At 72.5% G+C, this 57,671-nt stretch carries 47 protein-coding genes, 1 pseudogene and 1 riboswitch (1 of these 49 running past the window's edge); of the genes and pseudogenes, 28 read left to right on the plus strand and 20 right to left on the minus strand.

Features of this window, described 5'->3' with window-relative positions; all coding sequences use genetic code 11:
* The 7 genes from DEH69_RS02570 to DEH69_RS02600 form a co-directional block, all read left to right on the plus strand.
* Positions 1–1,411 (plus strand): glycoside hydrolase family 6 protein (locus tag DEH69_RS02570; protein WP_113685221.1); only part of this gene is annotated, 1,411 nt, incomplete at its 5' end.
* A 110-nt stretch (positions 1,412–1,521) separates the two neighbouring features.
* Positions 1,522–2,355: an SOS response-associated peptidase gene (locus DEH69_RS02575; RefSeq protein WP_113685222.1), complete on the plus strand. Its 834-nt coding sequence runs from the start codon at positions 1,522–1,524 to the stop codon at positions 2,353–2,355.
* Positions 2,356–2,445: 90 nt separating this feature from the next.
* Positions 2,446–3,267, plus strand: a complete 822-nt coding sequence (locus tag DEH69_RS02580) for a sigma-70 family RNA polymerase sigma factor (RefSeq protein WP_113685223.1) — start codon at positions 2,446–2,448, stop codon at positions 3,265–3,267.
* Positions 3,264–3,560, plus strand: coding sequence for a mycothiol system anti-sigma-R factor (gene rsrA / locus DEH69_RS02585; RefSeq protein WP_113685224.1), 297 nt, complete (start codon positions 3,264–3,266; stop codon positions 3,558–3,560). Before DEH69_RS02580 ends, rsrA begins: the two co-directional genes overlap by 4 nt.
* Positions 3,561–3,732: 172 nt before the next feature.
* A complete protein-coding gene (locus DEH69_RS02590; protein ID WP_113685225.1) occupies positions 3,733–4,725 on the plus strand; it encodes a tetratricopeptide repeat protein in 993 nt (330 codons plus the stop codon).
* Between the two features lie 123 nt (positions 4,726–4,848).
* Positions 4,849–5,481, plus strand: a complete 633-nt coding sequence (gene def / locus DEH69_RS02595) for a peptide deformylase (protein WP_113685226.1) — start codon at positions 4,849–4,851, stop codon at positions 5,479–5,481.
* A 196-nt stretch (positions 5,482–5,677) separates the two neighbouring features.
* Complete coding sequence (locus DEH69_RS02600) at positions 5,678–6,412, plus strand: D-Ala-D-Ala carboxypeptidase family metallohydrolase (RefSeq protein WP_113685227.1); 735 nt, start codon at positions 5,678–5,680, stop codon at positions 6,410–6,412.
* A gap of 112 nt (positions 6,413–6,524) precedes the next feature.
* On the opposite strand, the gene DEH69_RS02605 is transcribed toward DEH69_RS02600, so the two are convergent.
* The 6 genes from DEH69_RS02605 to DEH69_RS02630 all read right to left on the minus strand — a co-directional run bounded on the left by DEH69_RS02605 (position 6,525) and on the right by DEH69_RS02630 (position 15,359).
* A complete protein-coding gene (locus DEH69_RS02605; protein WP_113685228.1) occupies positions 6,525–7,559 on the minus strand; it encodes a ribonucleotide-diphosphate reductase subunit beta in 1,035 nt (344 codons plus the stop codon).
* The gene (locus DEH69_RS02610; protein ID WP_113685229.1) at positions 7,550–9,901 is read right to left on the minus strand and encodes a ribonucleoside-diphosphate reductase subunit alpha; all 2,352 of its coding nucleotides are present in this window, start codon (positions 9,899–9,901) and stop codon (positions 7,550–7,552) included. The genes DEH69_RS02605 and DEH69_RS02610 overlap by 10 nt, the downstream gene beginning before the upstream one ends.
* Positions 9,902–10,031: 130 nt before the next feature.
* Positions 10,032–10,176, minus strand: a riboswitch (cobalamin riboswitch).
* Between the two features lie 215 nt (positions 10,177–10,391).
* Positions 10,392–11,879: a DUF2079 domain-containing protein gene (locus DEH69_RS02615; protein WP_113685230.1), complete on the minus strand. Its 1,488-nt coding sequence runs from the start codon at positions 11,877–11,879 to the stop codon at positions 10,392–10,394.
* A gap of 95 nt (positions 11,880–11,974) precedes the next feature.
* Positions 11,975–12,196: a YbdD/YjiX family protein gene (locus tag DEH69_RS02620; RefSeq protein ID WP_113685231.1), complete on the minus strand. Its 222-nt coding sequence runs from the start codon at positions 12,194–12,196 to the stop codon at positions 11,975–11,977.
* Positions 12,193–14,424 carry a carbon starvation CstA family protein gene (locus DEH69_RS02625; RefSeq protein ID WP_113685232.1) on the minus strand — a complete coding sequence of 744 codons (2,232 nt, stop codon included), beginning with the start codon at positions 14,422–14,424 and terminating at the stop codon, positions 12,193–12,195. Before DEH69_RS02625 ends, DEH69_RS02620 begins: the two co-directional genes overlap by 4 nt.
* A gap of 116 nt (positions 14,425–14,540) precedes the next feature.
* Positions 14,541–15,359, minus strand: a complete 819-nt coding sequence (locus DEH69_RS02630) for a GntR family transcriptional regulator (protein ID WP_181727230.1) — start codon at positions 15,357–15,359, stop codon at positions 14,541–14,543.
* A 273-nt stretch (positions 15,360–15,632) separates the two neighbouring features.
* Here DEH69_RS02630 and DEH69_RS02635 point away from each other — a divergent pair, with 273 nt between their 5' ends.
* From DEH69_RS02635 to DEH69_RS02660, 6 genes are all read left to right on the plus strand, one after another.
* Positions 15,633–16,895 carry an extracellular solute-binding protein gene (locus tag DEH69_RS02635; RefSeq protein ID WP_113685233.1) on the plus strand — a complete coding sequence of 421 codons (1,263 nt, stop codon included), beginning with the start codon at positions 15,633–15,635 and terminating at the stop codon, positions 16,893–16,895.
* A gap of 66 nt (positions 16,896–16,961) precedes the next feature.
* Positions 16,962–17,936, plus strand: coding sequence for a carbohydrate ABC transporter permease (locus DEH69_RS02640; protein WP_113685234.1), 975 nt, complete (start codon positions 16,962–16,964; stop codon positions 17,934–17,936).
* Positions 17,933–18,754 carry a carbohydrate ABC transporter permease gene (locus DEH69_RS02645; protein ID WP_181727221.1) on the plus strand — a complete coding sequence of 274 codons (822 nt, stop codon included), beginning with the start codon at positions 17,933–17,935 and terminating at the stop codon, positions 18,752–18,754. Before DEH69_RS02640 ends, DEH69_RS02645 begins: the two co-directional genes overlap by 4 nt.
* Before the next feature lie 8 nt (positions 18,755–18,762).
* Positions 18,763–20,313, plus strand: coding sequence for a glycoside hydrolase family 3 protein (locus tag DEH69_RS02650; protein WP_113685235.1), 1,551 nt, complete (start codon positions 18,763–18,765; stop codon positions 20,311–20,313).
* Between the two features lie 35 nt (positions 20,314–20,348).
* Complete coding sequence (locus tag DEH69_RS02655) at positions 20,349–21,410, plus strand: SIS domain-containing protein (protein ID WP_113685236.1); 1,062 nt, start codon at positions 20,349–20,351, stop codon at positions 21,408–21,410.
* Between the two features lie 295 nt (positions 21,411–21,705).
* Positions 21,706–23,196 carry a sensor histidine kinase gene (locus DEH69_RS02660; RefSeq protein ID WP_113685237.1) on the plus strand — a complete coding sequence of 497 codons (1,491 nt, stop codon included), beginning with the start codon at positions 21,706–21,708 and terminating at the stop codon, positions 23,194–23,196.
* A 215-nt stretch (positions 23,197–23,411) separates the two neighbouring features.
* Here the strand turns inward: DEH69_RS02660 and DEH69_RS02665 are convergent, their stop codons facing one another.
* Entirely contained in the window at positions 23,412–23,669 is a 258-nt protein-coding gene (locus DEH69_RS02665) for a WhiB family transcriptional regulator (protein WP_062206726.1), read from the minus strand.
* A gap of 327 nt (positions 23,670–23,996) precedes the next feature.
* Entirely contained in the window at positions 23,997–24,965 is a 969-nt protein-coding gene (locus DEH69_RS02670) for a diacylglycerol kinase family protein (protein WP_113685238.1), read from the minus strand.
* 63 nt (positions 24,966–25,028) lie between these two features.
* On the opposite strand from DEH69_RS02670, the gene DEH69_RS02675 reads away from it, so the two are divergent.
* A complete protein-coding gene (locus DEH69_RS02675; RefSeq protein WP_113685239.1) occupies positions 25,029–25,472 on the plus strand; it encodes a hypothetical protein in 444 nt (147 codons plus the stop codon).
* Between the two features lie 52 nt (positions 25,473–25,524).
* On the opposite strand, the gene DEH69_RS02680 is transcribed toward DEH69_RS02675, so the two are convergent.
* The 3 genes from DEH69_RS02680 to DEH69_RS02690 form a co-directional block, all read right to left on the minus strand.
* Positions 25,525–26,430 carry an RNA polymerase sigma factor SigF gene (locus tag DEH69_RS02680; RefSeq protein WP_258534383.1) on the minus strand — a complete coding sequence of 302 codons (906 nt, stop codon included), beginning with the start codon at positions 26,428–26,430 and terminating at the stop codon, positions 25,525–25,527.
* Positions 26,427–26,840 carry an anti-sigma regulatory factor gene (locus tag DEH69_RS02685; RefSeq protein WP_113685353.1) on the minus strand — a complete coding sequence of 138 codons (414 nt, stop codon included), beginning with the start codon at positions 26,838–26,840 and terminating at the stop codon, positions 26,427–26,429. The genes DEH69_RS02680 and DEH69_RS02685 overlap by 4 nt, the downstream gene beginning before the upstream one ends.
* A gap of 301 nt (positions 26,841–27,141) precedes the next feature.
* A complete protein-coding gene (locus DEH69_RS02690; RefSeq protein ID WP_258534384.1) occupies positions 27,142–27,594 on the minus strand; it encodes an NUDIX domain-containing protein in 453 nt (150 codons plus the stop codon).
* 560 nt (positions 27,595–28,154) lie between these two features.
* On the opposite strand from DEH69_RS02690, the gene DEH69_RS02695 reads away from it, so the two are divergent.
* A complete protein-coding gene (locus tag DEH69_RS02695) occupies positions 28,155–29,372 on the plus strand; it encodes a hypothetical protein (RefSeq protein ID WP_113685241.1) in 1,218 nt (405 codons plus the stop codon).
* Here DEH69_RS02695 and sodN read toward each other — a convergent pair.
* Positions 29,333–29,728 carry a superoxide dismutase, Ni gene (gene sodN / locus DEH69_RS02700; RefSeq protein WP_113685242.1) on the minus strand — a complete coding sequence of 132 codons (396 nt, stop codon included), beginning with the start codon at positions 29,726–29,728 and terminating at the stop codon, positions 29,333–29,335. The genes DEH69_RS02695 and sodN overlap by 40 nt on opposite strands.
* 173 nt (positions 29,729–29,901) lie before the next feature.
* Between sodN and sodX the strand changes: the two genes are divergently transcribed.
* Positions 29,902–30,303: a nickel-type superoxide dismutase maturation protease gene (gene sodX / locus DEH69_RS02705; RefSeq protein ID WP_113685243.1), complete on the plus strand. Its 402-nt coding sequence runs from the start codon at positions 29,902–29,904 to the stop codon at positions 30,301–30,303.
* Here sodX and DEH69_RS02710 read toward each other — a convergent pair.
* Positions 30,216–30,836 carry an ABATE domain-containing protein gene (locus tag DEH69_RS02710; RefSeq protein ID WP_113685244.1) on the minus strand — a complete coding sequence of 207 codons (621 nt, stop codon included), beginning with the start codon at positions 30,834–30,836 and terminating at the stop codon, positions 30,216–30,218. The two genes, sodX and DEH69_RS02710, sit on opposite strands and share 88 nt — an antisense overlap.
* A 102-nt stretch (positions 30,837–30,938) precedes the next feature.
* Between DEH69_RS02710 and DEH69_RS02715 the strand changes: the two genes are divergently transcribed.
* A complete protein-coding gene (locus DEH69_RS02715) occupies positions 30,939–31,697 on the plus strand; it encodes a trans-aconitate 2-methyltransferase (RefSeq protein WP_113685245.1) in 759 nt (252 codons plus the stop codon).
* Between the two features lie 91 nt (positions 31,698–31,788).
* Here the strand turns inward: DEH69_RS02715 and DEH69_RS02720 are convergent, their stop codons facing one another.
* A complete protein-coding gene (locus DEH69_RS02720; RefSeq protein WP_113685246.1) occupies positions 31,789–32,985 on the minus strand; it encodes an NADP-dependent malic enzyme in 1,197 nt (398 codons plus the stop codon).
* A gap of 504 nt (positions 32,986–33,489) precedes the next feature.
* Between DEH69_RS02720 and DEH69_RS02725 the strand changes: the two genes are divergently transcribed.
* Genes DEH69_RS02725 through DEH69_RS02735 form a run of 3 tightly spaced genes read left to right on the plus strand, consistent with a single transcriptional unit; the run spans position 33,490 to position 36,163 of the window.
* Positions 33,490–34,440, plus strand: coding sequence for an ABC transporter substrate-binding protein (locus DEH69_RS02725; RefSeq protein ID WP_113685247.1), 951 nt, complete (start codon positions 33,490–33,492; stop codon positions 34,438–34,440).
* Positions 34,441–34,454: 14 nt separating this feature from the next.
* Complete coding sequence (locus DEH69_RS02730; protein WP_258534398.1) at positions 34,455–35,399, plus strand: amino acid ABC transporter permease; 945 nt, start codon at positions 34,455–34,457, stop codon at positions 35,397–35,399.
* A gap of 11 nt (positions 35,400–35,410) precedes the next feature.
* Positions 35,411–36,163, plus strand: coding sequence for an amino acid ABC transporter ATP-binding protein (locus DEH69_RS02735; RefSeq protein WP_113685355.1), 753 nt, complete (start codon positions 35,411–35,413; stop codon positions 36,161–36,163).
* A 92-nt stretch (positions 36,164–36,255) separates the two neighbouring features.
* Here the strand turns inward: DEH69_RS02735 and DEH69_RS02740 are convergent, their stop codons facing one another.
* Entirely contained in the window at positions 36,256–36,789 is a 534-nt protein-coding gene (locus tag DEH69_RS02740; protein ID WP_113685248.1) for a hypothetical protein, read from the minus strand.
* Positions 36,790–36,875: 86 nt separating this feature from the next.
* Between DEH69_RS02740 and DEH69_RS02745 the strand changes: the two genes are divergently transcribed.
* Positions 36,876–37,844, plus strand: coding sequence for a zinc-binding dehydrogenase (locus DEH69_RS02745; RefSeq protein ID WP_113685249.1), 969 nt, complete (start codon positions 36,876–36,878; stop codon positions 37,842–37,844).
* Positions 37,845–37,868: 24 nt separating this feature from the next.
* On the opposite strand, the gene DEH69_RS02750 is transcribed toward DEH69_RS02745, so the two are convergent.
* The 3 genes and pseudogenes from DEH69_RS02750 to DEH69_RS02765 form a co-directional block, all read right to left on the minus strand.
* Positions 37,869–38,777 (minus strand): PadR family transcriptional regulator, encoded by a 909-nt coding sequence (locus DEH69_RS02750; protein WP_113685250.1) that lies wholly within the window; start codon positions 38,775–38,777, stop codon positions 37,869–37,871.
* A gap of 1 nt (position 38,778) precedes the next feature.
* Positions 38,779–39,672, minus strand: coding sequence for a hypothetical protein (locus DEH69_RS02755; protein ID WP_147255345.1), 894 nt, complete (start codon positions 39,670–39,672; stop codon positions 38,779–38,781).
* A gap of 195 nt (positions 39,673–39,867) precedes the next feature.
* A pseudogene (locus DEH69_RS02765) lies at positions 39,868–40,047 on the minus strand (DUF6104 family protein); the annotation flags it as partial.
* Between the two features lie 133 nt (positions 40,048–40,180).
* On the opposite strand from DEH69_RS02765, the gene DEH69_RS31230 reads away from it, so the two are divergent.
* The 7 genes from DEH69_RS31230 (at position 40,181) to fxsT (ending at position 52,772) form a co-directional block, all read left to right on the plus strand.
* Positions 40,181–42,250, plus strand: coding sequence for a trypsin-like peptidase domain-containing protein (locus DEH69_RS31230; protein WP_220131163.1), 2,070 nt, complete (start codon positions 40,181–40,183; stop codon positions 42,248–42,250).
* Positions 42,251–42,379: 129 nt separating this feature from the next.
* Positions 42,380–43,444 (plus strand): MoxR family ATPase, encoded by a 1,065-nt coding sequence (locus DEH69_RS02775; RefSeq protein ID WP_113685252.1) that lies wholly within the window; start codon positions 42,380–42,382, stop codon positions 43,442–43,444.
* A 6-nt stretch (positions 43,445–43,450) separates the two neighbouring features.
* Positions 43,451–46,843, plus strand: coding sequence for an SAV_2336 N-terminal domain-related protein (locus tag DEH69_RS02780; RefSeq protein WP_113685253.1), 3,393 nt, complete (start codon positions 43,451–43,453; stop codon positions 46,841–46,843).
* A 111-nt stretch (positions 46,844–46,954) separates the two neighbouring features.
* Positions 46,955–47,122, plus strand: a complete 168-nt coding sequence (gene fxsA, locus DEH69_RS02785) for an FxSxx-COOH cyclophane-containing RiPP peptide (RefSeq protein ID WP_113685254.1) — start codon at positions 46,955–46,957, stop codon at positions 47,120–47,122.
* Between the two features lie 15 nt (positions 47,123–47,137).
* Positions 47,138–48,268: an FxsB family cyclophane-forming radical SAM/SPASM peptide maturase gene (locus DEH69_RS02790; RefSeq protein ID WP_113685255.1), complete on the plus strand. Its 1,131-nt coding sequence runs from the start codon at positions 47,138–47,140 to the stop codon at positions 48,266–48,268.
* Positions 48,265–49,668 (plus strand): HEXXH motif-containing putative peptide modification protein, encoded by a 1,404-nt coding sequence (locus DEH69_RS02795; RefSeq protein WP_113685256.1) that lies wholly within the window; start codon positions 48,265–48,267, stop codon positions 49,666–49,668. The genes DEH69_RS02790 and DEH69_RS02795 overlap by 4 nt, the downstream gene beginning before the upstream one ends.
* Positions 49,669–49,772: 104 nt before the next feature.
* The gene (gene fxsT, locus DEH69_RS02800; protein WP_113685257.1) at positions 49,773–52,772 is read left to right on the plus strand and encodes an FxSxx-COOH system tetratricopeptide repeat protein; all 3,000 of its coding nucleotides are present in this window, start codon (positions 49,773–49,775) and stop codon (positions 52,770–52,772) included.
* Positions 52,773–52,858: 86 nt separating this feature from the next.
* Here the strand turns inward: fxsT and DEH69_RS02805 are convergent, their stop codons facing one another.
* The gene (locus DEH69_RS02805) at positions 52,859–56,680 is read right to left on the minus strand and encodes a multifunctional oxoglutarate decarboxylase/oxoglutarate dehydrogenase thiamine pyrophosphate-binding subunit/dihydrolipoyllysine-residue succinyltransferase subunit (RefSeq protein ID WP_113685258.1); all 3,822 of its coding nucleotides are present in this window, start codon (positions 56,678–56,680) and stop codon (positions 52,859–52,861) included.
* 320 nt (positions 56,681–57,000) lie between these two features.
* A protein-coding gene (locus tag DEH69_RS02810) for a HAMP domain-containing sensor histidine kinase (protein WP_113685356.1) crosses the window boundary here: on the minus strand, positions 57,001–57,671 show its 3' portion. Its footprint extends 388 nt past the window's final position; only the last 671 of its 1,059 coding nucleotides appear in the window; the start codon falls outside the window, past its right edge; it ends in the stop codon at positions 57,001–57,003.

The following is a 57,671-nucleotide window of genomic DNA, read 5'->3' on the forward strand; positions in this document are numbered from 1 at the left end:
CCCGGGGGCCTCCGTCTCCACCGGGGCCAACTTCACCTACTCCGGCGCCAACGCCGCGCCCACGGCGTTCTCCGTCAACGGCGTCGTCTGCGGTGACGACGGCGGCCCAGGGCCCGACCCCGACCCCGACCCTGACCCCGACCCGCCAGGGGACCGGGTGGACAACCCCTACGAGGACGCGGGCGTCTATGTGAACCCCGACTGGTCGGCCAACGCCGCGGCCGAGCCCGGCGGCGACGCCATCGCCGACGAGCCCACCGCGGTCTGGCTCGACCGCCGCGCCGCGATCACCGGCGGCTCCGCCGGGAACTCGACGGGCCTGCGCGAGCACCTGGACAACGCCCTGATCCAGGCCGAGGAGCACGACAACTTCGTCTTCCAGGTCGTCGTCTACAACCTCCCTGGCCGCGACTGCGCCGCGCTCGCCTCCAACGGCGAGCTGGCCGCCGACGAGATCGACGTCTACAAGGAGGAGTTCATCGACCCGATCGCCGAGATCCTGGGCGACCCGGCGTACGCGGACCTCCGCATCGTGACGATCATCGAGATCGACTCGCTGCCCAACCTGATCACCAACGTCTCCCCGCGCGAGACGGCCACCGACCAGTGCGACGAGATGCTGGCCAACGGCAACTACGTCGAGGGCGTCTCCTACGCGCTCGACACGCTGGGCGACATCCCGAACGTCTACAACTACATCGACGCGGGCCACTACGGCTGGATCGGCTGGGACGACAACTTCGGCGCCTCGGCCGAGCTGTTCCACGAGACCGCCACCACGGGCGGCGCGTCCGTCGACGATGTGGCGGGCTTCATCGTCAACACCGCCAACTACGGCCCGTCCGTCGAGCCGCACTACAGCATCGACGACACCGTCGGCGGCAGGTCCGTGCGCGAGTCGGAATGGGTCGACTGGAACCGCTACATCGACAACCAGTCGTTCGCCCTCGCCTTCCGCGACGAGCTGGTCAGTCAGGGCTTCAACGACGAGATCGGCATGCTGATCGACACCTCGCGCAACGGGTGGGGCGGCCCCGACCGGCCGACGGGCCCAGGCCCGACGACCGATGTGAACGCCTATGTCGAGGGCAGCCGCGTCGACGGCCGCATCCAGACGGGCAACTGGTGCAACCAGTCAGGCGCGGGCCTGGGCGAGCGGCCCACCGCGTCGCCGGTCCCGAACATCGACGCCTACGCGTGGATCAAGCCGCCGGGCGAGTCCGACGGCTCGAGCGAGGAGATCCCGAACGACGAGGGCAAGGGCTTCGACCGCATGTGCGACCCCACATACGAGGGGAACCCGCGCAACAACAACAACATGTCGGGAGCGCTGCCCGACGCGCCCCTGTCGGGCCACTGGTTCTCCGCGCAGTTCCAGGAGCTCCTGGCCAACGCCTACCCGCCCCTGTGATCTGACATCCCGGGGATGTGACTGAGGCCGGGGCCCCGGAAGTCCGGGGCCCCGGCCGCGCGTTCTTCCGTGCCGGGCCGCCCTCCCGGGTGAGCCGTTAGGGTGGCGGCATGTGCGGACGGTATGCGGCGAGCAGGCGGCCCGAGGACCTGGCGGGGCTGTTCGACATCGAGCGCTGGGACCCCGAGGCCACCCTCCCCGCCGACTGGAACGTCGCGCCCACCAAGGAGGTGTACGCCGTTCTCGACCGCCCGCTCAGGGAGCAGGGCGCGGGCCCCGAGCCGGTCCGCCAGCTGCGCGTGCTGCGCTGGGGCCTGGTGCCCTCGTGGGCCAAGTCCCCCGAGTCCGCGGTCAAGATGATCAACGCCAGGGCCGAGACCGTGCACGAGAAGACGGCCTACCGCCGCCCGTTCGCCGCCCGCCGCTGCCTCCTGCCCGCCGACGGGTACTACGAGTGGGTCACCGGGCGGGCCGAGCGCGCCGAGGAGGAGAAGGGCAAGCGCAAGCGCCCCCGCAAGCAGCCCTACTTCGTGACGCCCCTCGACGGCGGCGTGATGGCGCTGGCCGGTCTTTACGAGTTCTGGCGCGACGGCACGCTGCCCGACGACCACCCGCGCGCCTGGTGGGCCACGTGCACCGTGATCACCACCGAGGCCGAGACCGAGCCGCTGCCGGTCCCCGCGGGGATCGGCGAGGCGGAGCGGGCGCCGCGTTCGCTCTCCGACATCCACCCGCGCATGCCGCTCGCGCTGCCGCCAGAGCGCTGGGACGCCTGGCTCGACCCGGGGCGCACCGACCCCGACGAGGTCCGCGGCCTGCTCGCGCCCCCGCCCCCCGGCCGCTTCCGCGCCTACCCCGTCCCCACCGCCGTGAGCAATGTGCGCAACAACGGCCCCGAGCTGCTTGCCGAGCTTCCGGCGCCCGAGGAGGCCACCCTCTTCTGAGGGGGCGGCCACCCCTCGGCGCGCGGGAATGCCGGGCGCCCGCGCGGCGTTCCCCCTCCGACACGCTCACGCGAGAGAGGGAGACCCCCGATGGCTTCCATCGCCTGGCCGGCGAGCCCCACCAAGACCCCGGTCCGCAGGGCCGCCGAGGTGGACTGGGCCACGCTCCGGCTGGCGGCCGAGCGGTCGCACCCGAAGGCGGACCCGCCGAAGGGTCGTCTATCCTCCGAAGCGGACGAGTCCGGCACCACCGGGCTCACGACGCTTTTCGAGGAGGTGGGTCCGGTCACCGGCACGGACGAGGGCACGCACGAGGAGACCGAGACCACGGCCGAGCGGAACGCCCGTTTCGAGCGCGACGCGCTCGGCTACCTGGACCAGATGTACTCGGCGGCGCTGCGCATGACGCGCAACCCCGCGGACGCCGAGGACCTGGTGCAGGAGACCTACGCCAAGGCGTACGGCTCGTTCCACCAGTTCCGCGAGGGCACCAACCTCAAGGCGTGGATGTACCGCATCCTCACCAACACGTTCATCAACTCCTACCGCAAGAAGCAGCGGGAGCCGCAGCGCAGCGCGGCGGAGGACATCGAGGACTGGCAGCTGGCGCGCGCCGAGTCCCACATGTCCACCGGGCTGCGGTCGGCCGAGTCGCAGGCGCTCGACCACCTGCCCGACTCGGACGTGAAGCAGGCGCTCCAGGCGATCCCCGAGGAGTTCCGCATCGCGGTCTACCTCGCTGACGTCGAGGGCTTTGCCTACAAGGAGATCGCCGACATCATGGGAACACCCATCGGCACGGTGATGTCCCGGCTGCACCGCGGCCGCAGGCAGCTCCGCGACATGCTCGCGGACTACGCCAGGGAGCGCGGTCTCGTCCCGGCCGGGGTCCAGGAAGGCTCAGGATCATGAGTGGTGACCAGTCACACCCCACGGACTGCTCCGAGGTCCTGGGCCGCCTCTACGAGTACCTCGACCGCGAGATGCCGGACGGGGAGTGCGCCAAGTTCCAGGAGCACATCGACGAGTGCTCTCCGTGCCTGGAGAAATACGGCCTGGAGCAGTCCGTCAAGGAGCTCGTGAAGCGCTGCTGCGGCCATGACGAGGTCCCCTCCGACCTCAGGTCGAAGGTCATGGACCGCATCGAGTCGATCCGCGAGGACGAGGCGGACGCCGCGAGCCCCGCCCCCCGTCGGATCGAGTAACGGAATCCTCACCGTCCGCGTTTCACCCCGCTGGTCTTCCACCGTCTCGCGAGCCGCGCGCGCCTGACCCATGCTGTGAGCAGGCGCCTGTCCGCCCATGGTTGGATGCGGCCCTGGACGGACAGGAGAACTGTGAAGTGCACGCTACGAAGCGGGAATCAGGCGGGACACCGTGAGGATCTTCGGCAGGGTCCGGCAGCGGCCTTCCACCGACTGGCGGCTGGCCACCAACCGGGCTTTCACCCTCATCGACGACGGCCGCTACGACGACGCGGACGCGCTGCTGACGCGCGCCGCCGATCTCGAGCCCTGGCTGTCGGAGTCCTGGTTCAACCTGGCGCTGCTGCACAAGTTCCGGCACGACTGGGAGCAGGCGCGCTCCGCGGGGCTGCGGGCCGTCGCCCTGCTGGAGAAGGACGCGGGCGCCCCTGACTGGTGGAACGTCGGCATCGCCGCCACCGCGCTCCAGGACTGGCCGCTGGCCCGGCGCGCGTGGCAGGCGTACGGCCTGCCGGTGCCGGGCGACCCCGCGGTCGCGGACGCCCCCGTGGCCATGGACCTCGGCGGGGCCGCGGTCCGCCTCTCGCCCGAGGGCGAGGCCGAGGTGGTGTGGGGGCGGCGGCTCGATCCGGCCAGGATCGAGATCCAGAACATCCCGCTGCCGTCGTCGGGCCGCCGCTGGGGCGAGGTCGTCCTGCACGACGGGGTCCCGCGCGGCGAGCGGACGACCGCGACGGGCGGCGTCTCGTCGGTGTACCCGGTCTTCGACGAGATCGAGCTGTGGGCGCCATCCGCGGTGCCGACGTGGGTCGTACTGATCGAGGCCGCGGCCGAGTCCGACCGCGACGCCCTGGAGCGGCTGGCGGCGGACGCGGGCTACGCGGCCGAGGACTGGTCGTCGTCGGTGCGGCTGCTGTGCCGCGCCTGTTCGGAGAGCCGCATGCCGAGCGAGGAGGGCGACGGCCTGGCGCAGCACGACCCGCACGACCACAGCGTTCCCGGGCAGCCCGGGCCGCTCGGCCACACCGGCGCGGGCGGGATGTGGTCGCCCGAGCGCGAGTGCGGGGTGGCGGCGCCGGGGGCGCTGGTGCGGGGGCTGCTCGACGGCTGGGTCGCGGACAGCCCCGACTCCCGTGACTGGCGTGATCTCGAAGAGGTCTGCTGAGAGAAGGGGACAGGCGCCCCCGCCCGCCCTTTAAGCTGTGGGGATCAGCCGGACGGGCTGGATCGACGGGGCTGTGAGTTTCGCAGCGGGGACCTGGCATGAGGGAAAGGCACACGGCCGACCATGGCGCAGCAGGACATCGATGAGCGGGTCAGCGACGAGTTCGTCGACGACACCAAGGACGCCGAGGAGCGGGAGAGGGAGCACCGGGAGCGGGGCACGGTGCGGCCGATCACCGTTGTCGGCCATCCGATGCTGCACCGGGAGTGCCGGGATGTCACGGAGTTCGGCGACGAGCTCGCGGCGTTGATCGACGACATGTTCGCCAGCCAGCGCGCCGCCGAGGGCGTGGGCCTGGCCGCGAACCAGATCGGCGTGGACCTCAAGGTCTTCGTCTACGACTGCCCCGACGACGACGGCGTGCGGCACGTCGGGGTGGTGTGCAACCCCGTCCTCGACGAGCTGCCCGCCGAGTCACGGGTGCTGGACGACAACAACGAGGGCTGCCTCTCGGTGCCCACCGCCTATGCCGAGCTCGCGCGCCCCGACTACGCCGTGGTCCGCGGGCAGGACGCCAGCGGGAACCCCATCACGGTGCGCGGCACCGGGTACTTCGCGCGCTGCCTCCAGCACGAGACGGACCACCTCTACGGGCGCCTCTATCTGGATCGGCTGTCCAAGCGGGAGCGGAAGAAGGCGCTCACGATGATGGCCGAGGGCACCCCGCGCTACGAGACGGTGCCCAACGCCGAGTGATCCGGCCGCCGAGTGATCCGGAGGGGGAGTGATCCGGAGGGGGAGTGATCCGGAGGGGGAGTGATCCGGGGTGGGGCGTTGGCCGCGGGACGGGCTCCACTGGGCTGGTCCTGTGGCGAACGCCCCGATGGTTGACGCGCGTTGAGCCCATGCGTCACGCTGGATACCGACCGGTATCTCTCCCCACGGAGGCAGCATGTTGAGACGCGCGCTGCGTGTCCTGCTCGCGATTGTCATGATCTCATCAGCGGCCGTGGTCAGCACGGTGGCCACCGCTGGCACCGCCTATGCCGACGGCTGCTACACCTGGAACCGCACCCTCAGGCAGGGCTCGACGGGCGAGGATGTGCGCCAGCTCCAGATCCGGGTGTCAGGCTACCCCGGCTATGGCGCGGTACTCGCCCTCGACGGCGTGTACGGCCCGGCCACGGCGGCGGCCGTGACGCGGTTCCAGCAGGCGTACGGCCTCAGCGCCGACGGCATCGCCGGGCCGCAGACGTTCGGCAAGATCTACGACCTCCAGGACAACGACTGCACCCCCGTTCACTTCACCTGGGGCGAGCTCAACCGGTGCAACAGCAACTGGTCGGGCGGCCAGGTCAGCGCCTCCCAGGCGCGCGCCAACGCCCTGGTGAGCATGTGGAAGCTGGAGGCCCTGCGCCACGCCCTCGGCGACCGCGCCATCGTCACCAGCAGCGGCTTCCGCTCCGTCTCCTGCAACAACGCCGCGGGCGGCTCGCCCACCAGCCGCCACATGTACGGGGACGCCGTCGACCTCGTCGGCACGCCGTCGTTCTGCCAGCTGTCGCAGCAGGCCAGGTACCACGGCTTCAACGAGATCCTCGGCCCTGGCTACCCAGGCCACAACGACCATGTGCACCTGGCGCACAGGTCGTCGCGCTACTGGTCCGCGCCCAGCTGCGGCATCTGACCGGAGCGTTGATCGGCGCTGCGACCGGCGCGCCGATCCGCAAGACCCCGTGAACGCCGGTCCGCTCCCGCGCCCATGCGGGGGCGGACCGGCGCCCGGCGCTCGGCGACCGTCAGAACTCGTCGTCGAACGACACGCTGCCCTCGACCGCCACCTGGTAGGCGGAGGGGCGGCGCTCGAAGAAGTTCGTCAGCTCCTGGACGTTCTGCAACTCCATGAAGGAGAACGGGTTCTTCGCGCCGTACACCGGAGCCAGGCCGAGGCGGACAAGCCGCTGGTCGGCCACCGCCTCGAGGTACTGGCGCATCGACCCGGTGTTCATCCCGGGCAGCCCGTCGCCGCACAGGTCCCGCGCGAACTGCGTCTCCGCCTCGACGGCCTCGGCCAGCATGGCCGCCACCTCGCGCTCCATCTCGGCGTCGAAGAGGTCGGGCTCCTCGGCGCGCACGGTGTCCACCACGGAGAACGCGAAGTCCATGTGCATCGTCTCGTCGCGGAACACCCAGTTGGTGCCGGTGGCCAGCCCGTGCAGCAGCCCCCGCGAGCGGAACCAGTACACGTAGGCGAACGCGCCGTAGAAGAACAGCCCCTCGATGCAGGCGGCGAAGCAGATCAGGTTCAGCAGGAAGCGCCGCCGGTCGGCCCTGCTCTCCAGGCGGTCAAGGCTCTCCACCGAGTCCATCCAGCGGAAGCAGAACCGCGCCTTCTCGCGGATCGACGGGATGTTCTCCACCGCGGCGAACGCCGCCGCCCGCTCGTCGGGATCGGGCAGATACGTGTCGAGCAGCGTCAGATAGAACTGGACGTGCACGGCCTCCTCGAACAGCTGCCGCGACAGATAGAGGCGCGCCTCGGGGGAGTTGATGTGCTTGTAGAGGGTCAGCACGAGGTTGTTCGCCACGATCGAGTCGCCCGTCGCGAAGAACGCCACGAGACGCCCGATCATGTGCCGCTCGCCGGGGGAGAGCTTGGCCAGGTCGGCCACGTCGGAGTGGAGATCGACCTCCTCGACGGTCCAGGTGTTCTTGATGGCGTCCCGGTAGCGCTCGTAGAACTCGGGGTAGCGCATCGGGCGCAGCGTCAGCTCGAAGCCGGGGTCCAGCAGGTTCTTGGCCGCGGCGGGTGTCGTGGGGGCGGTCACTGGCATGCCTCGCAGGTCTCGGGGTTCTCCAGGGAGCAGGCCACGGCCTGCTCGGGGACGGTCGGCGCGGCGGCGGCCGCGCTCGTGCTGGCCGCCTGCGCGATCCGGGTGGCGGGGCGCGACCGCAGGTAGTACGTGGTCTTGAGGCCGCGCTTCCAGGCGTAGGCGTACATCGAGCTGAGCTTGCCGATGGTCGGCGCGGCCATGAACAGGTTGAGCGACTGGCTCTGGTCCAGATAGGGCGTGCGGTCGGCGGCCATGTCGATCAGCGCCCGCTGCGGCAGCTCCCAGGCCGTCCGGTACAACTCCCTCACGTCCTGCGGCAGTCCCGGCACCGCGGCCACCGAGCCGTTGCCCTCGCGCAGCGCCTCCCTGGTGGCCTCGTCCCAGCGGCCCAGGCGCTTGAGCTCGGCCACGAGATACGCGTTGACCTGAAGAAACTCCCCGCTGAGCGTCTCGCGCTTGAACAGGTTGGACACCTGGGGCTCGACGCACTCGTACGCGCCCGCGATGGAGGCGATGGTGGCCGTCGGGGCGATGGCGAGCAGCAGGGAGTTGCGCATGCCGGTGCGCGCGATGCGCGCGCGCAGCGCCGCCCACTCATCGGGCCAGGCGGGGGAGGCGTCGGGGTAGTGGTCGGGGTGGAGCACGCCCCTGGCGGTGCGCGTGGCGTCCCAGGCGGGGTGCGCGCCGTGCCGCTCGGCCAGCTCGGCGGAGGTCCGGTAGGCGGCGAGCATGATCCGCTCGGCGATGCGCGTGGACAGCTCGCGCGCCTCGGCGGAGTCGAACGGCAGCCGCAGCCGGAACAGCACGTCCTGGAGGCCCATCACGCCAAGACCGACAGGGCGCCAGCGGGTGTTGGACGCGGCGGCCTCGGCGGTGGGGTAGTAGTTGATGTCGACGACCCGGTCGAGGAACGTGACGGCGGTGCGGACCGTGGCGTCGAGGCGCTGCCAGTCGGGCGTGCCGTCGGGGCGCAGATGGGCCGCGAGGTTGACCGAGCCGAGGTTGCACACGGCGGTCTGGCCGTTGTCGGTGACCTCGATGATCTCGGTGCACAGGTTGGACGAGTGCACCACCGCGCCCGGCTCGGCGGTCTGGTTGGCCGTGCGGTTGGCGGCGTCCTTGAACGTCATCCAGCCGTTGCCGGTCTGGGCGAGGGTCCGCATCATCCGGGCGTAGAGCTGCCGCGCCGGAACGGCCCGCCTGGCGCGGCCCTCGGCCTCGGCCCTGCGGTAGGCGGCGTCGAACTCCTCGCCCCACAGGTCGGTCAGCTCGGGCACGTCGACGGGGGAGAAGAGCGACCACTCGGCGTCCGCCTCGACCCTGCGCATGAACTCGTCGGGGATCCAGTGCGCGAGGTTCAGGTTGTGGGTGCGGCGGGCGTCCTCGCCGGTGTTGTCCCGCAGCTCGAGGAACTCCTCGATGTCCGCGTGCCATGTCTCCAGGTAGACGCAGGCCGCGCCCTTGCGGCGGCCGCCCTGGTTCACCGCGGCGACCGAGGAGTCGAGGGTGCGCAGGAACGGCACGATGCCGTTGGACGTGCCGTTGGTGCCGCGGATCAGCGAACCCCTGGCCCTGATCCGGGTGTAGGACAGGCCAATGCCGCCCGCGTGCTTGGAGAGCCTGGCGACCTGGTGGTACCGCTCGTAGATCGAGTCGAGCTCGTCCTTGGGGGAGTCGAGCAGGTAGCAGGACGACATCTGCGGGTGGCGCGTCCCGGAGTTGAACAGAGTGGGCGATGACGGCAGATAGGCCAGGCCGCTGGTCAGCCGGTAGAACGCGGCGACCTCGTCGACCGCCTGCTCGCCCTCGCCCGCCGCGAGCCCGCAGGCGACCCGCAGGAGGAAGTGCTGCGGGGTCTCGATGACCTTGCGGGTGGTGGGGTGGCGCAGCAGGTAGCGGGACTCGACCGTGCGCAGGCCGAAGAACTCGAACCTGTCGTCGGCGCCCTCGGCCACGCTCCGCTCCACCAGCGCGTCAAGGCGCTCGGCGTGCCGGGCGACCAGGGCGGCGGTGGCGTCGGCGATCAGCCCGACGCGGTGGCCCGTGGCCACGGAGGCGGAGAAGGACACGGCGCCCTGGCCCGCGGCCTCGTCGCGGATGGCGAGGGTCAGTAGCCGGGCGGCGAGCCGGGAGTAGGCGGGGTCCTCGGCGATCAGCCCGGCCGCCGCCTCGATCGCCAGCTCCCGCACCGCGGCCTCGTCGGCTCCGGGAGGCGCGCCCCGCGACACGGCGGCGGCGACCCGTCGGGGGTCGACATCCGGCAGGTCGGCGGCGAGCTCGGACAGCGTGCGGGGCAACGCGGCTGTTACCGGCTCCGCGGGTGCGACGGGTGCGATGGTCACTCGGTGCTCTCCCTCGAATCGCGGTGGCCCGGGGGCGGGAGAAGTGACGAGCGTCGCCGCGCATGCGTGTGGCCGTGTGACAAGGCAAAGGCATGCCGGTGACGTCCGCCGGCCCAGCCCTCGAGGCCCGGACGTGAACGACGCTGTCAGCAGGTGGTCGGACTCACCACAGGCGGCACGAAGCAGCCCATCGCACACCGTTGCGGGACAGTTCCGGATTCGCACCGGATTCCCTGCGGCGACAGCGAGCACGAGCATACATCTTGTGCTGTGCCGAGCGAGCGCCCCTATATGTTGTGCTCGGTTAGGGGGTTGGGTGAAAAGGCCAGTGCGAACACCTGAAGCCGGAGCCCCGGGACCGGCTCCCAGTCGCGCTCAGGCGCCCGAACGAACCCCAGCCGCCCGTAGAGCCGATGCGCCGTGTGCATTCGCGACCGGCTGGAAATCGCCACACCGGCCCTCCCGAGTCGGCGCGCGCGGCACCCGTTGATCAACGCCGAAAGACCCAGTAGCCGCCGCCCTCGGCCACCACCGACCAGGGGCCCGCGTCCGGGTAGAGGCCGCTCACATAGTCGGTCAGCTCCTTCGCGTCCCGCTCCCCGTCGTAGTACGCGACATAGCGCGGCGGTTCGTCCTCCTCGCCGCCGCCGATCCAGAACACCCGGCAGCGCTGCGTGAGATGGGAGATCGGCCGGATGTTGGCCGCCACCTCCGCGCCGTCGGGTATGGCCGCGAGCACCCTGGCGCCCTCGCGCGCCGACGCGTCGGGCCGGTAGGTCGCGGGCTCGGTCAGCGTCCCCGTGGGCAGCGTGGTGGCCAGCGCCGCCGCGGCGGCCAGGGCCGCGGCGGGCAGGTGGTGGGCGTAGGCGCGCAGCCAGGGTCGCTCCGAGGTCCTGGCCCGCACCACGGCGTCGGTCAGGGCCAGCGCGGTCACCGGCATCAGCACGGCGTCGTAGTGCCAGTCCGTGGACCAGTAGTGCGGCTCCTGCGCGGCGAACCGCCAGGCCAGCGTCGGCAGCGCCACGAGCAGCAGCGGGGAGCGCAGCGCCAGCAGCCCCGTGGTGGGCACCAGGATCCACAGCAGGGTACGGACCTTCTCCTCCGTGCCGTCGAACAGCCCGCCAAGCCGCCCGCCCCCGCTCTCGCCCATCTTGGCCCAGTAGTCGTAGCCGCCGCCCGAGTTGAAGGACGGTATGACCACCGCGACGGTCACCGCGCACGCCACCGCGGCGAGTAGGGCCGCGCCCAGGGCCAGGCGCAGCAGCTCGGGCCTGCGCCGCCGCACGCGCAGCGCGACCACGAGCGCGATCGCCGCCGCCGTGAGCCCCAGGTCCTCCTTGACCAGGACGAGCGGCAGCGCCCAGCACAGCGCCGCCCGCCAGCGTTCGCGCAGCAGCGCCTCGAGGGCGAACGCGATCAGCGGGACGGCGAAGGCTATCTCGTGGAAGTCGAAGTCGACCGCGCGCTGGATGCCGAACGAGAGCCCGAACGCCGCCCCGACGGCGAGACCCGCGCCCCGCCCGAGCAGCGCCGCGGCGCCCCGCGTCACCGGCACGACGGCGAGCGCGAACAGCGCGGCCTGGGCCACGAGCAGCGTCACCGGCGTCGGGAACACCCGGTAGAACGGGGCGAGCAGCGCGGTCACCGGGCTGAAGTGGTCGCCCAGGATGTGGAATCCGGGCCCCTTGAGATCCGCGACGGGCGCATCGAGGCGGGCGTAGGAGCGGACGACCTGCTCGAAGATGCCCAGGTCCCACGAGCGGTTCTGCCAGCGCACCCAGCGGCTCACGGAGATCGCCGTGTAGACGGCGAAGAAGCCGAGCGCGAGCAGCCAGGGGCCGCGCCGGGAGCGGACCCTGGCGGGCGGCGCCGGGGCCGCCTCCCCCGCCTCCCCGGCCGCCTCCCCAGCAGCCGCCTCGGGCAGGTCACTTGTCCCGATCGGCCTGCTCGGCCCGCTCGGCCGGGTCCCGCGCTCCATGCTCACCGTGAGAACGGTACGAGACCGCCAGCGCCGACCAGAAGGCCGGACCGGCCCGGCCGCCCCCGAACGCGGGGCGGCGGGCCGGGAGAACGTCAGCAGCAGCCCTTGAACGACGCTCCGAGCCCGTCGGAAGGGGCGGCGTAACGGCGGTCGGTGCGCCGCCGTTCGAACTCCCCGCGCGCGAGCACGGGCGCGCCGGGGTCCGTCCGCCTGGTGTGCTCGACATACCGGTCGTAGGCGTTCTCGCCGGTGAGTTCGGTCACATACCAGCGCAGCCAGGCGAACGCCCGGCGCGGGGCGGCGGTCGGGCTCATCGCTCGGACACCTCCCTGCGCTCGCCCGTGGACTGCTCGGGGATGCCGCCGCCGGGGCCGAGGCCCGCCGAGACCAGCTCGGCGCGTTCCTCCTTGGTGGCGATCAGCCCCGATGGCGCGATGATCCGGGACGTCACGTGCGGCGTCTCGCGCAGCGTCACCGAGCCGGGGTCGCGCACCGCCTTCACGCACACCCGCAGGGCGTCGGCGAAGACGATCAGGACGAGCAGCGCCAGCGCGGCCGAGAGCACCGCGTCGAGCGTCGCGGTGTTGACGATGGTGCGCATGTCGTCCATGTTCTGGGCGCCCGCGAGGAGTTCGCCGTTGTCGATGCCCTCCTGGTACTGGTCGCGGCGGGCCAGGAAGCCGACGGCGGGGTCGCCGGAGAAGACCTTCTGCCAGCTGGCGGTCAGGGTGACCACCGAGACCCATGTCAGCGGCAGCAGCGTCACCCACACGTACTTCAGGCGCCCGGACTTCACCAGCAGCACGGTGCAGATCGCCAGGGCGACGGCGCCGAGCAGCTGGTTGGAGATGCCGAAGATGGGATAGAGGGTGTTGATGCCGCCGAGCGGGTCGTTGACGCCGACCCACAGCAGATAGCCCCACAGCGCCACGACGATGCCGCTGATCAGCAGGATGCCGGGCCACCACGTGTTGTCGCGCAGCTTGCCCAGCCTGGGGTGGATGCTGGCCAGCGCGTCCTGGAGCACGAAACGGCCCACGCGCGTGCCCGCGTCGATCGCCGTCAGGATGAACAGCGCCTCAAACATGATCGCGAAGTGGTACCAGAAGCTCATCATCGTGTCGCCGCCGATGATCTCGGCGAGCACGACGGCCACCCCGAGCGCCAGCGTCGGCGCGCCACCGGTGCGCGAGAGGAGCGACTCCTCCTCGACCGCCTCGGCGGCCGACGCGAGTTGATCGGGTGTGACCGTGAAGCCCCACGAGGTGATCGTGTCGGAGGCGGCCTGGACCGTGTCGCCGATCACGGCGGGCGGCGCGTTCATCGCGAAGTAGATGCCGGGGTCGAGCACGCACGCGGCGGTGATGGCCATCACGGCGACCGAGGACTCCATCAGCATGGCGCCGTAGCCGATCGTGCGGACCTGGGTCTCCTTCTGGATCATCTTGGGCGTGGTGCCCGAGGAGATCAGCGAGTGGAAGCCCGAGAGGGCGCCGCAGGCGATCGTGATGAAGACGAACGGGAAGAGCGACCCGGCGAACACGGGCCCGTCGCCGTTGGACGCGAAGTCGGTCACGGCCTCCATCTGGAGGTTCGGCAGGGTCACCACGATCGCGACGGCGAGCAGCGCGATGGTGCCGATCTTCATAAACGTCGACAGATAGTCGCGCGGCACCAGCAGCAGCCACACCGGCATGACCGAGGCGGCGAAGCCGTAGAGCACCAGCGCGATGACGAGCGTGCGCGGGTCGAGCGTGAACGCGTCCGCGAGCCCCGAGTTGGCCACCCAGCGCCCCGAGACGATGGCGAGCAGCAGGAGCGCGACGCCGATCAGGGTGACCTCGGCGATCTTGCCGGGCCGCAGATAGCGCAGATAGATGCCCATGAACAGGGCGATCGGGATGGTCATGCCGACCGAGAAGGCGCCCCACGGCGACTCGGCGAGCGCGTTGACCACCACGAGCGCGAGCACCGCCAGGATGATGATCATGATCGAGAAGATCGCGATGACCGCGGCGACGCCGCCCACGGGGCCGATCTCCTCGCGCGCGATCTGGCCCAGGCTCTTGCCGTCCCTGCGGGTCGAGAAGAACAGTACGACCATGTCCTGCACGGCGCCCGCGAAGATCACGCCGACGATGATCCAGATGGTGCCCGGCAGATAGCCCATCTGCGCCGCGAGCACGGGGCCGACGAGCGGGCCCGCCCCCGAGATCCCGGCGAAGTGGTGGCCGAGCAGCACCCTGCGGTCGGTCGGGTGGTAGTCGTGGCCGTCCCCCATCCGCTCCGCGGGCGTGGCGCGGGTGGGGTCGGCCTTGAGCACCCGGTTCTGGATGAACCTGGCGTAGAACCGGTAGCCGATCGCGTACGAGCCGAGCGCCGCCGCCACCATCCACGCGGCCGAGACCTCCTCGCCGCGGGAGAGCGCGAGCACCGACCAGCCGACGGCTCCGACCACGGCGACGAGGGACCAGATCACGATCGATCGTGGTCGCAGGTGACGAGCGTTTCCTGTGGGGCGTGCCCGAGGTGGGGAATGCACGGTGGTCCTCCCGCCGGTCCTCTCTGACTGACCTGCCGGAATCTAGGCCAGGACAGCCTCGTTGACCATGGGGCGGACGCGCTCCTGCCGCTCTTCTGTGCGGGCTTCCGCGCGGACTACCGCGATCCGCCGGGTCCTGGGCGCTCCAGATTGGCGACGAACTTGTACCGATCGCCCCGGTAGACCGAGCGCACCCACTCCACCGGCTCGCCCTGGGTGTCGCGCGAGTGCCGCGAGAGCATCAGCATCGGCAGCCCCACGTCCGTGCCGAGCAGCCCGGCCTCGCGGGGGTTGGCGAGCGACGTCTCGATCGTCTCCTCGGCGCGCGCCAGATGGACGTCGTAGACCTCGGCGAGCGCCGTGTACAGGGACGCGTACCGCACCAGGCTGCGGCGCAGCGCGGGGAAGCGCTCCTGGGACAGGTGCGTGGTCTCGATGGCCATCGGCTCGCCGCTGGCCAGGCGCAGCCGCTCGATGCGCAGCACCCGGCCGCCCGCGGGCAGGTCGAGCAGCCCGCTGAGCCGCTCATCGGCGGTGATGTACCCGATCTCCAGCAGCTGGGACGTGGGTTCGAGGCCCTGGGCACGCATGTCCTCGGTGTACGAGGTCAGCTGGAGCGCCTGCGAGACCTTGGGCTTGGCGACGAACGTGCCCTTGCCCTGGATCCGTTCGAGGCGGCCCTCGACCACCAGCTCCGAGAGCGCCTGACGGACCGTTGTGCGAGAGGTGTCGAACTCGCTGGCGAGGGAACGCTCCGGGGGTACGGGGGTGCCGGGCGGCAGCGTCTCGGTCATCTGCTGGAGATGCCGCTTGAGGCGGTAGTACTTCGGCACCCGCGCCGTGCGTGTCCGGTCGGCGCCGTCGGGCCCCGGGCCGGTCGGGGCCGCTGCCGCCGGTCCGCCGGCGCTCGCGGTGCTCCCCCCGTCCCTCGCCATGACCCGCCCCTCCGACTGGTTCTGTTCTGCCGTCACCGGCTCCTCCGAGACATCGCAGCTCACATCGTGACACGGGCCCGTCAGGGACGATGCCCACGAGCAGATGTCGGTCCTGTAACGGACCGGGCCCGCAGCTCGTGGGCCCTTGACACCCGCCCTGGTCTAGTCCAGGCTCCCGTGCAACTGGTCTACACCTCTTGCATACACCACTAACGTAACGGCCGTTACCGGGCCACATCGTGATGGGGTCCGGCCCTTTTGGAGGAGGGTGACGTGAAGCGCAAGCTGATCGCTGCCGTCGGCGCGGCGGCCCTGACGGCCACGATGGCCGCCTGCGGCTCCGACGACAGCAGCGACGGGGGCGGCGGCAGCGCCGACTCCATCACCGTATGGTTGATGAGCGGCTCGGCACCAGATCCCTGGGTTGAGGAGCTCAACGCCGCTTTCGAGGAAGAGCACGGCGTCGAGGTCAATGTCGAGATCCAGCAGTGGGAGGGCATCCAGGACCGCCTGACCACGGCCCTGTCCGAGGACGGCACGGTCGATGTCCTGGAGCTGGGGAACACCCAGGCCGTCGGATACGCCAACACCGGCGGCCTCGCCGACCTCAGCGAGCTGTCCGACGAGCCCTGGACCGAGAGCATGCTCGAGTCGGCCGTGGTCGACGACACGTTGTACTCGATCCCGTGGTACGGCGCGAACCGAGTCGTCGTCTACGACCGGAGCATCTGGGCCGAGGCCGGGGCCGAGGTCCCGACCACGCGGGAGGAGTGGATCGAGGCCCTTGAGCTGATCGACGAGAACACCGAGGCCGAGCCCATCTACCTGCCGGGCCAGACCTACTACGTCATGGGCGGCTTCGTCGCGGACGAGGGCGGCGCGTTCGCCGCGCAGAACGGCGACGAGTGGGAGGGCACCCTCAACACCCCCGAGGTCGAGGCGGGCCTCGGCTTCTACGGTGAGCTCCAGGAGTTCTCCGACGCCCCGACCGACATCGACGAGGGCGAGCCGCAGCAGTCGACGGACGTCGTGCCGAACGGCGACGTGGCGAGCTGGATCGGCCTGCCCTGGGAGGTCGTCAACGCCACGACCGCCATCGAGGAGGCGGGCGGCGAGGCCGACTGGGGCTTCTTCCCCGTGCCGGGCAAGACCGCCGACGAGCTCGGCCATGTCTTCCTCGGCGGCTCGAACCTCGCCGTCGCCGAGCGCGCGGGCGACCAGGAGCTGGCCCGCGCCTGGCTCGCGATGGCCACGTCGCAGGAGTGGTCGCAGAGGTTCAACGACGCCATGGAGGGCACCGTCGTGCCCAACCGCTCCGACGTGACCGCCGAGCCGGCCGCCGACACCTTCGCCGAGGCCATGGTCGCCTCAGCGGACGTCGGCTTCCTCCCGCCGCTCACCCCCGGATGGGCCAACGTCGAGGTCGAGCCCAACCCGATCAAGGACCTGATGACCAAGGTCCTCAACGGCGAGGACTTCAGCTCGGTGGCCGAAGAGGCCGATACAGAGATGACCACCCGCCTCAACCGCGAATAGCCCGCGCAATCGGGGTGCCGCCGGTCACCGGCGGCACCCCTTCTCCGCCTGTGAGGGACGACACGCATGACCGTGCACATCGAGGACGCACCGCCCGATCTTTCCGGCGCCACGTCCAAGGGCCCGCCCAAGCGGCGGACCGGCCGCAGGCTCCCCACCGGCTGGGTGCCGTACCTGCTGATCCTGCCGTCGATCGCCGCCCTGGTCGCCGTGCTCGGCTGGGCCCTCCTCCAGAATCTGATCATCTCCTTCCAGGAGTTCGGCCGCCGTCAGCTGATCTCAAGAACCACCGAGTGGACCGGGCTCGACAACTACCGGACCATCCTGGAGGACCAGCGGTTCTGGGACTCGGTCGTCCGCACGTTCTTCTTCATGGCGTCCAACGTCGTGCTGATCATGGCGCTCGGCACCCTGATCGGCCTCCTGCTCTACGCCCTGGGCAAGAGGATGCGGCTGCTCCTCTCGATCAGCCTCGTCGCGGCCTGGGCCATGCCGGTCACCGCGTCGACCACCGTCTTCCGCTGGCTGTTCGACCAGCAGCTCGGCGTCGTCAACTGGGCGCTGAGCAGCGTCGGCTTCTCCTCCTACGAGGAGCACAACTGGTTCGGCAGCGGCACCTCCACGCTGGCCATTGTGACGATCCTCATCGTCTGGGCCTCGGTGCCCTTCGTGGCGCTCAACCTCTACGCGGGCCTGACCACCGTCAGCGGTGAGATCTTCGAGGCCGCGCGCATGGACGGCGCGTCCAACTGGCGGATCTTCTGGTCCATCCTCGCGCCGATTATGAGGCCGTTCTTCATGATCACGACCTTCTTGGAGATCATCTGGGTCTTCAAGGCGTTCACCCAGATCTACGCGCTGAACGCCGGCGGGCCCAACCGCGAGTCCGAGACGCTGCCGGTCATGGCCTATGTCGAGGGCATGAGCCAGAGCCAGTACGGAAGCGCCGCCGCGATCTCCGTGCTGACCCTCGTGATCCTCCTGGTCGCCATGTCGTTCTACTTCCGGCTGATCTTCAAGCAGGAGAGGGAGCAACTGTGAGGAACGCCAGGAAGCTCTGGCTCAACGGCACGGCGGTCATCCTGTCGGCGCTGTTCCTTTTCCCCGTGTACTGGATGTTCTCGACGTCCTTCAAGAGCAGCACCGAGGTGCTGAGCGAGGACCCCGTCTTCCTGTTCACCCCGACGTTCGACCACTACGAGACGGCCACCGCCGTCGAGCTCTTCTGGACGTATGTCGGCAACAGCTTCGTCGTGACCATCGGCGCCGTCCTGCTCGCCCTCCTGGTCGCGCTCGCCGCGAGCTACGCCATCGCCCGCATGAACTTCCGCGGGCGGCGCGGCATGGTGCTGGCCGTGATGATGGCCCAGATGGCGCCCTGGGAAATCCTGATCATCGTGGTGTACCTCAACGCCCGCGACCTGGAGATGCTCAACAGCCTGCTCACCCTGACGCTCATCTACTTCGTCATGGCCCTGCCCTTCAGCATCTGGACCCTGCGCGGCTTCATCGCCGCGGTGCCCAAGGAGCTCGAGGAGTCCGCCATGATCGACGGCTGCAACCGCGCCCAGGCGTTCTTCCGCGTCATCTTCCCGCTGCTCGCCCCCGGCCTGATGGCCACGTCGCTGTTCGGCTTCATCAGCGCCTGGAACGAGTACGCCATGGTCCTCGTGCTCAACAAGGACCCCGAGGCGGCCACCCTTCCCCTGTGGCTCACCCAGTTCCAGACGAACTTCGGCAACGACTGGGGGGCCACCATGGCGGCCTCCTCCATGTTCACCGTCCCTGTGCTGATCGTCTTCGTCCTCCTCCAGCGTCGGGTCACCGGCGGCCTCGCCGCGGGTGCCGTGAAGGGATAGCGCTCCGCATGACGACCGCCGTACGCGACTCGGACACCGTGACCAGGGACGCCCTCGCCGTCCTCCAGCCGACCTTCGACGGAACGACCTCCCTCCCCGCGTGGCTGCCGCGCCAGCTGGAGAACGGCATGACCGGCGTCGGCCTCTTCGGCCGCAACGTCGTCTCGCCCGAGCAGCTGGCCGGGCTCACCGGGCGGCTGCGCGCCGCCAAGCCCGATGTGCTGATCGCCATCGACGAGGAGGGCGGCGACGTCACCCGCCTCGAGGTGCACGGCGGCTCGTCCTTCCCCGGGAACCACGCCCTGGGCAGCGTCGACGACCCCGAACTGACCCGCGACGTCGCCGCCGCCCTCGGCCGCCGCCTGGCCGCCTGCGGCATCAACCTCAACTGGGCGCCATCCGCCGACATCAACACCGATCCCGACAACCCCGTCATCGGCGTCCGCTCCTTCGGCGACGACCCCGCGCTGGTCGCCCGCCACACCGTCGCCTATGTCGAGGGCCTTCAGAGCGCGGGCGTCGCCGCCTGCGTCAAGCACTTCCCCGGGCACGGCAACACCAACGTGGACTCCCACCACGCCCTGCCCCGCATCGACATCGACCTCGCGACCCTCCACGAGCGCGAACTCGTGCCGTTCAAGGCGGCGATAGCGGCGGGCACCCGCTGCGTGATGAGCGCGCACATCCTCCTTCCCGCGCTCGACGGCGAGCGCCCCGGCACCCTGAGCCCCGCCGTCCTCACGGGGCTGCTGCGCGCCCCCGCCGCCGACGGCGGCCTCGGCTACCAGGGCCTGATCTTCACCGACGCCATCGAGATGCGCGCCGTCGCCGACACCTACGGCCTCGACCACGGCTGCGTCCTGGCCATCGCCGCGGGCGCCGACGCCCTCTGCATCGGCGGCACCCCGTCCGACGAGGACGAGGTCCTCCGGCTGCGCGACGCCCTCGTGAACGCCGTCCACACGGGCGAGCTCCCCGAGGAGCGCCTGCACGACGCGGCCGAGCGCGTCAGGGCCCTGGCCCGCTGGGCCGCCGAGTCGGCCGACCCCGGCGCGGCCTCCGCGGCCGACGGGCCGATCGGCCTCGCGGCGGCCCGCCGCGCCCTGGTGGTCAGCACCCCGCCAGGCGCCCCCGCGCACCGGCCGCTCACCTCTCCCGCCTATGTCGCCTCCTTCCCCCCCGTCGCCAACATCGCCGTGGGCAACCAGACCCCCTGGGGCGTGGCCGCCGAGCTGGAGCGGCTGCTGCCCGGCACCGAGGGCGGCAGCCACACCCGGGCCGACGCGGACCGCGCGGGCCCCGAAGGACTGGCCGCCGAGGTGCTCGCCGCCGCCGGGGACCGCCCGGTGGTCGCCGTGGTCCGCGACGTCCACCGCCACCCCTGGATGGCCCAGACCCTGGACGCGCTGCTCGCCGCCCGCCCCACCACCGTCGTGGTGGAGATGGGCGTCCCGCACGCCCCGCCCTCGGGCGCCACGCACATCGCGACCCATGGCGCCGCCCGTGTCTGCGGCCTGGCCGCCGCCGAGGTCATCGCGGGCGCCGCCCCCACCGACTGACCGAGCCACGCGACACCCCAGGGAGGGACCCCTCGATGTCCGCCACGTCCTCCGTGCGGCCCGGCCATGTGATGTCAGGAGAGATGGCCGAGCAGCCCGCGGTGCTGCGCCGCCTCCTGGACGAGGGCGCGGCCCCGATCCGCGCCGTCGCCGAGCGGATCGCCGCCCGGCAGCCCCGCTTCGTCCTGCTGACGGGCCGCGGCACCTCGGACAACGCCGCGCTGTACGCCAAGTACCTGCTGGAGATTCAGCTGGGCAAGCCGTGCGGCCTCACCTCCATGTCCACCACCACCGCCTACGAGGCCAAGCCCGACCTGACGGACTGCCTGGTCATCGCCGTCAGCCAGTCGGGCGGCTCGCCCGACCTGGTGGCCTCCACCACCACCGCGCGCGAGGCAGGGGCGACCACGCTCGCCGTCACCAACAACCCCGACTCGCCGCTGGCGCTGGCCAGTGAGTTCCACGTCGACGTGCTCGCCGGGCCCGAGAAGGCGCTGCCCGCCACCAAGACCTACACCGCCGAACTCCTCGCGCTCTACCTCTTCGTGGAGGGCCTGCGCGGCGGGGACGGGGCAGGCGCGGCCCACCGGCTCCCCGCGCTGGCCGAGGGGATCCTGGCCCGCCAGGAGGAGATCCGCCAGCTGGCGGCCCGGTACCGCTTCGCCGAGCGCATGGTCCTCACCTCACGCGGCTACGGCTATCCCACGGCCAAGGAGGCCGCCCTCAAGCTGATGGAGACCAGCTACATCCCCGCCCTCTCCTACTCGGGAGCCGACCTGCTGCACGGACCGCTTGCGATGGTCGACAACGTCTCCCCCGTGATCGCGATCGTCACCGAAGGGCGCGGTGGCAGGGCCCTCCAGCCGGTGCTCGACCGCCTGCGCGACCGGGGCGCCGACCTCGTGGTCTTCGGCCCGAAGTCCCAGGTCGACGCGGCCTCTGCGGGATTCGTCCTGCCCACCGACGGCGTGCCGGAGGAGCTTCAGCCGATCCTGGAGATCATCCCGCTCCAGCTGCTCGCCTACGAGGTGACCCTCGCCAGGGGCCAGGACCCCGACGCTCCCCGCGCGCTCGCCAAGGTCACCGAGACGCGCTGACCGAGGGACGCGGGCGTTGCCTGACCGAGGGGCGCGGGCGTTACCCACGGGCCGCGGCGCCGGGGAGGGACCCTCAACCCTCTCGGCACCGCAGCCCGGAGCACTGCGGGCCACCGGCGCCGTCAGGGCAGAGAGCGCCGCCGGCCGCGCTCCACCCGCCCGTCTCCGGGCGGGCAGAAGTCCGCGGGCCACCCATTCTCACCCCCGCCCCGCCCGCCTGTCCATGCTCGGGCGTGCGGGGAGCGGGCCCGGGGCCCTGTCGGAGGGCGCCGGTAAGCTCGCACGTGTGCCCTCCATGAACGATCTCGTGCGCCTGCACACCAGCCTCGGGGAACGCGACCTCGAGTGGCTGCACCTGCTCGTCTCCGAGTGGCAGCTTCTCTCCGACCTCTCGTTCGCCGACCTCGTCCTCTGGCTGCCCACGAGCGACGGCACGCGCTATGTCTCGGTCGCCCAGATGCGGCCCAACACCGGCCCCACGTCGTACCAGGACGACATGGTCGGCCACCTCGTCCCGCGCGGCCGCCGCCCCCTCCTCGACGTCGCCCTCGACGAGGGCCGCATCGTCCGCGAGGGCGACCCCGAGTGGCGCGAGGAGGTGCCCGTGCGCGTCGAGTCCATCCCGGTGCGCCGCGAGGGCCGCGTGCTCGGCGTCATCGCGCGCAACACCAACCTCCTGACCGTGCGCACCCCCAGCCGCCTCGAGCTGACCTATCTCCAGAGCGCGTCCGACCTGGCGCAGATGATCGCGGGCGGCGCGTTCCCCTTCCCCGGGCAGCAGGGCGGCATGGACCGCGCGCCGCGCGTCGGCGACGGCTTCATCCGCCTGGACGCCGACGGCGTCGTGCAGTACGCCAGCCCCAACGCCCTGTCCGCGTACCACAGGTTGGGCCTGGCCGCCGATCTGGTGGGCCTGCCGCTTGGCCCGCTCACCGCCGAGCTCGCCCCGACGCGCGGCCCGGTCGACGAGTCGCTGGTCAAGCTGGCCAGCGGCTGGGCGCCGCGGGAGGCCGAGATCGAGGGCACCGACTGCGTCATCCAGCTGCGCGCGATCCCGCTCAAGCCCAAGGGGCGGCGCATCGGTTCGCTCATGCTGCTCCGCGACGTGACCGAGCTGCGGCGCAGGGAGCGGGAGTTGATGACGAAGGACGCCACCATCCGGGAGATCCACCACCGGGTGAAGAACAACCTCCAGACGGTCGCCGCCCTGCTGCGCCTCCAGTCCCGCCGCATCGGCGCGACCGGCGACAGCAGCGCGCGGGCCGCGCTCGACGAGGCGGTGCGCCGCGTCGGCTCGATCGCCATCGTCCACGAGACCCTTTCCCAGAACCTGGACGAGCGCGTCGAGTTCGACGAGATCGCCGACCGCGTCATCGCCATGGTCACCGAGCTGGCCCCCGACGGCAGGGTCACGGGGCGCCGCGTCGGCAGGTTCGGCATCCTGGACGCCGAGACCGCGACGCCGCTCTCCATGGTGCTCACCGAGATCCTTCAGAACGCCCTCGAGCACGCCTTCCCCACCGGCGAGCGCGGCTCCATCGAGGTGGGCGCGGGCCGCGCGGGGGGCGCCAGGGCGGAGGAGACCCTGCTGGTCACCGTGCAGGACGACGGGCGCGGCCTGCCGCCCGGGTTCGACCCACACGCCGACGGCAGCCTGGGCCTCCAGATCGTGCGCACGCTTGTGGAGGGCGAGTTGGGGGGGCGTTTCGACATGGTCACGAGGGAGGAGGGCGGCACCCGCGTGGTGCTCGACGTGCCGCTCGCCCGGCACGCGCAGAAGCGCTGAGCGGTCAACGCGCCCCCCGGGGACGCCCAGTCGCCCCCCGCCGCGGTCGCCCCCGCGCGGGAGGCCGCGCACGCAAGAGCCCCGGTCCGCGATGACGTGTCGCGGGACCGGGGCTCGACGCTTTCGCGGTGGCACCGTGGGTGCTGCGCGTTGCTGCGGCTCGGGGGCAGCGGGGGCGGCGTCTTACGGGCGGGCGGGGGTGCTCCCTGAAGGGGTCAGGCAGTGGCCTTCCGCGCGCGGTTGCGGGCGGCGCGGCGCTTCATGGCACGACGCTCGTCCTCGCTCATCCCGCCCCAGACGCCGGAGTCCTGGCCGGACTCGAGAGCCCACTGCAAGCACTGCTCCATGACGGGGCAGCGGCGGCAGACGGCCTTGGCTTCCTCGATTTGCAGCAGCGCAGGACCGGTGTTGCCGATGGGGAAGAAGAGCTCGGGGTCTTCCTCGCGGCAAACGGCGCTGTGACGCCAGTCCATGTCTGCTCCATCTCCTGCACGATTGCTTGTGAATGTGAACGCTTTCACGAATCCTCCGACAAGTCGAGCCTGGAACACCTCCCCCGCCGGAGCGGGGAGGGTCCGTACTGCGAGCCCGCAGGGGAAGATGGAGGATTCGGGCTCTCAAGGGGGCCGAGGTCTCAGCCGTCCCGATCGCCATGAAGAGACTCGCAAACCTCGGCTGCGGATACAACCCCTTCCGGGAAGTTTTTTTTGAATCCTTGGTGTCGCCTTGCTCACAGCCCTACTTCCGTCGGGTGGAGCCTGCGCTAAACGTTCGACTACAAGGACTTTCCGGGGTTCCGCTCACACAATCACACGCAGTGCACGCCGTACGCCTGTGAAGGTCACACTCGTACGCAGTCCGAGGTGGTCACCATCAAGCTGAAACGGCAGTGGCACCTGCGATTGCAAGGTGAAGTCCGACACATCGTGCAGGGTCACCACACCCTTGCCACGGAGTCCGCGCTCCGGGGAGGAACGCAGCAGTTGAGCGGCGTAACGGGGCATCGCGGCGGAGGACAGGCGCGTGATCCCCACCAGGTCGAGCGCGGTGTCGAACGACGCCCTGGGCGCCGCGTACATCGGCCGGTTCCCGAGGAACGTCCAGGGCGCGGTGTTGCACACCATCGAGAGCGCGAGCCCTTCGATTGGCGAATGCCCGGGCCGCAGCAGGGAGATGGCGCCGTCCGTGCGCCGCGGGTCGCCCACGAACTGCCGCAGCGCCTGGCGCACGTACAGCGCGTGCGTCGACCGCTTGCCGCGCTCCCGCTCGGACTCCACGCGGCCCACCACCCCGGCGTCGAAGCCCAGCCCCGCGCAGAACGTGAACCACCGCCGCGGCACCACCGCGTCGGGCGTCCCCGGCGTCCCCGCGGCCACGCCGAGGCCCACCGCTCGCTCGGAGCCCGCGTGCAGCGCGTCGAGCAGCGCGCCCGTGGCCTCCACCGCGTCGTTGGGCAGGCCGAGGGCGCGGGCGAACACGTTGGTCGAGCCGCCGGGCACCACCGCGAGGCGCGGCAGGTCACCCGTGTCGGGGCCTTCGGCGAGCAGCCCGTTGACCACCTCGTTGACCGTGCCGTCGCCGCCGAGCGCGATCACCAGGTCCACGCCGCCCCGCTCGGCCGCGTCCCTGGCCAGCTCCCGCGCGTGCCCGCGGGACTCGGTCGCCGCGACCTCGAGCTTGAGGTCGCTCGCGAGCGCGTGGGTGAGCACCTCACGGGTCCGCGCGCTCGTGGTGGTGGCGACGGGGTTGACCACGAGAAGTGCGCGCATGAGAGGCAGGGTACCGAGCCCGGTGCGCCCGAGGCGGCGCTGGAGGCCCGCTACCCTGGCCGCGTGAGCGAGAACACCACCGAGGAGCCGGGCGCCCCCGCCGGCGAGCGCCCGCGCGCGGTGACCGTGGCGGCGGTGCTGTGCGGCGTTCAGGGGGCCGTTGCGGCCGCGTTCGGCGGCGTGATGCTGCTGCTCGCGGTGGCCGGGGACCCGGGGGACAGGACGCAGGCGCTGACCGGCGCGGTGACCGTACTGGTGCTGGCCGCGCTGCCGTTGGCGGCGGGGCACGGGCTGTGGCGGCTGCGTCGCTGGAGCCGCGCGCCCGGCGTTGTGGTGCAGCTGTTCTCGCTGCCGATCGCGTTCACGCTGGTGGGCAGCGGCGGGCTGTGGCCGCTGGCCGGGGCGGGGCTCGCCCTCTCGGCGGTGGCCGCCCTGGGGTGCCTGGTGAACCCGAAGGCGACCAGGGCGCTCGGCGTCGGCCCGCGCCCCGCGGGTCCGACGGCCTGAAGGCCCCCGGGCGGCCCGGCCGCGCGCCCAACTCCCCGCCGGGCGCGGGGCGTCACTCCTCGACGAGCAGCTTCTCGCGCAGCTGCGCCAGTGTGCGGGCCAGCAGCCGGGAGACATGCATCTGGGAGATGCCGACCTCCTGCGCGATCTGGGACTGGGTCATGTTCCCGAAGAAGCGGAGCAGCAGGATCTTCTTCTCCCGCGGCGGCAGCTCCTCGAGCAGCGGTTTGAGCGACTCGCGGTACTCGACGCCCTCAAGGGCGTCGTCCTCCGCGCCGAGGGTGTCCGCGACGGCGGGCGACTCGTCGTCCGTGTCGGGCACGTCGAGGGAGAGCGTGCTGTACGCGTTCGCCGACTCGAGGCCCTCGAGCACGTCCTCCTCGGAGATGCTCAGCCGCTGGGCCAGCTCGGAAACGGTGGGCGCGCGGCCGTGCTGCTGGGACAGCTCGGCGGTGGCCTGGCTCAGCGAGAGCCGCAGCTCCTGGAGGCGGCGCGGCACGCGCACCGCCCAGCCCTTGTCCCTGAAGTGCCGCTTGATCTCGCCAACCACGGTCGGCGTGGCATAGGTGGAGAACTCGACGCCGCGCTCGGGGTCGAAGCGGTCCACCGACTTGATCAGCCCGATCGTGGCGACCTGGGTGAGGTCGTCGAGCGGCTCGCCTCGGTTCCTGAAGCGGCGGGCCAGGTGCTCCACGAGCGGCAGGTGCATCCTCACCAGGCTGTTGCGCAGCTCGGCGCGCTCGGGCGAGCCGTCGGGCAACGTCCGCAGCTCGACGAAGAGATCGCGCGCCGCGCCCCGGTCGTGCGGGCCCGAGCCCGAACGCCGTGGCACGGGGTTCAGCACCTCGGGCTGTCCGGGAATGGCCGTCCCCGACGGCTCGCGGCTGGCTGTCGCCGCCTGTTCCGCATCGTTCACCTCGGCCCCCTCGTCCGGCGGCGGCCCCTGTGCGCCGGTCACGGCGCTCCGGGGGCGGCGCCGCGCTTCTTGTGCAGGCTGATGCTGACCGTCTTGTCCTCTCCGACGGCCGATTCGACCTCGCCCGCGAGCGCGGTGAGCACGGTCCAGGCGAAGGTGTCCCGCTCGGGCGCGTGGCCCTCCGTGGTAGGCGCCGAGACCGTGACCCGCAGGGCGTCGCCGACCAGCGTGAAGACGCACTCCAGCACGCTGCCTGGGATGGCCTGCTGGAGCAGGATCGCGCACGCCTCGTCGACCGCGATGCGCAGGTCCTCGATCTCGTCGAGGGTGAAGTCCAGCCGGGCGGCGAGTCCGGCCGTGGCCGTACGCAGCACGGAAAGATAGGCACCCGCGGCCGGCAGCCGGACTTCCACGAAGTCCTGCGATCCGGGCTCACCTGGGATGGGGGACACCCTCACCTCCACAGAGACTCACACTGATTGAGCGCTCCCGGGCACCGCCGAGGTGTCCTGGTCGCCCTGCGACGCTACCGCGATGCACGGCACGCTGTCGCCTGGCCCGGGATCCGATGAGCCGGGGCGACACACTCGACGGTATTACTCATCGTAATGCATCCGGTGCGTACTGTGGCTGCGGAAAAGCGTCAATTCCTGGATTTCTTCGTGGCGTTGCCGAGGAGCCCCGCCATGATCGCCGATGGTACTGCCCTCGCGTGGCGCCGCGGACCCGGGCCGCCGGGGGGATCGCCGGGGGTCAGGGCCAGCCGCGCAGGGTGAGGCCCACCTCGCCCGTGAGGCAGCGGTGGATGACGCGCTCGTCGCCGAACACCAGGTCGTCGGGCAGCGCGTCCGTGGCGAACCAGCGCGCCTCGGAGTGCTTGTGCGGCTCGGCGTTGAGCAGCGCGCCGCGCCAGCGGTGCGTGCGGAAGACGACCGTGAGGAAGCCGTGGTCCGCGGAGACGCCCGCCGCCCCGTGCAGCACGTGGACGAGCCCGAGGTCGGCCGGGTCGACCAGCAGGCCCGTCTCCTCCTCGAGCTCGCGCACGGCGGTGGCGGTGATCGGCTCGCCCGGGGCGCACTTGCCCACCGGCAGGTCCCACAGGTCGCGGCCGAAGGAGGCGCCGGGCGCGCGGCGCAGGAGAACGACGCGGTCGGTGTCCAGATCGTGCACCAGGACGGCGGCGACCAGCTGTGTCATCGATTCCATAAAAAATCCCGCCGCATCGTGTGCGACGAGCTGAATTCCTCGCTAGGGTGGACCCTTTGGAATGGCATGCTCTCAACTGCCAAGCCATTCCCGCAATTTATATTCTAGACCCCGAGGAGTTGTGTGTCAACCGGCGGCGCATTTCCCGAACAGGCCCATGTGACCCGGCTCTACGACCGCCTGGACGAGCTGCGCTCCCAGGCCAGGACCAGGCTCGACACCGTGCTCGCGACCACAGGGCTCGGCCATCAGGGCCTGGCGGAAAGGGATGTGAGGGCCGCCGAGCTCGCCCGCCGCGCGGCCCTTCTTGATTCCGTGGAGAACGGCCTGTGTTTCGGCCGCCTCGACATGCTGGAGCCCGGCCAGGGACCAGGCGCGGAAAGCGCGCGCTGGATCGGTCGCACCGGAATCCTCGACGGGGATTTCGAGCCGCTGCTCATCGACTGGCGCGCCCGCGATGGCAGGGGTGATCGCCGCCGCGGTGCGCGAGCGGCAGCGGGTGCCCCAAGGGCCTCATCCCGCCGAGCACGACGGCGAGCCGTTCCCCCCTTGACCCCGACGTGCTGGCCCGCGCCCGCGCGCTGGCCAGGGAAACCGGGCTCCCGCACGACCAGGCGCGTTCCGTCTTCCGCGCGCGGGCGCTCGAAGGGCTCGCCGGGCGCGCGGCGGCGCGGTTCGGCGCCGATGTGCTGGAGGGCGGCAGCCCGTTGACGGATCAGGACCTGGCCACCATCCGCGACGAGCTGGCCGCCGAGCCCACCGTGCTGGCCGCGCTCGAAGACCTCTGGCCCGCCCTCACCCCGCAGCGGCTGCTCGCCGACCTGTGGTTGTCGCCGGAACGCCTGGCCGCCGCCGCCCCCGGGCTGACCGACGAGGAGCGGGCCCTGCTGCTGCGGCCCCGCGGCCATCGGGGCTGGGCGGCCGCTGACATCCCGCTGCTCGACGAGGCGGCCGAGCTGCTCGGCGTGGACGAGGACGTGCGGCGCGGCGCCGACGAGGCGGCCGCGGCCGAGCGCGCCGAGGGGCTGGCCCTGGCGCAGGAGGCGCTGGACATCGCGTATGGCTCGCGCACGTCCGACGTCGACGCGGAGGACGAGGAGGCGGAGACGCTGGGCGCGTTCGACCTCGTGGACGCCGAGCGGCTGGCCGAGCGGCACGCCGCCGTGGACCACCGCACGCCCGTGGAGCGGGCCGCGGCCGACCGGGCATGGGCGTTCGGCCATGTCGTGGTGGACGAGGCGCAGGAGCTGTCGCCGATGGCCTGGCGCGTGCTGATGCGCCGCTGCCCGGCCCGCTCGATGACGGTCGTGGGCGATATCGCCCAAACGGGTGAGCGTGGGGGCGCGTCCTCGTGGGAACGCGTTCTCGCCCCGCACGTCGGGAGCCGCTGGACCACGGCCGAGCTGACCGTCAACTACCGCCTGCCCGCCGAGATCGCCGCCGTCGCCGAGGGCGTGCTGCGCCACATCGACCCGGGGCGGCGCGCGCCCCGCGCCGTCCGCGCCTCCTCCGTCGCGCCCTGGCACGCGGCCGTGGCGCCCGGGGAGTTGGCCGGGGCGGCGGCCAGGCTCGCCGGGGAGGAGCGCGCCCTGGCGCCAGGCGGCACGGTCGAGGAACAGGAGGGAAGAGGAGGGGAGGGAAGAGGAGGGGAGGGGAGGGGAGGGGAGGGGAGGGGAAAACGAACGACCGCACCCGGTGGCCGGGTGCGGTCGGTGGTCCGAAGGGGTGACGCCGGGGCTCAGCCCTTCTTGGTCTCCCAGAAGATCTTGTCGATCTGAGCGATGTAGTCAAGGGCCTTCTGGCCGGTCTCCGGGTCGGTGGAGCCCTTGGCGGCGCTGAGCGCCTTGAGGGTGTCGTTCACCAGCTGGTGCAGCTCGGGGTACTTCTCGAAGTGCGGGGGCTTGAAGTAGTCGCTCCAGAGCACCGAGACATGGTGCTTCGCAAGCTCGGCCCGCTCCTCCTTGATGACGATGGCGCGCGTGCGGTAGGCCGGGTCGTCGTTGGCCTGGTACTTCTCCTGGATGGCCTTCACCGACTCGGCCTCGATCCGGGCCTGGGCGGGGTCGTAGACACCGCAGGGCAGGTCGCAGTGCGCGCTGACCCTGACCGTGGGGGCAAACAGGCGGGAGAGCATGAGAGCCGTCCTTCCTCGTGATCGTCTTCTCCCGGGCGACATTACTCCGTGCAGGGCGCGTTTTCTCGGCGGACCCGGGCCGCGCGGCGGGACCTAGGCCAAAAGTCCAGTGCTTGACTGGGTCCGGTGGCGGACGATGGCCGTGAACGCGCGGGTGAACCCTGAGGAGAGCGATGAGGCTGGGGCTGGCCGAGGTCTACAACCCCTCGATGCTGCCCACGTTGCGCCCGGGGGACCGGCTGCTGCTGAGCTATGGCGCGCGGGTGCGCCCCGGGGACGTGGTGGTGCTGTGCCATCCGTTCCAGCACGACCTGCTGATCGTCAAGCGCGCGGTGGAACGGCGCGGCGGGGGCTGGTGGGTGGTGGGGGACAACCCTGAGGTGACCAACGACAGCCGCGAGTTCGGCGCGGTGCCCGACGATCTGGTGTGCGCGCGGGCGCTGTTGCGGCTGCGGTCGCCGCGCGCCGCGGCGCCGGGCGGGGGGGCTCAGGGCTCGGAGGGCTCCGCGCTGCGGCGGCTCGCGTCGTCGGTCCGGCCGCTGAGCGCGCGCTCGCGGCGCTTGCGGGCGCGGTAGGCGGCGACGTTGGCGCGGGTGGCGCAGCGGTCGGAGCAGTAGCGCTTGGAGCGGTTGGTCGATGTGTCGATATAGGCGTTCCGGCAGGGCGCGGCCTCGCAGATGCCGAGCCGGTCGACGCCGAGGTCGGTCAGCTGGAACGCCAGGCCCATGCACGCGATCGCGGCATACCCCGCGGTCGCGCTCGACGGGTGCTCGGCCAGGTGCAGGTGCCAGCGCGGGCGGCCCGCCTCGTCGAGGTGGTCGTGCCCCGAGATCTGCGGGCTCGCGGGGTATTCGAGCAGCAGGGCGTTGAGCAGGTCGACCGCCGCCACCTCGTCGCCTTCGGCGGCGGCGGTGAAGACGGCCCGCAGCCGCGACCTGACCCCGCGCAGCCGGGTCACATCGCCCTCCCCGGCCCGCCGCGCCGCGTGCTGTGCCTCACCGAACAGGCCGCGCACGGCGTCGACGGAGGTGAGGCTGTCGGTGCCGCGCAGCGGCTCCTCGGTGTTCACCAGGCGCACGGCGAAGTCGGAGTAATAGGTGAGTTCCAATTGTGTTCCTTACCGGAGCGGGCTATGGTCAGCAGCGTACTAGTAAGGGGTGTGCTTGGAGGACGCCTCTTACTCAACGGTGTGTCCCAGGGAGGAGCGGGCATGACGGACTGGCAGGGCTGGCAGGAGAGTTGGGACCGGCAGCAGGAGTGGTACATGCCGGACCGGGAGGACCGTTTCCGGGTCATGCTGGACGCCGTCGAGGCGTTCGTGGGCGACAAGCCGCGCGTGCTCGACCTGGCGTGCGGCACGGGCAGCATCACGCGGCGGCTGCTGCGCCGCTTCCCCGGGGCGCGCTCCACGGGCGTCGACCTCGACCCCGCGCTGCTCGCGATCGCGCGGGGCACGTTCGACGGCGATGAACGGGTCTCGTTCATCACGGCCGACCTGACCGCGCCCGACTGGGCCGACGCGCTGCCGCACGCCCCGTACGACGCCGTGCTCACCTCGACCGCGCTGCACTGGCTCGACGGGCGCGCGCTCGTGACGCTCTACGGGCAGCTCGCGGGCCTGGTGCGCCCCGGCGGCATCCTGCTCAACGCCGACCACATGCCCGATGACTCCACCCCGCGCATCACGGCGGCTGAGCGGGCGTTCACCACGGCGCGGCGGGAGCGTGAGCGGGCCGCTGGCGTGGCGGACTGGGCCGAGTGGTGGCGCTCGGTGGCCGCGTCGCCCGAGCTCGGGGAGCTGGCGCGCGAGCGGTTCCGCCTGATCGGCGATCCGACCGCGGGCGACCACAGCGAGGGCGAGGTGCACCCGGTGGGCTGGCACGCCGAGACGCTGCGCGCCGCGGGCTTCGCCGAGGCGCGCGCGGCGTGGGTGTCGCTGACGGACGCGGTGATCCTGGCGCTGCGCTGAGCCCGCGCCCGGCGCGCGCGGACACGACCCGCGCCGGGCGCGCGCGAACGGCCCGCGCTCCGCAGAGCGCGGGCCGCCGTCGCGCCCCGCGTCAGGCGCGGGCCACGCCCTCCGCGCGGGCCGCCGCCGAGACGGCCCTGGCCACCGCGGGCGCCACGCGCTCGTCGAACGGCGAAGGGATCACCGTCGATGGCGACAGCTCGTCCGCGACCACGGCCGCGAGCGCCTCGGCCGCCGCCAGCTTCATGCCCTCCGTGATCCGCGAGGCCCGCACGGCCAGCGCGCCCGCGAAGATGCCGGGGAACGCCAGCACGTTGTTGATCTGGTTCGGGTAGTCGCTGCGCCCCGTGGCCACGACCGACGCGTAACGGGCCGCCACCTCGGGGTGGATCTCAGGGTCGGGGTTGGCCATGGCGAAGACGAACGCGCCGGGCGCCATCTTCGCGACGGCCGACTCCGGCACCGTTCCTCCGCTGACGCCCACGAACACGTCGGCGCCGTCCAGCGCGTCGGCCAGCGAGCCGCGCAGCCCTTCGCGGTTGGTGAGCGAGGCCAGCTCCCGCTTGACGTCGGTCAGATCGGCCCGGTCGCCCGAGACGATCCCCTTGCGGTCGCACACGACGACGTCGCCGACGCCCGCGCCCAGCAGGATCTTGGCGATGGCGACCCCGGCCGCGCCCGCGCCCGAGATGGCCACCCGCAGGTCGGCGAGCGAACGGCCGCCCAGCAGCGCGGCGTTGCGCAGCGCTGCCAGCGTGACCACCGCGGTGCCGTGCTGGTCGTCGTGGAACACCGGGATGTCGAGGCGCTCCTGGAGCCTGCGCTCGATCTCGAAGCAGCGCGGCGCGGAGATGTCCTCCAGGTTCACTCCGCCGAAGGAGGGCGCGAGCCGCGCCACCGTCTCCACGATCGCGTCGGTGTCCCGGCAGTCGAGCGCGATCGGCACCGCGTCGACGCCGCCGAACTGCTTGAACAGGATCGCCTTGCCCTCCATCACGGGCAGGGACGCCTCGGGACCGATGTCCCCCAGGCCCAGGACGGCGCTGCCGTCCGTGACCACGGCGACCACCTGGGACTTCCAGGTGTACTCGTGCACCAGCTCGGGCTGTTCGGCGATCGCGCTGCACACGCGCGCGACGCCCGGCGTGTAGGCGAGGGACAGGTCGTCGCGGTTCCGCACGGGCACGGTGGCCTGGACGGCCATCTTGCCGCCCCGGTGCAGGGCGAACGCCGGATCGGGCCCCGCGTCCGCCAGGTCATTGCTCGGATTGACGATCTCCGATGCCACTGATTGAACCCCTTTGTCGCAATCTCGGGTTGAGGAATGGGACGCCCCCGGGTCGGAGGCGTGTGGGCACCACGTCCGCGCGGGTGGGCGGCGGACGCCGGACGCGTCGCACACGCGCCCTTGTCCCCGGGTGAGGGGTGTTCTCGGATCGTTCTACCTGATCGCGCGTTCCCGGGGCGCGCGCGTTCGGTAACCGGATCGTGAACGCGCCCCCGGGCGAGGACGGGAACGCGACCAGGAAGGACTACCCGGCCCAGCGTGGGACCAGGGAGCGTGAGGCATCTCTCACCGTTGCCCAAGAGGGCCTTTAGAACCCGGAAGATGTTCACTCCCGGGCACCGGTCACGGGTGTCCGTTATCCGATCTTGACGTACCGGGTAACCGGAGGTGCCGGTTCGAATGGCAGGATGCCCTGCATCGAAAATTGCACCCACTCGTGACACCCGAAGACGCGTGCCCCGATTCTCACCCCCCGATCTTCCGCCATCCCAGGAGGCTCACCCCATGATCGCCAGCACACCCCGCCGCTCCCGCCTCGCCGCGGTCGGCGCGTTCGCCGTGGGCGCCCTGCTGCTGAGCGCGTGCGGCGACCAGACCGACGACGCGGACAGCGGGGACGAGAGCGCGGCGCCCGAGTCGTCCGCCGAGGAGAACGGGTCCACGGGGTCCGCGGCCGACCTGCTGCCCCAGGACATCAGGGACGCCGGGGAGATCGTCGTCGGCTCCGACATCGCGTATGCCCCCATCGAATTCATCGACGAGAACGACGAGATAGCGGGCGTCGACCCGGACATAGCCGCGGCGCTCGGCGAGGTGCTCGGCGTCGAGTTCACCTTCGAGAACGGCACGTTCGACGGCCTCGTGCTCGGCATGAACAACGGCCGCTACGACATCATCATGTCGGCGATGACCGACACGCGGGAGCGCCAGGAGGGCGCGAGCGCGGACGCCGAGGGCGGCGGCGCCGACTTCGTGAACTACTTCCAGGCGGGCTCCGCCATCCTCGTCGAGGCGGGCAACCCCGAGGGCATCCAGTCGCTCGACGACCTGTGCGGCCTCACGGTCGCCGCCCAGCGCGGCACGGCCAACGAGACCCTCATCGAGGAGCAGCAGGCGTCGTGTGACGAGGAGATCGACCCGCTCATCAGCGACGTCGACTCCGAGTCGATCACCAACCTCCAGAACGGCCGCGCCCAGGCCGTCATCACCGACTACCCGGTGGCGCTCTACAACGAGCTGACCGCGGGCGGCGGCGAGCTGTTCGAGGTCGTGGGCGAGCAGATCGACGCCGCGCCCTACGGCATCGCGGTGCCCAAGGAGGAGACGGAGCTGCGCGACGCCCTCCAGGCCGCGCTCCAGGAGATCATCGACAACGGCACCTACGGCGAGATCCTGGCCGAGTGGAACGCCGAGGCCGGGGCCATCGAAGAGGCGACCGTCAACGCGGGTGAGTGACGCACGTGCCCGATCTGGAGAAGACCCCCTCGTCGGCGCCCGTTCCCGCGCCGCGTGACGCGGTGCCGCCCGAGGCCATCACGGCGGTCCCGGTGCGGCACTACGGCCGCTGGGTGAGCGCCGCGGTCGTGCTGGTCCTGCTCGGGCTGCTCGTCCAGGCGTTCGCGACCGCGGACATCCGCTGGGAGGTGGTCGGCGAGCACCTCACGTATGGCACGGTGCTGCGGGGCGCGTGGGAGACGCTGTGGATCACGCTGCTCTCCATGCTGATCGGCGTGGTGCTTGGCATGCTCCTCGCGGTGATGCGGCTCTCGTCCAACCCCGTGCTCTCCAGCGTCGCGTGGGGCTACATCTGGTTCTTCCGCGGCACCCCGGTGCTGGTGCAGCTCTATCTGTGGTTTAACCTGTCGCTCATCTTCGAGGTCCTGAACGTCGGCTTCTACAAGGACGAGATGAACCAGGTCATCACGTCCTTCGTGGCCGCGCTGCTCGGCCTCGGCCTCAACGAGGCCGCCTACATGGCGGAGATCGGCCGCGCCGGGATCCTGTCCGTCGACCCCGGCCAGACGGAGGCCGCGCACGCGCTCGGCATGAACAGCGCCAAGACCACGCGCCGGATCGTGCTGCCCCAGGCGATGCGCGTGATCATCCCGCCGACGGGCAACGAGTTCATCAACATGCTCAAGACCTCGTCGCTGGTCTCGGCGATCAGCCACGAGGAGCTGTTCCTCGCGAGTACCAACGTCAGCTCCCGCAACCTCGCGGTGATGGAGATGCTGATCGTCGCGACGGTCTGGTACCTCATCCTGACCACCGTCTTCAGCATCGGCCAGTACTACCTGGAACGGCACTACTCGAAGGGTTCGGGCCGGGGGCTGCCGCCCACCCCGCTCCAGCGGATACGGGCCCAGCTCACCAGCTTCAGGACCAGGAGCCAGGTGGGAGGCGAGCGGATATGACCGGCCACCCGATGGTCAAAGCCGAGCAGGTCCACAAGTCGTTCGGGCCGATCGAGGTGCTCAAGGGCATCGACCTCGAGGTCCGCGCCGGCGAGGTGTTCTGCATCGTGGGCCCCTCGGGCTCGGGCAAGTCCACGTTCCTGCGCTGCATCAACCACCTGGAGAAGATCAACGCGGGCCGCCTCTACGTCGACGGGCACCTCGTCGGCTACCGACAGCGGGGCAACAAGCTCTACGAGATGCGCGAGCGCGAGGTCGCCACGCAGCGCCGCGACATCGGCATGGTGTTCCAGCGCTTCAACCTCTTCCCGCACATGACCGCCGCCGAGAACGTCATGGAGGCGCCCGTCCAGGTCAAGGGCCTGCGCAGGGCCGAGGCGCGCGAGCGCGCCGAGCGGCTGCTGGCCCGCGTCGGGCTCGCCGACCGCGTCGACACCTACCCCTCGCAGCTCTCGGGAGGGCAGCAGCAGCGGGTGGCCATCGCCAGGGCGCTGGCCATGGAGCCCAAGCTGATGCTCTTCGACGAGCCCACGTCGGCGCTCGACCCCGAGCTGGTCGGCGAGGTGCTTGATGTGATGCGGTCGCTGGCCGAGGACGGGATGACCATGATCGTGGTCACCCATGAGATGGGGTTCGCGCGCGAGGTGGGCGACTCGTTGGTCTTCATGGACGGCGGCGTGGTGGTCGAGTCGGGCCACCCGCGCGAGGTCCTGGCCAGCCCTCGGCACGAGCGCACGAAGGCGTTCCTGTCGAAGGTGCTGTGAACACCGAGCGCCGGTGAACGCGCGAACGGCTGTGCACGCGCGAACGCCCCGGTCGCCGCGGGCTGATCCCACAAGGCCCGCCCGGGCAGGGCTCAGCGCTCCTTGGCCCACACCTCCAGCGGGTCCCCCGAGCGCGGCGTCAGCCGCCCTGGGCCCGACCAGCCCCACGAGCGGAACGCCTCGCGCGCGGGCGCGCTCCCCGGTGGGAAGGCCGCCATGGCCAGCGGCGCGGTGCTGCGCGCGAGCAGCTGGGTCACCAGGCGGGTGGCCACCTGCTGGTGCCTCCTGCGCTTGACCACCATGAGGCCAGCGAGCACGAAGACCTGCCGGGGGACGGCCAGTTCGCCGATGAGGGCGGGCGGGTCGTCGAACGCGTCCCACCAACGGGCCCCGCGTTCGGCCCTGAAGCCGTACGCGCAGCCGACCAGCGCCGGATCGCCCGCCACCACCAGGTCGAACTCCGGCTGCTGCGCGTCGTGGTCGACGAAGTGCCGGATGAACGCCTCCCGGGTCGACGCCGCCGCTCCCTGGGCGTCCCGGTGGGCCTCCGCGTACAGGTCCCCCAAGTCCTCGCGCTCCGTCTCGGCCTGCCACCTGCTCAGCCGTCGGAGAAACACCGTGCTCATGGCCACATCCTCCCCGCGCCCTCATATCGTGGCACCTGCCGGGGCGTTGTGGAATGTGCGAACCCCGGGCGGTTAGCGTAGGGGCCATGTTCGCAGCCTACGCAGCACGTTTCAGTCAGAAGCACCCGCTCGACGGCCTCGAGTTGGGCGACCGGCCCGAGCCCGCGGACCTGCCGGACGGCTGGACGGTGATCGATGTCCGCGCCGCCTCCCTCAACCACCACGACCTGTGGACGCTGCGCGGCGTGGGCATCACCGAGCGGGCCCTCCCGATGATCCTGGGCTGCGACGCCGCGGGCGTGGACCCCGAGGGGAACGAGGTGGTGATCTACTCCGTCATCGGCGCCACAGGACATGGCGTCGGGCCCACCGAGCGCCGCAGCCTGCTGACCGAGCGGTACCAGGGGACGTTCGCCCAACGGGTCGCCGTCCCCTCGTGGAACGTCCTTCCCAAGCCGCCCTCGCTCTCCTTCGAGGAGGCGGCCTGCCTGCCCACCGCGTGGCTGACGGCGTACCGCATGCTGTTCAGCCAGGCCGGGGTCGGGCCCGGCGACAGCGTGCTGGTGCAGGGCGCCGGGGGTGGGGTGGCCACCGCGGCGATCGTGCTGGGGGCCGCGGCCGGGCTGCGGATCTTTGTCACCAGCAGGGACGAGGCCAAGCGCAAGCGGGCCCTCGACCTCGGCGCCGAGGGCGCGTTCCCCTCGGGGGAGCGGCTGCCGCACCGGATGGACGCCGTGCTCGAGACGGTGGGCGCCGCCACGTGGTCGCACTCGATCACGTCCCTGCGCCCCGGCGGCACCGTGGTGATCTCGGGCGCCACCTCGGGCCAGGCCCCGCCCTCGGCCGAGCTCAACCGGATCTTCTTCCTCGAGCTCAAGGTCGTCGGCTCGACCATGGGCTCCAAGGAGGAGCTGGCATCGCTGCTCTCCTTCTGCGCCACCACGGGGATCCGGCCCCTGATCGACCAGACACTCCCGCTGGAGCGCGCCGTCGAGGGCTTCACGCGGCTCGCGCACGGCGACGTCTTCGGCAAGATCGTCTTCACCGTCGAGTGAGCGCCGGGGCGCGGGCAGCGGGCGTCAGCTCCCCGACGAGCGCAGCATCGCGATCACATGGGCCGCCGCCGTGGACAGCTGGCGGCGGGCCTCGCGCAGGCTCTCCTGGCTGACCCCGTGGTCCCGCGCCGCGTCCCGCACGTCGTCGCGGAACTTGTCGAGCAGCCGCTCCAGCTCGCGCTCCGGGTCCTCCACCGGCTCGGACGGCTCGTCGGTGGCGGCCGAGTGCCACCAGGGCGCCCCCGGCTGCTCGGGGTGCTCGATGAACCGGCTCCAACCGCCTATCTCCTGGCCGATCCCGTCAAGCCCGCCCCACACCGCGTCCATCCAGCCCTCGGCGCCCCCGCCGCCCCGCGCCGCCTGCTCGCGCAGGCGCCTGGCGGCCTCCTCGAAGTGCCGCTTGGCCGACACCGTCGCCTCCTGCGCCTGCCGGGCGTCACGGCGGGCCCTGCGGCTCTCCTCCTTCGCCCGGCGCGCCTCCTCCTTGGCCTGCCGCGCCTGCGCCTGCCAGGCCGCGCGCCCCGGGGCCGAGTCGGTGCCCTCGGCATACGCCGCCGCGGTGGCCTGCCTGACCTCGTCCCGCAGGTGCTGGGCCGAGCCGCTGACGTCCTCCCTGATGTCCGCGGCGAGCGCGGCGAGCGAGTCCCTGATCTCCCGCTCCAGCGCGGTCAGCTCCTCCTCGCGTGAGGCCAACTCCCGCTGCCCTTCGGGGGTGAGGGTGTAGACCTTGCGGCCGCCCTCCTCGGAGTGGGTGACAAGCCCCTCGGCCGCCAGCTTGGCCAGCCGGGGGTAGACCGTGCCAGCCGAGGGCGCGTAGAGCCCCTGGAAGCGCTCCTCCAACAGCCGTATCACCTCGTATCCGTGCCGGGGGGCCTCCCCGAGCAGCTTCAGCAGGTAGAGGCGGAGGCGGCCATGGCCGAAGACGGGGGGCATCTCACAGATCCTTACGCAGGGACGAGGCGACCGGGGGCTCCTGGGCGTCCGGGGGGCGGCGCAGCACGGCTATCGCGCCCGAGACCGAGTGGCATGACACGGATCCGGCGCCCGAGCCCAGGGTGCCGGAGAGGTGCCGGGCGCCCCACAGGCCCGAGACGCCGAGCTCGGTGAACGACGACGAGATCGACCCGCTCGCGGTGCTCGCCTCGACCTTGGCGTCGAGCGGCTCGGCGAGCCGCAGCGCCATCTCGCCCGACACGGTGTTCAGCGCGATGTCGGCGGGGCGCCCCGCCGGGGCCAGGTCCACCACCATGCCGCCGCTGACCGTGTCGGCGCGCAGCAGCGGGCCGCGGGCGTCGATCACTGTGAGCTGTCCCGACACGGAGTTGAACCTGAGGTCGCCGCCGAGGGCCTGGGCCTCCACATCGCCCGAGACGGTGTCGGCGCGGACCGGGCCGCGCAGCCCGACCAGCGTGGTGCCGCCGCTGATGCCGCGCACATTGGCCCGGCCCGTGATGCCGCTGACCACCGCGGAAGCGCCGACCACCCCGACGCTCACCCGGACCGCGGCGGGGACCGAGACGGAGACGACCGCGGTGCGCCGCCACCCCTTGCGGTCGAGCCACTTGAGCCAGCCCTTCCACGGCAGGTCGTCGTACGCGATGGTGAGCTTGCGCCCCGAGCGCCTGACGATCACGGGAGGGCCCGCGACCTCGCTGATCTCGGCGCGCGTCGCGTGGCCCTCGGTGCCCACGACGTTCACCGCGCCGTTGACCAGGCGCACCTCGAGCTCGTCGAAGCGCTCGTCGTCGAAGGTGAGCGTCCGCGCCTCGGCGACCGACCATGTCGCGTCGGCGGCGGACCCGGACTCGGATGTGGACCTGGCCGTCATCGGACCTCCCCTGGCTGCGGACACACAGATATATCGCGTCCTCAGGGAACACGATATATCGCGTGACGCGAAAGTCAAGTCGCGATATCGCGACTACGCCCCACCCAGGCCGCCACCACCCAGGCCGCCGCCACCACCCAGGCCGCCGCCACCACCCAGGCCGCCACCGCCCAGGCCGTCGCCGTCGTCGCCGTCGTCGCCGTCATCGTCGTCGTCGAGGCGCGCCAGCCACGTGGCCAGGCGCTCGACCGGCACCTCGAAGTCGGGGTTCAGATCGACGAACGTCCGCAGCTGGTCGGCGAGCCACTCGAGCGTGACCTCCTCTTCGCCGCGCCGCCGCGCGAGCTCCTCGATACCGCGGTCCGTGAAGTACACGACGTGCTCCCGTGCGCCGTTGGGGAAGGAAAAGCCCAGGATAGGCACGTGTGCGTACCGGCGGTTAACCTGCATGCACACCGCGACGACGGGGGGTCGGATGGCATGGTCGGACAACGGGGGCGCACAGCCGATGGATGTGAACCCCTTCGAGATCCTCGCGCCTCTCGCCGCGGACGCCACGGTACGCATCCATGAGCCGCCCACCGGGTATGACGGGGGCGAGCCGGTGACACGGCCCTGGGGCAGTGGCTTCTTCATCGCCCCCAACTGGGTCCTCACCTGCGCCCATGTAGCACTCCACGGGGGAACGAACGGGGGAACGGACGGGCGGCAAGGCCAGGGAGGAGCGCGCGAAGTGGGCCTGAGCTTCCGGGGCGCGCGTCGGCCGGTCACCGGCCGGGTCGAGTGGGCGCGCCCCGAGGAGAGCGCCACGGGCGGCCCCTGGCCCGCGCCCGACCTGGCTCTGATCCGCCTCCTCGAGCCCGTGGCCCACCCGTGCGTCTGGCTCAGCGAGCGGACCGCGAGCGTCTTCACGCGCAGCGAGGTCGCGTTCTTCGGCTGCCAGGAGACCGCCGACGGCGTCCAGGACGTCAACGGACGCTGCACGATCCGGGGGGAGTTGGGCACCGACGGGCTGATGAAGCTGGGCGGCGAGGACGAGTTCCCCGAGGCCGTGTCGGGCGGGCCCGTGGTCGACCTGCGCCGCGGCGAGGTGATCGGCGTGCTCAAGGCCCGCCGCACCGCGGGGCGCGACGGCGGACTCGCCACGTCCGTCGTCCAGTTGCGCAGGATGCCGGGCCCCGGCGAGGACGGCGACGACCTCTACCAGCGCGTCCTGCACGCCCACGACCGCTACCACGCCGAGCGCCACCGCGACGTCGGCGACGCCGCCGTGCGCACCTGGACCGACGCGCAGAGCGAGCTGCGGGCCGGTCACGGGCGGGCCCTGACCCCGGGGCAGCGCGCCGAACTGCTCGGCCTGCTCTCCGAGTTGCCCCCGCCCGTGTCTACCAGGCGCCTCGACGACCTGGTCACCCCGCTCATCGGCCGCCCCTACCACGGCACCGTCCCAGCCCCGCGCGGCTGGCGCGACGGCCTCGGCAGGCTCTACACCGCGGAGCCAGGGACCGACGAGCTCAAGACCGTGCTGCGGTACGCCGTTCACGCCGCGACCGCCGACCGCCCCTACCCGGCCGCTGGCGACGCCGAGAGCCGCCTGCTGCGCTGGGCCGCGAGCACCGCGGCGAGCGCCGAGCTGCCCCGCTGGTTCCGCACGTCGCTCCACCTGGAGGAGGCCGAGCGCGTCCGCCTGCGCGCCGCCGCCGCCCGTCCTGGGCCCGACCCCTGGGACTTCGAGCCCCGCCCCGGCGAGGAGCGGGCCGAGGTGTGGCAGAGCCCCTATGTGCTCCTGGAGATCACCCCGCACAGCTGGGAACGCGGCCGCTACGACTGGCGCGTGTGCGTGGGGCGCGGCGCCGACGAGCTGGTCTCGATCGACGAGGACTACCGCGAGCGGGGCCCCGCGGCCCCGCCGAGGAGGCTGCGCGCCGCGCTCGAGGAGGCGTTCCGGCGCGGCGACGAGCCCGAGCAGCCGGTGCCGCTCCAGGTCGGCCTGCCCTACTCGCTCCTCGGCTTCCCCGTCGAGGAGTGGCGCCTGGCCCCCGGCGGCCCGAGGCTGGGCGAGCAGCGGCCCGTCGTCATCCGCTGCACCACCCCGGTCCCCGAGGCCGAGGACAGCGACGAGGTGCGGGCGTTGCGCCTGGCCCGCTGGACCAAGGTCCACGTGGGCCGCATGACCCCCGACATACTCGACTGCATCGACGCCACCGCGAGGTCGCTGCCCGAGCCCGCGGTGCTCATCAGCCGCGACCCCGCGACCGTTCCGATCCTGTGCCACACCCCGTCAACGGGAGGCGAGCCCGCGGCGCTGCTTCGGGTGATGACGAGTGGGTACAACGTCATCCTGTGGCGCCGCGAGATCACCGACAGGGAGCGGGCTTGCGCGGACTTCCACCGGGGCGTGGACCGCGTGGTCACCGGCGCGGGCCACGCGGGCAGGCTGCCCGACGCGGTGCGGCGGCTGCGCGCGGACATGGCGGACGAGGCGCCAGGTCCCCACTGGGCCAAGGGACTCGCGCTGCTCTACTCGGATCCCCACCGCCCCCTGCCCGGCATGGACGAGCCGCTGGTGACGCTGTGAGGGGCGGCGCCGCGGGCGGCCCAGGGAGGGCTTGCCGAAGCGAGGTACGGACCCGGCGATTCCCCGGTACGGTCGGGGCACGTTCAGCTGCCCGGACGGTGGACGAGCGACGAGGAGCACACTGTGGCAGTGTCTGAGACGAACCCCGGCCCCCCCGACGGCGCTGCCCCCGGTGAGCCGCCGGACCGGGAGTGGCTCATCTACCGTGGCGCGGGCGAGCCGCACGACGGCATCCGCTCGCTGCCCAAGCCGCCGCCCTGGCGGGACTTCGACGGCCAGCCGCTCGTCGCCCCGGGACCCGCGGCCGACAGCGCCTCCACGCGGCGGCTCGGCGCGTACCGGCACCTGGCCGAGATGCACCGGCCGAGCGCCGACGAGCTGGAGATCATCAACGCCGCGCTCTATCTGCGCCGCCCCCTGCTGGTCACCGGCAGCCCCGGCACGGGGAAGAGCACGCTGGCCCACGCGGTCGCGTACGAGCTCGGCCTCGGCCGCGTGCTGCACTGGCCCATCGTCAGCCGCACCACGCTGGTCGACGGCCTCTACCACTACGACGCGATCGCCCGCCTCCAGGACATGCAGATCGCCGCGACCAGCCGCGCCGCTGGCAGCCCCGCCGCCGTCCCCGGCGGCATCGGCAGCTATCTGCGCCTCGGCCCGCTCGGCACCGCGCTGCTCCCCACCGCCGCCCCCCGCGTGCTGCTGATCGACGAGCTGGACAAGAGCGACATCGACCTGCCGAACGACCTGCTGAACGTGCTGGAGGAGGGCGAGTTCGCCATCCCCGAGCTGGAGCGCCTGGCCGAGCGCGAGCCCGAGGTCGAGGTGCTGACCGACGACGGCGCCAAGGTGACCGTGCGGGACGGGCGGATCCGCTGTCACGCGTTCCCCTTCGTCGTCCTGACCAGCAACGGCGAGCGCGACTTCCCCGCTCCGCTGCTGCGCCGCTGCATCCACCTCGAGCTCGGCCAGCCCGACCACGAGCGCCTGGCCACCGTGGTCCGCGCCCACCTGGGCGACGAGCTGACCCGGGTGGGGGAGGACCTGATCGCCCGCTTCCTCGAGCGCTCCCGCACCGAGCAGCTGGCCACCGACCAGCTGCTGAACGCGATATACCTCACCCACTACGCCGAGCCGCCCACCAGGGACCGGCTGGCCGACACCCTGATCCAGCGACTCGACCGGCCGAGGTAGGCCACCATGTCCGCACCGGCCGACCGGCCGCGCGAAGACCGGCCAGGAGAGGACGGGCCAGGAGGGGATCTGACGACGCTGATCCGCGCCCTGCGCCGCGCGGGTCTCGATCCCGACTGGTCGGGTCTTGCCGACGCGCTGTGGCTCGCGCAGTTCTCCCGGCCGACCGCCGCCCCGGGGGACGGCGGGCCCCGCGGTGCGGCGGGCGACGAGCCGCCGGGGGATCGCGCGGGGCTCCCGCCCCGGCGCCCGGGGCGGGACGGCGGCGCGGGCGACGAGGACGATCCGGCGCGCACCACGACGCGCCCCCTGGGACGGCCGCCGCGCGCGGAGGACGAAACCGTCAGGCTCTACGCGGACCCCGTAGGCTCGGGACACCGGAGCCCCGGGCTGCCCGACGACGCGCTGCGCGTGGGGGTTCCGGCGGCCAGGGCCCTGCCCAGCCTGCTCGACCTGGAGCGCGCCCTGCGCCCGCTCCAGCGCTACCGCCCGCCCGCCAGGCCGCCGCGCCGCGCCTCGGCGCGGGCCCTGGACGAACGGGAGACCGTGGAGCTGACCGCGCGAGCCGGTGGCCTGCTGACCCCCGCGTTCCGCGAGGAGTCACGGGCCCAGACGGAGATCCAGCTGCTGATGGACGCCGCGCCCGCCATGCGGGTGTGGCAGGGCATGCTGATGGAGCTGGCCCAGGTCTTCGGCCGGCTGGGGGCGTTCCGCGACATCCAGCTGCACTACCTCCACGAGTCGCCCGACGGCTCACCCGCCGTCAGCCGCGGCTTCGACCCCGCGAAGGCGCCGCTGCGCCCGGCCACCCAGCTCCAGGACCCGACGGGGCGGCGGCTGACCGTCGTGGTCAGCGACTGCACGGGGCCGCTGTGGCGGGAGGGCACCGCCCACCGGCTGCTGCACCGGCTGGCCGCCCACGGCCCGGTCGCCGTCGTCCAGCCGCTGCCGGGGCGGCTGTGGCCGCGCACCCGGCTGCCCGTGGCGCACGGCCTGCTGCGCAGGGACGAGGGCCCCGCGGGCTCCGCCAGGCTGCGGTTTACCTCCGAGGGACCCGACGGGGCCGAGCCGCGCCCCGGGGCCGTCGCCATCCCGGTGCTGCCGCCGACCCCCGCCGCGCTCGGCGCGTGGGCCGGGCTGCTGTCGAGGCCGGGCGCGGGCGCCGTGCCCGCCGCCGTGGGCTGGGTGCGCGCCGACCAGCCGCCCGCCGCGGCGCCGAGGGCCGGTGGGCCGCCGCGCACGCCCGCGGCGTTGATCGGCCGCTTCCGCGCGACGGCCTCGCCCGCCGCGGGGCAGCTGGCCGTCCACCTGGCCGCCGCGCCGCTCTACCTGCCGGTGATGCAGCTGGTCCAGCGCACCATGCTGCCGGGCTCGGGCCCGGCCGAGCTGTCCGAGGTGCTGCTTAGCGGGCTGCTGCGCAGGCGTGACGGCTCGTCGGGCGACGGCTGGTGGTACGAGTTCGTCGACGGCGTCCACGACGAGCTGCTGCGCGAGCTGGGGCACGACGAGGCGCTGCTGGTGCTCAAGCACTGCTCGGGCTATGTCGAGCAGCGGTTCGGCAAGACCGGGCCCAACTTCCCCGCCCTCGCGCTCGCCCAGCTCTCAGGCGAGGGCGAACGCTCCCCCTCGTCCGCGTTCGACCCCGAGGCCGCCGACCCCGACGAGGGCGATGGACCCGATGACGAGGAGCGGCGCGCCGCGCGCCCGTTCGCCGAGGTGGCGGCCAGGCTGCTGCGCCGCTTCCTGCCCGAGGAGCCGCTGCCGTTCGCCAGGCCGAGGGCGGTGGGCGAGAGCGGCGGCTCGTCCGCGGTGATCGCCCAGGCGCGGGCGCTGGCCGCGCGGTTCGACGCGGACGGCAAGGTCGCGCACCAGCTCGACGCCGTGCGGCTGCTGCGCGGCGCCACCGAGGCGCGGCGCGCCGAAGGCCACGGCACCGACCCCGAGCTGTGGAGCGAGCTGGCCGAGCAGCTGCTGCGGCTGTGGCGCGCGCAGCGCGACGGCGACCTGCTGACCGAGGCCGACAACGCCGCGCGCACGGCCGCCGCGCACCCCGGGTCGCTCGCCGCGCGGGCCGCCCTCGCCCGCGTCCACCACGCGGCGGCGGGGGAGCGCAGGGCGGCGGGCGACACCAAGCAGGCGCTCGAGCTGTGGGGGCGCGCCGACCGGGAGTTCGCCGCCGTCTGGGCCACGCCGGGGCTCGACCACAGGCTGGCCGTCGACCTCACCCTCGAACGCATCCAGGTGCTCTACGAGCAGTGGCGGCTCACGCGGGACTCCGCGCTCCTCCAGGAGAGCATCGGCGTCCTCGAGGCCGTCGCCGAGTCCTGGCCGCCCGACGACCCCCAGCCGAGCGGGCTGCCGCTCGCCCACGGCCGTTCCCTGCTGCGCCTGGCCGCCACCGCGGCGGGCACCGAGCAGGCCACGGTGTACGCGGGGCAGGCGGTCGAGCTGCTGCGGCAGGGCTGCTGGACGCTCGAATCGGAGAACGCGCCGGGCGCACGCCGGGTGCGCGCGCTGCTCGACCTGGTCGACGCGCTGCTGCTCACCGACGACGACTGGCTGTGGGCCGACGAGGTCGTCGCCCAGGCCCACAGGCTGGCGGAGGAACGCGGCCAGATCGCCGCGTGCCACGTGCGCGCCGGGCGCCTGAACGTGCGCCGCTACGAGGCCGACGGCGACCCGGCCGACCTGGAGGCGGCGGCCCGCAGGTTCGAGGAGGCGGGGCGCGCGGCCTCGCGGGACCGCGCCGACTACAGCGACCTGATCGCGGAGTGGGGCGCCACGCTGCTGCGGCGCGCCACGCTGCCCGGCGGTGCGGCGTTCATCTCGCGGGCCGTGCGCGTGCTGCGCGACTGCCGGATGGAGACCCCCGCGGGCGACCCCAGGCTGCCGCACCGGCTGCTGCTGCTCGGCCAGGCCCTCATCGCGCGCTACCGCGAGGAGGAGAACCTGGTGGACCTGCGCGAGGCCGAGCACCTGTTCGGCCGCGCGGCCCACGACGCCGAGACCGAACTGACCGCCGCCCGCGCCTGGTTCGCCCTCGCCGAGACCCACCGCAGGGCCTACCGCCACATCCTGCGGCCCGAGCGGCTCGACCAGGCGGCGCAGGCGTACACGAGCACCGCGCGGGCCGCGCGGGACGCCACCGCCGACCCTGCCGACCCCGACGAGCCGCTGCGCCTCGCGGCGCGGGCGTTCCACCGCAGGGGCCTCGTCCTCGAGGTCGCGCGGCGCCCGCTCGCCGCCAGGGAGGCGTACGAGGCGGCGCGGCGGCTCTGGACGCGCCTCGGCGCCCCCGGCGGCCACTCCGACCCCGAGGGCAACAGGATCCACGGCGAGTACGGGGAGGAGGCACGGGAGACGGACGCGCGCCTGGAAGTGCTTCGACGCGACCGTTGAATACCCTTGCGCCCCTTGCGCCCCCTCACGCGCAGAGGAGGGTTTCTCGCGCGCCCCTGGCGGGAATCTCCGGTTGGCCCCATTGGCGCGCCGTTCCCCGGAGAGGACACCATGAGCGACGCACGCGAGCCGCTGCCTGATCTGCTCGGGCTCAGCCTTGCCGAGCTGCGCGACCTGGACCATCCGGTGCTCACCGAAGTCCTCGAGGAGCTGAGGGACCGCGTGGTCGGCCAGCGCGACGGGCTGTGGGGTTTCACGCAGTTCGACGACATCGTCTGAGAACGACCGATCCCGATGGAGCCGTTCCGGCAGTTCATCGTCAAGGTCAACAGCCGGTGCAACCTCGCCTGCCGCTACTGCTACATGTACTTCGCCGCCGACGAGGGCTGGCGCCGCCAGCCGGTGACCGCGAGCGCCGCGACCCTGGCCGCCACCGCGCGCCGCATCGGCGAGCACGCCGCCGCCCACCGGCTGCCCGCCGTCTCCCTCGTGCTGCACGGCGGCGAGCCGCTGCTGACCGACCCGGCCGTGCTCGGCGCGTTCGCCGACGACGTCCGCGCCGCCGTCCCCGAGGGCTGCGCCGTCCACCCGGCCGTGCAGACCAACGGCGTGCTGCTGACCGAGGACAAGCTCGCCGCCCTCGCCGCCCACGGCATCACCGTGGGGCTCAGCCTCGACGGCGGCCTCGCCCGGCACAACGCCCAGCGCGTCGACCACGCGGGGCGGCCCTCGTGGCCCGGGGTGTTACGCGCGGCCAGGCTGCTCGCCCGCCCGGCGCACCGCGCGTCCTGGGCGGGCGTGCTTTCGGTCATCGACCTGGCCACTGACCCGATCGAGGCGTACCGCTCGCTGCTCGCCCTCGACCCGCCCGCCATCGACTTCCTCCTCCCGCACGGCAACTGGACCCGGCCGCCCCCGGGGCTCCCCGCCCCCGCCGACGCGCCCGCCCCCTACGCCGACTGGCTCATCGCCGTCTTCGACGACTGGTGGAACGCCGACCGCCGCCGCGTGCGGATCCGCCTCTTCCAGGAGTGCGTCGCCCTCCTCCTCGGACTGCCCGCCGCCACCGAGGCACTTGGCCTCCAGCCGTTCACCGCCGTCGTGGTCGAGACCGACGGCAGCGTCGAACAGGTCGACTCGCTCAAGTCCGCCTACGAGGGCGCCGCCGCCACCGGACTCGATGTCCACCGCCACCCGTTCGACGCGGCTCTCGACCACCCGGGGGTCGCCGCCCGCCAGGCGGGAAGGGCCGCGCTCGCCGACGCGTGCCTGGCCTGCCCCCTGCTCGCCGTGTGCGGCGGCGGCCACTACGCGCACCGCTTCCGCGCGGAGAACGGCTTCCGCAACCCCTCCGTCTACTGCGCCGATCTCACCCGCCTCATACGCCACATCGCCGCGGCCCTGCACCGGGTGGCCGCGCCATGACGCCCGCCGCCGCACCGGCCCCCGCGCTCACCGCCGACGAGCTGCGCGACCTCGGCCACACCGACGGCGGCGGCGCGACCCTCGCCCGCCTCGCCGCGGGGCAGCACACGCGCCGCCTGCTGCTGATGCGTGTACTCCTTGACGCCATCGACGAGTTGGACGCCCAGAGCGCGGGCACCCGGCTCGGCGCCGCCCTGGCCCACGACCACGCGGGGCTGCTCGAGGCCACCGAACGCGCCGCGCCCGCCGCCGCGCGCCGCGTGCTCTTCTACCCGCTGACCGGGCCATGGGCCGAGCGCTGCGTGCAGTGGCTCGGCACCGGAAGCCACCCGGGCGACGGGCCTGGCGCCGCGCGCGACCTGGCCCACCTCGGCTCCCTGGCCGTCGCCGCCGCGGCCCGCTCGGGCGTCGGCTTCGCCACCCGCGTCCCCGTGCACGGCGGCCGCATCACCCTGCCCACCCTGGGCGCCCTGTGCTGCCATGACCCCGACGGGTCGGTCGTCGACGTGGCGGGCGGCGGCGACGCGTTCACCATCCGCACAGGCGCGGGGGCGCGCGCCGAGGTGCGGCGCGACGCCACCGGCGCATGGCGCTCGCGCGACCCCCGCTGGCTGCCCCTGCACACCCTGGACGGCGGGCCGCGGCCCGTGCTGCTCGACGACCTCGACCGTGGCCCCTTCACCGCGGGCGACCGCAGGGCGCTGCCCCCCGAGGAACGCGCCCGCTGGAGCGCCCTCTGGCGCGAGGCGCTGCCCCTGCTCGGCCTCGGCGGCGCCGCGCGCTCCGCCGAACTGGCCCTGCTCGACTGCATCGTGCCCACCCTCGACCCGGCCGCCGCGCCGACCGGGGGCCCGCCGCCCGGAGGGGCGCACACGGGCGGGGCGCACACCAGCGGCACGACGCCGACCGCGTTCGGCGCCGTGATGGCCAGCACCCCGCCGGGGCCCGCCCAGCTCGCGGCCGGGCTCGCCCACGAGCTCCAGCACGCCAAGCTCGCCGCCGTCAGCGAGCTCAACCCCCTGCACACCGCGGGCCCCGAGCACCGCCACTGGGCGCCATGGCGGCCCGAACCCCGCCCGTTCCACGCCCTCTTGCACGGCACCTACGCCCATCTCGCGCTCGCGGGCTTCTGGCAGCGCCTCGCCGTCGCGCTCGACGACCCCGCGGGGCGCGACCGCGCGTGGGCCGGGCACGCCCGCTGCTTCACCCAGGTCGGCGCCGTGCTGCCCACGCTCGCCGGGGCCCGTGGACTCACCGACGCGGGGCGGGTGTTCGTGGGCGCGATGGCCGAACGGCACGCCCGCCTCCGCGATCCCGCGCCCCCCGAAGGCCATCTGGTCCGCGCGGCCGCCTATGTCGAGACCGCGCGCACCGAGTGGCTCCGGAGGCACCCGCGGTAGGAGGTTATGTGTCGGGGGCGCGGTGTATGTTCCCGGAGAGGACATCTGACGGGCCGTCCGCAGTCGGGCCCGCCGCAGGCAGCATGCACGAGGGAGTCGGTCGGATGACCGCTGAGGAGAGCGCGGTGCGCGGCCCACGGGTCACCGTCAGCTTCGCCGGGTACAACCGCGCGTGGGCCGCCTGGATCGGTGACCGCCTTGAGCGCCAGGGTTGGCAGGTGGTCTTCCAGCGCTGGGACCCGCCGGCCGAGGTGCCGCTCGATGTGGCGCTGCGCGACCTGCTGCTCGTCGAGGGCCGCATCCTTGTGGTGCTCAGCGACTGGTACTTCAAGCTGGGGCCGCGCACCGACGCCGAGTGGAACGCCGCGCTGCGCGCCGTCGTCGCGCCCAACGCCCAGCGCTTCGCCGCCGTTTCGGTCGGCTCCCAGCCGATGCCGTCCGCCACCGCCGCGTTCGGCGGCACCACCGAGCTGTGGGGGATCGGCGCCCGCGAGGCCGAGCGGCGGCTGACCCATGTGCTGGGCGAGAGCCCCGGCGGTGGGGCCTCGTCGAGCAGCACCCTGGGCGGCCGGAGCGGCCCCCGCTATCCGCACGACCAGCCGCTGGTGTGGGGCGGCGTCCCCCGGAGGAACACCCGGTTCACCGGCCGCGAGGCGACCCTCCAGCGGGTGTATGACCTGCTCCAGGCCAGCGAGCCTGGCGCGGGCGTGATCACCCTGCTCGGGATGTCGGGCGTCGGCAAGACGCAGGTCGCCGCCGAGTACGTGTACCGCTTCGGCTCCGAGTACGACGTGGTGTGGTGGGTCCCCGCCGACCAGCGCGGCACCCTGCGGCAGCGGCTCGCCGAGCTGGCCCCCGCGCTCGGCCTCACCACGGGGCCCGAGTACGGCGAGCGGCTGCGCGCCGTCGGCGACGCGCTGCGCCGCGGCGAGCCCTACGGCCGCTGGCTGCTGGTCCTCGACGGCGCCGACGACCCCGGCCCCATCGCCGACCTGGTGCCCACCGGATCGGGGCATGTCATCATCACCTCGCAGAACCGCGAGTGGGCCGAGCACAACGCCGAGGTGCAGAACGTCCCGGTCTACGACCGCGAGGAGTCGATCGCGTTCACCCGCCGCCGCGCGCCCCGCGTCACGCCCGACGAGGCCGACCGGCTGGCCGAGGCGCTGGGCGACCTGCCGCTCGCGCTCGACCAGACCGCGGGCTGGCTCAGCGACTCCACGATGTCGGTGGACGAGTACATCGCCCTCCTGGGGAACGGCGCGGACCTCGAGGTGGGCCTGCGCGTGGCGGCCGACTTCCCGATGACGTACTACACCGCGTTCTCGATACTGCTGAACCGCCTGCGGGAGACCGTCCCCGAGGCGGTCGAGCTGCTGCGGCTCTGCGCGTTCTTCGCGCCGGGCGCCATCCCGGTCCAGCTGGTCCGCGGCGTCCCCGCGGCCAGCCTCCCCGAGCGCCTGGCGGGCCTGATGGAGGACACCCTGCGGTGGAACGCCGCGATCGGCAAGCTCGTCCAGTACTCCGTGATCCGCTGGGAGGCCACCGAGGAGGAGGGCGGCGACCCGGAGAGCACCGGCACCATCCATCTGCACCGCATGGTCCACGCGACGGTCCGCGAGGGCATGTCGCGCTCCGACCAGGAGGTGTTCTCGCGCGCGGTGCGCCGCTCGCTCTCCGCGGCGAATCCAGGGCGCCCCTCCGACACCCGCCGCTGGTCCCGCTTCGCCAAGGTCGTCCCGCACCTCGACGCCTCGGGCGCGCTCAGCAGCCGCGACGCCGATATGCACCGGCTCATCTTCAGCTGCCTCAGCTATCTCTACCTCGCGGGCGAGTACGTCGCCGGGGTCCAGCTCGCCACGCGCACCGAGCAGGCGTGGAAGGCCGTCTTCGGCGAGGACGACCCGCTCGTGTGGGACCTGGCCTCGCAGATGGCCACGCTGATGCGCGCCACCGGCGCCTACGCCGCCACCGAGCGGATCGACCGCCTGGTCATCGAGCGGCTGTCCGCGCACCGCGGCCCCCGCGACCTCACCGTGCTGCGCGCCGAGGAGGGCCTGAGCGCCGACCTCAGCGGGCTCGCGCGGTACGACGAGGCGCTCGGCGTGTGCCAGGACGTGCTGGACAGCTATCTGGAGCTGGTCGGCGAGCAGCACCCCCGCACGCTCAACGCCCGCCACAACCTCGCCGCCGCCATGCGCATGCTCGGCCGCTACGCCGAGGCCCTCGAGGTCGACCGGCGCAACCTCCAGGCTCGCAGGGACCTGCACCGCCCCCGGCACAACCTCTCGCTCACCTCGGAGAACGCCTTCGCGCTCGACCTGCGCCTCCTCGGCCGCTACGGCGAGGCGCTGTCCGTGCTCGAACAGAGCGTCGAGACCCACCGGTACACCCTGGGCCCCGACAACCCCCAGACGCTCACCGCCGAGGTGAACCTCGCCCTGTGCCACCTGCGCACGGGCGACCGCGGCGCCGCGCACGCCCGCCTCGGCTCCCTGCTTGAGCGGGCCGAGCGCGTCCTCGGCGACACCTCGCCGCTGACGCTGTCGGTCGCGACGTGCTACGCGTTCGTGCTGCGCGCCCATGGCGGCCTCGACCAGGCGCGCGCGATCGGCGAGCGCACCGTCGAGCACTACCGCGCGCGGCTCGGCGACGCGCACCCGTTCACCATCGGCGCCCTGGGGAATCACGCGCTGGTGCTGCGCGCGGCGGGGGAGCGGCAGCAGGCCCTGCTGCTCAACGAGGAGTGCCTTGCCGACATGACCGGGGCGCTCGGCCCCGACCACCCCTGGACGCTCGGCATCGCGCTCAACGCCAGCGCCGGGCGGAATCTCGAGGGTGACCTCGAGGGCGCGGCGGAGCTGAGCCGGGACACCGGGCGGCGGGCCGCCGCGTTCCTCGGGCCGCGGCACCCGCTGCACCTGTCCTGCCAGATCGCGCTGGCCACCGATCTGCGCGGGCTGCGGCAGCGGCAGGAGGCGGACAAGATCGAGGAGGAGGCGCTGGCGGGCCTGATCGCGACCCTGGGCTCCCAGCATGTCCACACGGTCACCGCCCGCTCGCGGGTCCGCCCCTTCTGGGACTTCGAGCCGCTGCTCGCCTGAGCCCGCCGCGCCCTGGGACGGCGAAGGGCCGGTGCCCACCGCGCGAGGCGGCGGGCACCGGCCCTTGGGTCGTGCCGGGGTGGCCGTTACAGAGTGAACACCTCGTCGAGCAGCGCCTGCTGCTCGCTCTGGTGCCGCTTCGCCGAGCCGACCGCGGGCGAGGACGACGCGGGGCGCGTCACTCCGCGCAGCGCGTCCACGCCGTCAAGGCGCTCGCTGAGGTTGAGCGCGATAAACGGCCAGGCGCCCTGGTTCGCGGGCTCCTCCTGGGTCCAGACGAACGTCTCGGCCCCGGAGTACCGGGCCAGCTCGGCCTGCAACTCGGCCACCGGCAGCGGGAAAAGCCGCTCGACGCGGACCAGCGCCACGTCGCTCGCCTTGCGCTTGTCCCGCTCGGCCGCCAGCTCGTAGTACACCTTGCCGGAGCACAGGACCACCTTGCGCACCGCGGCGGGGTCGGCCGTGGTATCGCCGATGACCGGCGCGAACCCGCCCCGCGTGAAGTCCGCCGCGGCCGAGGTGGCCGCCTTCAGGCGCAGCATCCACTTCGGGGTGAAGACCACGAGCGGCTTGTGGTGGGGGTTGTGCACCTGCCAGCGCAGCAGGTGGAAGTAGTTCGCCGGGGTGGTCGGCATGGCCACCGTCATGTTGTTCTGCGCGCACAGCTGGAGGAAGCGCTCGATGCGGGCCGACGAGTGGTCGGGGCCCTGGCCCTCGTAGCCGTGCGGCAGCAGCAGCGTGACGCCCGAGGTCTGGCCCCACTTCTGCTCGGCCGACGAGATGAACTCGTCGATCACGGTCGCCGCGCCGTTGGCGAAGTCGCCGAACTGCGCCTCCCACATCACCAGCGCCTCGGGCCTGGCCAGGGAGTACCCGTACTCGAAGCCCATCGCCGCGTACTCGCTGAGCAGCGAGTCGTAGACGTTGAACCGCGCCTGGTCCTCGGTCAGGTAGAGCAGCGGGGTGTAGTCCTCGCCGGTCTTGCGGTCGATCAGCACCGAGTGCCGCTGGCCGAACGTGCCGCGGCGGCTGTCCTGGCCCGCGAGGCGGACCGGGGTGCCCTCCATCAGCAGGGAGCCGACGGCGAGCAGCTCGCCCATCGCCCAGTCGATCGCGTCCTCCTCGACCATCGCCGCGCGCCGCTGGAGCTGCGGCAGCAGCCGGGGGTGCACGGTGATGCGGTCGGGGATGTTGACCTGCGACTCGGCGATCCGCTTGATGACCTCGGCGGAGACGCCGGTCTCCACCGACACCGGGAACTCCGGCTTGGGCGCGGGGACTTCGGCGGGGGCCGGGGTCACGGTGGCCTCGCGGACCTCCTTGAACACCTTCTCGAGCTGGCCCTGGAAGTCCTGGAGCGCCTGCTCCGCCTCCTCAAGGGTGATGTCGCCGCGGCCGATGAGCGATTCGGTGTAGAGCTTGCGCACCGAGCGCTTCTTGTCGATCAGGTCGTACATGAGCGGCTGCGTGAACGAGGGGTTGTCCGTCTCGTTGTGCCCGCGGCGCCGGTAGCAGACGAGGTCGATCACGACGTCCTTGTTGAACGCCTGCCGGTACTCGAAAGCCAGCCGTGCCACCCGGCAGACGGCCTCGGGGTCGTCGCCGTTGACGTGGAAGATCGGCGCCTCGATCATGCGCGCCACGTCCGTGCAGTACGTGGAGGAGCGGGCGGCGGCGGCCGTGGCGGTGTAGCCCACCTGGTTGTTGATGACGACGTGGACGGTGCCGCCGGTGCGGTACCCGCGCAGCTGCGACATGTTCAGGGTCTCGGCGACCACGCCCTGCCCCGCGAACGCCGCGTCGCCGTGGATCAGGATCGGCAGGACCGTGAAGTCCTTGCCGCCGCGGCCGATGACGTCCTGCTTGGCGCGGGCGACGCCCTCGACGATCGGGTCGACGGCCTCAAGGTGCGAGGGGTTCGCGGCCAGGGAGACCTTGATCTTCTCGCCGGACAGCCCGGTGAACGTGCCGGAGGTGCCCAGGTGGTACTTGACGTCGCCCGAGCCGTGCATCGACTTGGGGTCGAGGTTCCCCTCGAACTCCCGGAAGATCTGTGCGTACGACTTGCCCACGACGTTCGCCAGGACGTTCAGCCGGCCGCGGTGGGCCATGCCGATGACGACCTCGTCCAGCTTGTCGCCCGCGGCCTCGTCGAGCACCGTGTCGAGCAGCGGGATGACGGTCTCGCCGCCCTCGAGGGAGAAGCGCTTCTGCCCGACGTACTTGGTCTGGAGGAACGTCTCGAACGCCTCGGAGGCGTTGAGCCTGCGCAGGATCCGCAGCTGCTCCTCGCGCTCGGGCGGGGTGTGCGGGCGCTCCACGCGGTCCTGGATCCACTTGCGCTCCTTGGGATCCTGGATGTGCATGTACTCGATGCCCGTGGTGCGGCAGTACGAGTCGCGCAGCACGCCGAGGATGTCGCGGAGCTTGAGCATGGACTTGCCCGCGAAGCCGCCGACGGCGAACTCGCGCTCCAGGTCCCACAGGGTGAGCCCGTGCTCCTTGATGTCCAGGTCGGGGTGCTTGCGCTGGCGGTACTCCAGCGGGTCGGTGTCGGCCATCAGGTGGCCGCGCACGCGGTAGGAGTGGATCAGGTCGAACACCCGGGCGGCCTTGGTGACTTCGTCGTCGTGGTTGACGTCGATGTCCCGGTGCCAGCGCACGGGCTCGTAGGGGATCCGCAGGGCCTCGAAGATGTCGTCGTAGAACCCGTGCTCGCCCAGCAGCAGCTGGCTGACGTGGCGCAGGAACTCGCCCGAGGCGGCGCCCTGGATGACGCGGTGGTCATAGGTGCTGGTGAGGGTCATCACCTTGGAGATGCCCAGCCTGTTGAGCGTCTCCTGGGAGGTCCCCTGGAACTCGGCGGGGTACTCCATCGCGCCCACGCCCAGGATGAGGCCCTGCCCCGGCATCAGGCGGGGCACCGAGTGCACGGTGCCGATGCCGCCCGGGTTCGTCAGGGAGGCGGTGACGCCGGAGAAGTCCTCCATCGTCAGCTTCCCGGTGCGGGCGCGGCGGACGATGTCCTCGTACGCCTGCCAGAACTCGAAGAAGCGATGCGTCTCGGCCTTCTTGATCCCGGCGACGACGAGCTGGCGGTCGCCGTTCTCCTTGACCAGGTCGATGGCCAGGCCGAGGTTCACGTGGGCGGGCTTGACGAGGGTGGGCTTGCCGTCCTTCTCGGTGAACGAGTGGTTCATCGAGGGCATCGCCTTGAGCGCCTGCACCATGGCGTAGCCGATGAGGTGCGTGAACGACACCTTGCCGCCGCGGGCGCGCTTGAGGTGGTTGTTGATGACGATGCGGTTGTCGAACAGGAGCTTCACGGGGACCGCGCGGACCGAGGTGGCGGTCGGCAGGTCGCGCGAGGCGTTCATGTTCTTCGCGACGGCGGCGGCCGGGCCGCGTAGCGTCACGAGCTCGGGGCCCTCGGCCGGCTCCTTGGCCGCGGCGGGCTTGGCGGCCGAGGGCTGCGGCGTCTTGAGGGCGGGCTTGGCGGGCGCGGGCGCGGGCGCGGGCGCCGGTGCCGGGGCCGCGGCCTTGGCGGGCTGCGGCGCGGGGGCCTGGGCGGGGCGCGCGGCCTGGGCCTGCGGCTGAGCCGGGGCCTGCGGCCGCTCCTGCGCCTGGGCGGCGGCCGCCCGTGGGGCGGCCGGGTGGGCGTCCGCCTTCGGGGGCGAGACGGCCGTGCCGTTCGGCCCCGGGCCGTCCGCCGCGGCGGCGTCGCCGCCTCCCGGCTTGTAGTCGGCGAAGAAGTCCCACCAGGCACGGTCCACGGAGTTGGGGTCCTGGAGGTACTGCTGATAGATCTCGTCGACGAGCCATTCGTTCGCGCCGAACCCCGCGGCAGCGCTGGGCACTGCTCCTCGGTCGGTCTCGGCACTCGATGTGTTCGGGGACTGTGGCGACACGGCGGCAACCGCCCTCTTCCGCTCCGCAGTGGTGATGGACAGCGGAAATCAAGGCTACGCCCCTCATGCCCCCCGGCGCAGTCCCGGGCCACCAGTCGTGGCCTACACCACATTCATTCGGGGGTTTCAGGTCGCGATGTCCCGGGAAACGGAACAAGTTCGGCGCAGAACAGTAACCATTTGGCAATGGTTGATCGCCGACCGGTCGTGACCGGCGTCGAGCTGGGCGAATGCCGCCGGGCATGACGAAACCCCCCGCCGCGGGGCGCGTGGTGGCGCCGGGGCGGCGAGGGGGAGTGGCCCCTGGCGGGGACCCTACGTCAAGTGTTTGCCTGCGCGTTACCTGGCAGCGTGAGGCGGATCCGGCAGCCCCGACGGGATTCGGCCACCCCGATCGTGCCGCCGTGCAGGTCGACCGCCCAGCGGGCGATCGCGAGGCCGAGCCCGGTGCCCCCGTCATGCGGCGTGACGCCGTTGGTGGTGCCGCGCCCGAAGCGCTCGAAGACCAGCTCCCGCTGCGCGTGCGGGATCCCTGGGCCCTCGTCGAGCACTTCGAGGACCAGGCCGCCCGTCTGCTGGCCCGCCCTGGCCACGACGGTGACCTGCCCGTTGCGCGGGCTGTGCTTGACGGCGTTGTCCACCAGGTTGGTGACCACCTGGTCGAGGCGTTCGGGGTCGGCGTGCGCCCGCAGGCTGCCGGGGGTGACGTCGAGCCGGAACCTCACATCCGTGCGCGCGTGGCCGCGGCGCAGCGCCACGGTCGCGTCGTTCAGCACGGCCGAGAGATACGGCTCCACCTGGAAGCCGCGCGGCTGGAGCGGGACCGCGCCGTTCTCGAGCCGTGAGAGGTCGAGCAGCTGCTCGACCAGCCGCCCCAGGCGCTCGGTGGAGCGGAGCGCCGTCTTCATGGTGGTGGGATCGGCCTCGGAGACTCCGTCCACCACGTTCTCCAGCACGGCGCGCAGCCCCGCGATGGGGGTGCGCAGCTCGT

Origin of the sequence: Streptomyces sp. PT12, assembly GCF_003311645.1 — a bacterium.
Lineage (GTDB): Bacteria > Actinomycetota > Actinomycetes > Streptomycetales > Streptomycetaceae > Streptomyces.

Excerpts from the sequence above, each read along its gene's own strand:
- DEH69_RS02575 (WP_113685222.1), top strand. The coding sequence starts at position 1,522 with ATGTGCGGACGGTATGCGGCGAGCAGGCGGCCCGAGGACCTGGCGGGG.
- DEH69_RS02580 (WP_113685223.1), top strand. The coding sequence starts at position 2,446 with ATGGCTTCCATCGCCTGGCCGGCGAGCCCCACCAAGACCCCGGTCCGC.
- rsrA (WP_113685224.1), top strand. The coding sequence starts at position 3,264 with ATGAGTGGTGACCAGTCACACCCCACGGACTGCTCCGAGGTCCTGGGC.
- def (WP_113685226.1), top strand. The coding sequence starts at position 4,849 with ATGGCGCAGCAGGACATCGATGAGCGGGTCAGCGACGAGTTCGTCGAC.
- DEH69_RS02600 (WP_113685227.1), top strand. The coding sequence starts at position 5,678 with ATGTTGAGACGCGCGCTGCGTGTCCTGCTCGCGATTGTCATGATCTCA.
- DEH69_RS02605 (WP_113685228.1), bottom strand. The coding sequence starts at position 7,559 with ATGCCAGTGACCGCCCCCACGACACCCGCCGCGGCCAAGAACCTGCTG.
- DEH69_RS02615 (WP_113685230.1), bottom strand. The coding sequence starts at position 11,879 with ATGGAGCGCGGGACCCGGCCGAGCGGGCCGAGCAGGCCGATCGGGACA.
- DEH69_RS02620 (WP_113685231.1), bottom strand. The coding sequence starts at position 12,196 with ATGAGCCCGACCGCCGCCCCGCGCCGGGCGTTCGCCTGGCTGCGCTGG.
- DEH69_RS02630 (WP_181727230.1), bottom strand. The coding sequence starts at position 15,359 with ATGGCGAGGGACGGGGGGAGCACCGCGAGCGCCGGCGGACCGGCGGCA.
- DEH69_RS02640 (WP_113685234.1), top strand. The coding sequence starts at position 16,962 with ATGACCGTGCACATCGAGGACGCACCGCCCGATCTTTCCGGCGCCACG.
- DEH69_RS02650 (WP_113685235.1), top strand. The coding sequence starts at position 18,763 with ATGACGACCGCCGTACGCGACTCGGACACCGTGACCAGGGACGCCCTC.
- DEH69_RS02655 (WP_113685236.1), top strand. The coding sequence starts at position 20,349 with ATGTCCGCCACGTCCTCCGTGCGGCCCGGCCATGTGATGTCAGGAGAG.
- DEH69_RS02660 (WP_113685237.1), top strand. The coding sequence starts at position 21,706 with ATGAACGATCTCGTGCGCCTGCACACCAGCCTCGGGGAACGCGACCTC.
- DEH69_RS02665 (WP_062206726.1), bottom strand. The coding sequence starts at position 23,669 with ATGGACTGGCGTCACAGCGCCGTTTGCCGCGAGGAAGACCCCGAGCTC.
- DEH69_RS02670 (WP_113685238.1), bottom strand. The coding sequence starts at position 24,965 with ATGCGCGCACTTCTCGTGGTCAACCCCGTCGCCACCACCACGAGCGCG.
- DEH69_RS02690 (WP_258534384.1), bottom strand. The coding sequence starts at position 27,594 with ATGGAATCGATGACACAGCTGGTCGCCGCCGTCCTGGTGCACGATCTG.
- sodN (WP_113685242.1), bottom strand. The coding sequence starts at position 29,728 with ATGCTCTCCCGCCTGTTTGCCCCCACGGTCAGGGTCAGCGCGCACTGC.
- sodX (WP_113685243.1), top strand. The coding sequence starts at position 29,902 with ATGAGGCTGGGGCTGGCCGAGGTCTACAACCCCTCGATGCTGCCCACG.
- DEH69_RS02715 (WP_113685245.1), top strand. The coding sequence starts at position 30,939 with ATGACGGACTGGCAGGGCTGGCAGGAGAGTTGGGACCGGCAGCAGGAG.
- DEH69_RS02725 (WP_113685247.1), top strand. The coding sequence starts at position 33,490 with ATGATCGCCAGCACACCCCGCCGCTCCCGCCTCGCCGCGGTCGGCGCG.
- DEH69_RS02735 (WP_113685355.1), top strand. The coding sequence starts at position 35,411 with ATGGTCAAAGCCGAGCAGGTCCACAAGTCGTTCGGGCCGATCGAGGTG.
- DEH69_RS02740 (WP_113685248.1), bottom strand. The coding sequence starts at position 36,789 with ATGAGCACGGTGTTTCTCCGACGGCTGAGCAGGTGGCAGGCCGAGACG.
- DEH69_RS02745 (WP_113685249.1), top strand. The coding sequence starts at position 36,876 with ATGTTCGCAGCCTACGCAGCACGTTTCAGTCAGAAGCACCCGCTCGAC.
- DEH69_RS02750 (WP_113685250.1), bottom strand. The coding sequence starts at position 38,777 with ATGCCCCCCGTCTTCGGCCATGGCCGCCTCCGCCTCTACCTGCTGAAG.
- DEH69_RS02755 (WP_147255345.1), bottom strand. The coding sequence starts at position 39,672 with ATGACGGCCAGGTCCACATCCGAGTCCGGGTCCGCCGCCGACGCGACA.
- DEH69_RS31230 (WP_220131163.1), top strand. The coding sequence starts at position 40,181 with ATGGATGTGAACCCCTTCGAGATCCTCGCGCCTCTCGCCGCGGACGCC.
- DEH69_RS02780 (WP_113685253.1), top strand. The coding sequence starts at position 43,451 with ATGTCCGCACCGGCCGACCGGCCGCGCGAAGACCGGCCAGGAGAGGAC.
- fxsA (WP_113685254.1), top strand. The coding sequence starts at position 46,955 with ATGAGCGACGCACGCGAGCCGCTGCCTGATCTGCTCGGGCTCAGCCTT.
- DEH69_RS02790 (WP_113685255.1), top strand. The coding sequence starts at position 47,138 with ATGGAGCCGTTCCGGCAGTTCATCGTCAAGGTCAACAGCCGGTGCAAC.
- DEH69_RS02795 (WP_113685256.1), top strand. The coding sequence starts at position 48,265 with ATGACGCCCGCCGCCGCACCGGCCCCCGCGCTCACCGCCGACGAGCTG.
- fxsT (WP_113685257.1), top strand. The coding sequence starts at position 49,773 with ATGACCGCTGAGGAGAGCGCGGTGCGCGGCCCACGGGTCACCGTCAGC.